Annotated in this window: 51 protein-coding genes (1 of these 51 only partly in view); 40 read left to right on the forward strand and 11 right to left on the reverse strand. The window is 73.9% G+C overall.

Going from position 1 to position 54,765, the window contains the following annotated elements; all coding sequences use genetic code 11:
* On the reverse strand, window positions 1-770 hold the 5' portion of the coding sequence (locus RM844_RS27010; RefSeq protein ID WP_311670016.1) for a RecB family exonuclease. The gene continues 247 nt to the left of window position 1, outside the view; the window shows 770 of its 1,017 coding nt (coding positions 1-770); its start codon is at window positions 768-770; the stop codon falls past the left edge of the window.
* Between the two features lie 125 nt (window positions 771-895).
* Here RM844_RS27010 and RM844_RS27015 point away from each other — a divergent pair, with 125 nt between their 5' ends.
* From RM844_RS27015 to RM844_RS27025, 3 genes are all read left to right on the forward strand, one after another.
* Window positions 896-2,137: a site-2 protease family protein gene (locus RM844_RS27015; protein ID WP_311670017.1), complete on the forward strand. Its 1,242-nt coding sequence runs from the start codon at window positions 896-898 to the stop codon at window positions 2,135-2,137.
* 64 nt (window positions 2,138-2,201) lie between these two features.
* Complete coding sequence (locus RM844_RS27020; protein WP_311670018.1) at window positions 2,202-3,116, forward strand: tRNA (adenine-N1)-methyltransferase; 915 nt, start codon at window positions 2,202-2,204, stop codon at window positions 3,114-3,116.
* 213 nt (window positions 3,117-3,329) lie between these two features.
* Window positions 3,330-3,905, forward strand: coding sequence for a hypothetical protein (locus RM844_RS27025; protein ID WP_311670019.1), 576 nt, complete (start codon window positions 3,330-3,332; stop codon window positions 3,903-3,905).
* 24 nt (window positions 3,906-3,929) lie between these two features.
* Here RM844_RS27025 and RM844_RS27030 read toward each other — a convergent pair whose 3' ends face one another.
* Window positions 3,930-4,247 (reverse strand): ferredoxin, encoded by a 318-nt coding sequence (locus tag RM844_RS27030; RefSeq protein ID WP_311670020.1) that lies wholly within the window; start codon window positions 4,245-4,247, stop codon window positions 3,930-3,932.
* Window positions 4,248-4,484: 237 nt separating this feature from the next.
* On the opposite strand from RM844_RS27030, the gene arc reads away from it, so the two are divergent.
* The 5 genes from arc (at window position 4,485) to prcA (ending at window position 10,119) form a co-directional block, all read left to right on the forward strand.
* Window positions 4,485-6,269: a proteasome ATPase gene (gene arc / locus RM844_RS27035; protein ID WP_394814607.1), complete on the forward strand. Its 1,785-nt coding sequence runs from the start codon at window positions 4,485-4,487 to the stop codon at window positions 6,267-6,269.
* 181 nt (window positions 6,270-6,450) lie between these two features.
* Window positions 6,451-7,962, forward strand: a complete 1,512-nt coding sequence (gene dop, locus RM844_RS27040) for a depupylase/deamidase Dop (RefSeq protein ID WP_311670021.1) — start codon at window positions 6,451-6,453, stop codon at window positions 7,960-7,962.
* Between the two features lie 122 nt (window positions 7,963-8,084).
* Window positions 8,085-8,303, forward strand: coding sequence for a ubiquitin-like protein Pup (locus tag RM844_RS27045; protein WP_311670022.1), 219 nt, complete (start codon window positions 8,085-8,087; stop codon window positions 8,301-8,303).
* A 138-nt stretch (window positions 8,304-8,441) separates the two neighbouring features.
* The gene (prcB, locus tag RM844_RS27050; RefSeq protein ID WP_311670023.1) at window positions 8,442-9,284 is read left to right on the forward strand and encodes a proteasome subunit beta; all 843 of its coding nucleotides are present in this window, start codon (window positions 8,442-8,444) and stop codon (window positions 9,282-9,284) included.
* Between the two features lie 55 nt (window positions 9,285-9,339).
* Window positions 9,340-10,119, forward strand: coding sequence for a proteasome subunit alpha (gene prcA, locus RM844_RS27055; RefSeq protein WP_311670024.1), 780 nt, complete (start codon window positions 9,340-9,342; stop codon window positions 10,117-10,119).
* Between the two features lie 51 nt (window positions 10,120-10,170).
* Here prcA and RM844_RS27060 read toward each other — a convergent pair whose 3' ends face one another.
* Window positions 10,171-11,178 carry a LacI family DNA-binding transcriptional regulator gene (locus tag RM844_RS27060; RefSeq protein WP_311670025.1) on the reverse strand — a complete coding sequence of 336 codons (1,008 nt, stop codon included), beginning with the start codon at window positions 11,176-11,178 and terminating at the stop codon, window positions 10,171-10,173.
* 112 nt (window positions 11,179-11,290) lie between these two features.
* Between RM844_RS27060 and RM844_RS27065 the strand changes: the two genes are divergently transcribed.
* The 10 genes from RM844_RS27065 (at window position 11,291) to RM844_RS27110 (ending at window position 22,295) form a co-directional block, all read left to right on the forward strand.
* Entirely contained in the window at window positions 11,291-12,553 is a 1,263-nt protein-coding gene (locus RM844_RS27065; protein WP_311670026.1) for an MFS transporter, read from the forward strand.
* Between the two features lie 9 nt (window positions 12,554-12,562).
* A complete protein-coding gene (pafA, locus tag RM844_RS27070; protein WP_311670027.1) occupies window positions 12,563-13,924 on the forward strand; it encodes a Pup--protein ligase in 1,362 nt (453 codons plus the stop codon).
* An 84-nt stretch (window positions 13,925-14,008) separates the two neighbouring features.
* Entirely contained in the window at window positions 14,009-14,998 is a 990-nt protein-coding gene (locus tag RM844_RS27075; protein WP_311670028.1) for an FKBP-type peptidyl-prolyl cis-trans isomerase, read from the forward strand.
* Window positions 14,999-15,072: 74 nt separating this feature from the next.
* Window positions 15,073-15,444, forward strand: coding sequence for an FKBP-type peptidyl-prolyl cis-trans isomerase (locus tag RM844_RS27080; RefSeq protein WP_311670029.1), 372 nt, complete (start codon window positions 15,073-15,075; stop codon window positions 15,442-15,444).
* Window positions 15,445-15,617: 173 nt separating this feature from the next.
* A complete protein-coding gene (locus RM844_RS27085) occupies window positions 15,618-16,571 on the forward strand; it encodes a helix-turn-helix transcriptional regulator (RefSeq protein ID WP_311670030.1) in 954 nt (317 codons plus the stop codon).
* Between the two features lie 63 nt (window positions 16,572-16,634).
* Window positions 16,635-17,603 carry a helix-turn-helix transcriptional regulator gene (locus RM844_RS27090; protein WP_311670031.1) on the forward strand — a complete coding sequence of 323 codons (969 nt, stop codon included), beginning with the start codon at window positions 16,635-16,637 and terminating at the stop codon, window positions 17,601-17,603.
* A gap of 2 nt (window positions 17,604-17,605) precedes the next feature.
* A complete protein-coding gene (locus tag RM844_RS27095; protein ID WP_311670032.1) occupies window positions 17,606-17,845 on the forward strand; it encodes a hypothetical protein in 240 nt (79 codons plus the stop codon).
* A gap of 151 nt (window positions 17,846-17,996) precedes the next feature.
* Window positions 17,997-18,272: a Sec-independent protein translocase subunit TatA gene (gene tatA, locus RM844_RS27100; RefSeq protein ID WP_311670033.1), complete on the forward strand. Its 276-nt coding sequence runs from the start codon at window positions 17,997-17,999 to the stop codon at window positions 18,270-18,272.
* A 76-nt stretch (window positions 18,273-18,348) separates the two neighbouring features.
* The gene (tatC, locus tag RM844_RS27105) at window positions 18,349-19,251 is read left to right on the forward strand and encodes a twin-arginine translocase subunit TatC (protein ID WP_394814608.1); all 903 of its coding nucleotides are present in this window, start codon (window positions 18,349-18,351) and stop codon (window positions 19,249-19,251) included.
* Window positions 19,252-19,484: 233 nt separating this feature from the next.
* Complete coding sequence (locus RM844_RS27110; protein ID WP_311670035.1) at window positions 19,485-22,295, forward strand: DEAD/DEAH box helicase; 2,811 nt, start codon at window positions 19,485-19,487, stop codon at window positions 22,293-22,295.
* A gap of 290 nt (window positions 22,296-22,585) precedes the next feature.
* On the opposite strand, the gene RM844_RS27115 is transcribed toward RM844_RS27110, so the two are convergent.
* The gene (locus tag RM844_RS27115) at window positions 22,586-23,530 is read right to left on the reverse strand and encodes a 5'-3' exonuclease (RefSeq protein WP_311670036.1); all 945 of its coding nucleotides are present in this window, start codon (window positions 23,528-23,530) and stop codon (window positions 22,586-22,588) included.
* 246 nt (window positions 23,531-23,776) lie between these two features.
* Here RM844_RS27115 and RM844_RS27120 point away from each other — a divergent pair, with 246 nt between their 5' ends.
* The 4 genes from RM844_RS27120 to mycP all read left to right on the forward strand — a co-directional run bounded on the left by RM844_RS27120 (window position 23,777) and on the right by mycP (window position 28,372).
* Window positions 23,777-24,976, forward strand: a complete 1,200-nt coding sequence (locus RM844_RS27120; protein WP_311670067.1) for a cation:proton antiporter — start codon at window positions 23,777-23,779, stop codon at window positions 24,974-24,976.
* Window positions 24,977-25,189: 213 nt separating this feature from the next.
* Window positions 25,190-26,119 carry a DUF2510 domain-containing protein gene (locus RM844_RS27125; RefSeq protein WP_311670037.1) on the forward strand — a complete coding sequence of 310 codons (930 nt, stop codon included), beginning with the start codon at window positions 25,190-25,192 and terminating at the stop codon, window positions 26,117-26,119.
* A 70-nt stretch (window positions 26,120-26,189) separates the two neighbouring features.
* The gene (locus tag RM844_RS27130; RefSeq protein WP_311670038.1) at window positions 26,190-27,182 is read left to right on the forward strand and encodes a hypothetical protein; all 993 of its coding nucleotides are present in this window, start codon (window positions 26,190-26,192) and stop codon (window positions 27,180-27,182) included.
* On the forward strand, window positions 27,179-28,372 hold the full coding sequence (gene mycP, locus RM844_RS27135; RefSeq protein ID WP_394814609.1) for a type VII secretion-associated serine protease mycosin: 1,194 nt from the start codon (window positions 27,179-27,181) through the stop codon (window positions 28,370-28,372). The genes RM844_RS27130 and mycP overlap by 4 nt, the downstream gene beginning before the upstream one ends.
* Before the next feature lie 325 nt (window positions 28,373-28,697).
* On the opposite strand, the gene RM844_RS27140 is transcribed toward mycP, so the two are convergent.
* Complete coding sequence (locus RM844_RS27140) at window positions 28,698-29,663, reverse strand: serine hydrolase (protein ID WP_311670039.1); 966 nt, start codon at window positions 29,661-29,663, stop codon at window positions 28,698-28,700.
* Window positions 29,664-29,805: 142 nt separating this feature from the next.
* Here RM844_RS27140 and RM844_RS27145 point away from each other — a divergent pair, with 142 nt between their 5' ends.
* A complete protein-coding gene (locus tag RM844_RS27145) occupies window positions 29,806-30,534 on the forward strand; it encodes an SseB family protein (RefSeq protein WP_311670040.1) in 729 nt (242 codons plus the stop codon).
* Between the two features lie 122 nt (window positions 30,535-30,656).
* Window positions 30,657-31,514 (forward strand): aquaporin, encoded by an 858-nt coding sequence (locus tag RM844_RS27150; RefSeq protein ID WP_311670041.1) that lies wholly within the window; start codon window positions 30,657-30,659, stop codon window positions 31,512-31,514.
* On the opposite strand, the gene RM844_RS27155 is transcribed toward RM844_RS27150, so the two are convergent.
* On the reverse strand, window positions 31,504-31,878 hold the full coding sequence (locus RM844_RS27155) for a DUF1844 domain-containing protein (protein ID WP_311670042.1): 375 nt from the start codon (window positions 31,876-31,878) through the stop codon (window positions 31,504-31,506). The genes RM844_RS27150 and RM844_RS27155 overlap by 11 nt on opposite strands.
* A gap of 339 nt (window positions 31,879-32,217) precedes the next feature.
* On the opposite strand from RM844_RS27155, the gene infC reads away from it, so the two are divergent.
* From infC to pheT, 7 genes are all read left to right on the forward strand, one after another.
* Window positions 32,218-32,832, forward strand: a complete 615-nt coding sequence (infC, locus tag RM844_RS27160; protein ID WP_097230070.1) for a translation initiation factor IF-3 — start codon at window positions 32,218-32,220, stop codon at window positions 32,830-32,832.
* Between the two features lie 58 nt (window positions 32,833-32,890).
* Window positions 32,891-33,085, forward strand: coding sequence for a 50S ribosomal protein L35 (rpmI, locus tag RM844_RS27165; RefSeq protein ID WP_311670043.1), 195 nt, complete (start codon window positions 32,891-32,893; stop codon window positions 33,083-33,085).
* 104 nt (window positions 33,086-33,189) lie between these two features.
* Window positions 33,190-33,573, forward strand: coding sequence for a 50S ribosomal protein L20 (rplT, locus tag RM844_RS27170; RefSeq protein ID WP_311670044.1), 384 nt, complete (start codon window positions 33,190-33,192; stop codon window positions 33,571-33,573).
* Between the two features lie 116 nt (window positions 33,574-33,689).
* On the forward strand, window positions 33,690-34,544 hold the full coding sequence (locus RM844_RS27175) for a TrmH family RNA methyltransferase (protein WP_311670045.1): 855 nt from the start codon (window positions 33,690-33,692) through the stop codon (window positions 34,542-34,544).
* Window positions 34,545-34,688: 144 nt separating this feature from the next.
* Window positions 34,689-35,771, forward strand: a complete 1,083-nt coding sequence (locus RM844_RS27180; RefSeq protein WP_311670046.1) for a sensor histidine kinase — start codon at window positions 34,689-34,691, stop codon at window positions 35,769-35,771.
* 140 nt (window positions 35,772-35,911) lie between these two features.
* The gene (pheS, locus tag RM844_RS27185; RefSeq protein ID WP_311670047.1) at window positions 35,912-37,033 is read left to right on the forward strand and encodes a phenylalanine--tRNA ligase subunit alpha; all 1,122 of its coding nucleotides are present in this window, start codon (window positions 35,912-35,914) and stop codon (window positions 37,031-37,033) included.
* Window positions 37,033-39,561, forward strand: coding sequence for a phenylalanine--tRNA ligase subunit beta (gene pheT / locus RM844_RS27190; protein WP_311670048.1), 2,529 nt, complete (start codon window positions 37,033-37,035; stop codon window positions 39,559-39,561). The genes pheS and pheT overlap by 1 nt, the downstream gene beginning before the upstream one ends.
* A gap of 256 nt (window positions 39,562-39,817) precedes the next feature.
* Here pheT and ligD read toward each other — a convergent pair whose 3' ends face one another.
* Window positions 39,818-40,696 carry a non-homologous end-joining DNA ligase gene (ligD, locus tag RM844_RS27195; protein ID WP_311670049.1) on the reverse strand — a complete coding sequence of 293 codons (879 nt, stop codon included), beginning with the start codon at window positions 40,694-40,696 and terminating at the stop codon, window positions 39,818-39,820.
* A 30-nt stretch (window positions 40,697-40,726) separates the two neighbouring features.
* Here ligD and ku point away from each other — a divergent pair, with 30 nt between their 5' ends.
* Window positions 40,727-41,782, forward strand: a complete 1,056-nt coding sequence (gene ku / locus RM844_RS27200; protein ID WP_311670050.1) for a non-homologous end joining protein Ku — start codon at window positions 40,727-40,729, stop codon at window positions 41,780-41,782.
* A gap of 2 nt (window positions 41,783-41,784) precedes the next feature.
* On the opposite strand, the gene RM844_RS27205 is transcribed toward ku, so the two are convergent.
* Both RM844_RS27205 and RM844_RS27210 read right to left on the reverse strand, forming a co-directional pair.
* Entirely contained in the window at window positions 41,785-42,954 is a 1,170-nt protein-coding gene (locus RM844_RS27205; RefSeq protein ID WP_311670051.1) for a low temperature requirement protein A, read from the reverse strand.
* A 149-nt stretch (window positions 42,955-43,103) separates the two neighbouring features.
* Complete coding sequence (locus tag RM844_RS27210; protein WP_311670052.1) at window positions 43,104-43,973, reverse strand: 3-hydroxybutyryl-CoA dehydrogenase; 870 nt, start codon at window positions 43,971-43,973, stop codon at window positions 43,104-43,106.
* A gap of 580 nt (window positions 43,974-44,553) precedes the next feature.
* Between RM844_RS27210 and RM844_RS27215 the strand changes: the two genes are divergently transcribed.
* The 3 genes from RM844_RS27215 (at window position 44,554) to RM844_RS27225 (ending at window position 46,943) form a co-directional block, all read left to right on the forward strand.
* The gene (locus RM844_RS27215) at window positions 44,554-45,810 is read left to right on the forward strand and encodes a glycoside hydrolase family 10 protein (protein ID WP_311670053.1); all 1,257 of its coding nucleotides are present in this window, start codon (window positions 44,554-44,556) and stop codon (window positions 45,808-45,810) included.
* Window positions 45,811-45,905: 95 nt separating this feature from the next.
* Window positions 45,906-46,466: a histidine phosphatase family protein gene (locus RM844_RS27220; protein ID WP_311670054.1), complete on the forward strand. Its 561-nt coding sequence runs from the start codon at window positions 45,906-45,908 to the stop codon at window positions 46,464-46,466.
* 81 nt (window positions 46,467-46,547) lie between these two features.
* A complete protein-coding gene (locus tag RM844_RS27225; protein ID WP_311670055.1) occupies window positions 46,548-46,943 on the forward strand; it encodes a thiol-disulfide oxidoreductase DCC family protein in 396 nt (131 codons plus the stop codon).
* A gap of 212 nt (window positions 46,944-47,155) precedes the next feature.
* Here RM844_RS27225 and RM844_RS27230 read toward each other — a convergent pair whose 3' ends face one another.
* Window positions 47,156-47,623, reverse strand: coding sequence for a helix-turn-helix domain-containing protein (locus tag RM844_RS27230; RefSeq protein ID WP_311670056.1), 468 nt, complete (start codon window positions 47,621-47,623; stop codon window positions 47,156-47,158).
* Window positions 47,624-47,810: 187 nt separating this feature from the next.
* Here RM844_RS27230 and RM844_RS27235 point away from each other — a divergent pair, with 187 nt between their 5' ends.
* The 3 genes from RM844_RS27235 (at window position 47,811) to RM844_RS27245 (ending at window position 50,914) form a co-directional block, all read left to right on the forward strand.
* Window positions 47,811-48,335: a helix-turn-helix domain-containing protein gene (locus RM844_RS27235; RefSeq protein ID WP_311670057.1), complete on the forward strand. Its 525-nt coding sequence runs from the start codon at window positions 47,811-47,813 to the stop codon at window positions 48,333-48,335.
* A 348-nt stretch (window positions 48,336-48,683) separates the two neighbouring features.
* Complete coding sequence (locus RM844_RS27240; RefSeq protein ID WP_311670058.1) at window positions 48,684-50,114, forward strand: pectate lyase family protein; 1,431 nt, start codon at window positions 48,684-48,686, stop codon at window positions 50,112-50,114.
* Between the two features lie 128 nt (window positions 50,115-50,242).
* Window positions 50,243-50,914, forward strand: a complete 672-nt coding sequence (locus RM844_RS27245) for a TetR/AcrR family transcriptional regulator (RefSeq protein ID WP_311670059.1) — start codon at window positions 50,243-50,245, stop codon at window positions 50,912-50,914.
* Window positions 50,915-51,298: 384 nt separating this feature from the next.
* Here the strand turns inward: RM844_RS27245 and RM844_RS27250 are convergent, their stop codons facing one another.
* The gene (locus RM844_RS27250; protein WP_311670060.1) at window positions 51,299-51,958 is read right to left on the reverse strand and encodes a lysoplasmalogenase; all 660 of its coding nucleotides are present in this window, start codon (window positions 51,956-51,958) and stop codon (window positions 51,299-51,301) included.
* Window positions 51,959-52,565: 607 nt separating this feature from the next.
* Here RM844_RS27250 and argC point away from each other — a divergent pair.
* Window positions 52,566-53,594 carry an N-acetyl-gamma-glutamyl-phosphate reductase gene (argC, locus tag RM844_RS27255; protein ID WP_311670061.1) on the forward strand — a complete coding sequence of 343 codons (1,029 nt, stop codon included), beginning with the start codon at window positions 52,566-52,568 and terminating at the stop codon, window positions 53,592-53,594.
* Entirely contained in the window at window positions 53,591-54,724 is a 1,134-nt protein-coding gene (locus tag RM844_RS27260; RefSeq protein WP_311670062.1) for a bifunctional ornithine acetyltransferase/N-acetylglutamate synthase, read from the forward strand. The genes argC and RM844_RS27260 overlap by 4 nt, the downstream gene beginning before the upstream one ends.
* The last annotated feature ends 41 nt before the right edge of the window (window positions 54,725-54,765 follow it).

A 54,765-nucleotide genomic window follows, 5' to 3' on the forward strand; every position in this document is an offset into this window, starting at 1 on the left:
AGCTCCGCCTCCTCGGGATCGTGGCTGAGCACCTCGCCGCTGCCCAGGTAGACCAGCTGGAGCCGGCGTGGCACCACCCCGCGCAGCCGCCACAACACCAGCGCGTAGAACTTCATCTGGAAGAGCGCGCCGCCCGCGTACGCCTCGGGCGGCGCCTTGCCCGTCTTGTAGTCGACGATCCGGATCTCGCCGCCGGGCGCCACGTCCACCCGGTCGATCACCCCGCGCAGCCGGAGCCCGGCCGGCAGCGTCGTCTCCACGAACAGCTCGCGCTCCGCCGGCTCCAGCCGCGTCGGGTCCTCCAACGCGAACCACCGCTCCACCAGCCGCTCGGCCTCGGCCAGGAACGCGGCCAACCGCTCCTCGTCCAACGGCGGCCCGGCCGCCCCCGCGGCCGGCGCGCCCGACCCCGCACCGTCCCCGACCGCGTCCCCCGCCTTCTCCCCCTCCCCATCCCCGTCCCCGACCTCGCCGGGCTCGGCCGCCGGCCGCACGCCGAACAGCTGCGCCAGCTCGGGCCGTTTGGCCAACAGCCGCCGCCACTCCGGCGCCACCAGGGCCCGGGCCCGCGGCACACTCCGCTCGCCCGCCGGCGCGTCGAACAGCCGCTCAAGCACCGCGTGCACCACGGTGCCCCGGGTCGCCGCCTCGTTGGGCCGCTCGGGCAGTTTGTCGATCACCCGGAAGCGGTACAGCAGGGGGCACTGCTGGAAGTCGGCGGCCCTGGAAGGGGACAGCGAACGCGGCGGTGCGGCGGTGCGGCGAGTCATGGAGCGAACCCTAAGGCGCGGCACTGACAGAAAAGCCCATACCATCGACTTCACGGGCCGGGCGCGGGACGATCGACCGCGACGCGACCGTGACGCGCGCAGTCGCGAGGCGACGAGGGGAACAGGTGGGAGACACCACGACCGACCGGTCATCCGACGCGGACGAGCGGGAGCGGCCCGAGGACGCCCGGCGCCCCAGGGGCGGCATCCTGATGGGCCGGGTGCAGGGCGTGCCCATCTACGTGGCGCCCAGCTGGTTCCTGGTCGCCGCCCTGATCACCTGGTTCTTCGGCCACCAACTCGGCCGCGCGCTGCCCGAGCTGGGCGCCGTCCGCTACCTGGTGGCGCTCTTCTTCGCCGTCGCCCTCTACGGCTCCGTGCTGATCCACGAGTTGGCGCACACCTACGCCGCCCGCCGCTTCGGCCTGCCGGTGCGCCGCATCCAACTCCAGTTCTTCGGTGGCGTGTCGGAGATCGAGGGCGAGTCCCCGACCCCCGCCCGCGACCTCGTGGTGGTCGGCTCGGGGCCGCTGCTCTCGCTCGTGCTGGCCGGCCTCTTCGGGCTGGGCATGTTCCTGGTCGAGCCCGGCACGGTGCCCGGCGTGCTGGTCGCCGGCCTGATGTTCTCCAACCTGATCGTCGGCGTCTTCAACCTGCTGCCGGGACTGCCCCTGGACGGCGGCCGGATGCTGCGCGCGGTGGTCTGGTGGCTGACCGGCAGCCCCATGCGCGGCACCGTGGTCGCCGCCTGGACCGGCCGGGCGCTGGCCCTCGCGGTGCTGATCGGCCTGCCGCTCGCCACCCACCTCGGCCCGCTCGGCGAGCGCGACTCCTTCGCCGCCGGCCCCGGCTCGCTGGTCGACGCGCTGCTGGCCGCCGTGCTGGCCGCGATGATCTGGACCGGCGCCGGCCAGAGCCTGCGCACCGCCCGGCTGCGCGCCTACGTGCCCTCGCTCAGCGTGCGGGCCCTCACCCGCCGGGCCGCGCCCGTCGCCGCCGAGACGCCGCTCTCCGAGGCGCTGCGCCGGGCCAACGACGTCGGCGCCACCGCGCTGGTGGTGGTGGACGGCGAGGGCAACCCGGTCGCCCTGGTGCGCGAGGCCGGCATCGCCGAGGTGCCCGAGCACCGGCGGCCCTGGGTCCCGGTCAGCGGCCTCGCCCGGGAGCTGACCGAGGGGCTGCGGATACCGGTGGGGCTGGTCGGCGAGGACCTGCTGGAGCACCTGCGCACCACCCCGGCCACCGAGTACCTGGTGGTGGAGGAGAACGACACCGTCTTCGGGGTGCTCGCCACCCGGGACGTGGACGAGGCGTTCAAGGCCGCGGTGGCCGGCAGCGCCGCCCCCGCCGGGCCGGCCGCGGACTGACCGGCCGGTGCCGGCCGCCGGCTCGATTACGGGCCGGGACCACCCCTGGTCTAGGCTGGCCGCCATGTCCGAACCGACCGGTGCCGCCCGCCGTCGCGGGCCCTTCGAGGTCGGGGACCAGGTACAGCTGACCGACCCCAAGGGCCGCCACTACACCTTCACGCTCGAAGCGGGCAAGAGCTTCCACACCCACAAGGGTGCCTTCCCCCACGACGAGCTGATCGGCGCTCCCGAGGGGACGGTGGTCCGCACCACGGGCAGCGTCGCCTATCTGGCGCTGCGCCCACTGCTCCCCGACTACGTCCTGTCCATGCCCCGCGGCGCCGCCGTGGTCTACCCCAAGGACGCGGGGCAGATCCTGGCCATGGCCGACATCTTCCCCGGCGCCCGGGTGGTGGAGGCCGGCGTCGGCTCGGGGTCGCTCTCCGCGTTCCTGCTGCGGGCCATCGGTGACCAGGGCATGCTGCACTCCTACGAGCGGCGCGCCGACTTCGCCGAGATCGCCAGGGAGAACGTCACCCGCTACTTCGGCAGCCCGCACCCCGCCTGGCAGTTGACGGTCGGTGACCTCCAGGACCACCTCTCGGACACCGAGGTGGACCGGGTGATCCTGGACATGCTCGCCCCCTGGGAGTGCCTGGACGCGGTCGCCAAGGCCCTGGTCCCCGGCGGCATCCTCTGCGCCTACGTGGCCACCACCACCCAGCTGGCGCGCACCGTGGAGACCATCCGCGAGCACGGCAACTTCAACGAGCCGAGCGCCTGGGAGACCATGGTCCGCACCTGGCACGTGGAGGGGCTCGCGGTCCGCCCGGACCACCGGATGATCGGGCACACCGGCTTCCTGCTCACCGCCCGCCGGCTGGCCGACGGGGTCACCCCGCCGCTGCGCCGCCGCCGGCCGGCCCCCGGCGCCTACGGCTCCGACTACACCGGCCCCGGCGCCGGCTCGGGCTCGGGCTCCGCGGCCAGCGGCTGAACTCCCGGGCCGCGCGGGAGGCTTGACGCCGGGCACGGCGCGCGCGGCAGCCACGGCGGGGGCGGGGAAACCGGCCCCCGCCGTTCCCCGCCGGTGTGAGATATGGCACGATGCGGGTCTGCCAGCCAGCGTCCCCTCGCCTCGCGCCGACGACGCCCCGCGGCCCCCGCCGCGGCGTGCCGTGGCGCCCCACGCCTCCCGGAGATCCCCAGCGTGCAGCAATCGGCAGTGCCCCAGGGCACCGAGACCGACGGCCTTCCGCACTCCCACGCCCGCCCCCGCCACTGGCTGGTCACCGCCCTCGGGGTGGCCGCGGTGACCGGCGCCGCGGCCCTGGTCCAGCCCACCGGGGCGGGCGCCACCTCGGGTCCGGTGGAGACCGCGGGCCCGGACGCCACCACCGCCGACTACCCGCTGGACTGCGGCCCGTTCGAGGTGCTGGTCACCGACCAGGCCGAGGTGGACGTGGACGCCGACGGGCAGGGTGAGACGGTGGCCGTGGTCCGCTGCGACGCGGGCTCGGGGTCACCCCCTAACGGCATGTACCTGCTCACCCACGCCGAGGCCACCGAGGCGCCGCCCGAGGTGTCCGCCACCCTGGTCGACCCGGGCGAGGGCATGACGGTCGACGGGCTGCGCGCCGAGGGGGCCGGCTTCTCCGCCCGGCTCGTCGGCTACTCTGCGGCCGACATCCCCCGCTGCTGCCCCGACCTGCGGCGGGACGTCAGCTGGGGGTGGGTCGACGGCCGGCTGGAGCTGACCGCGGACCGGGCCCCCAACGACGTCTGATTGCCGCCCGGCGCGCCGACGACCTCAGTCGGCGTCCGGGCCCAGCACCTCGGTCCCGTCCGCCACCCGCCGCACGTGGATGCACGCCCCCGGGCAGTCCTTCACCGAGTCGGACACCTCGCGCAGCAGCGGCAGCGGCACCGGGGCGGCGGCCCCCGGAGTGGTGTACAGCTCGGCCTCCTCGCCGGGCCCGACCGGCGGCTTGACGTAGGCCAGCCCGTCGATGTCCAACTCGAACACCTCGGGCGCGTACTGGGCGCAGATCCCGTCCCCGGTGCAGAGGTCCTGGTCGATCCAGACCTCCAGCTCGTCGGTCCCCAGCGTTTCGTTCCGCGTGGTCATCTCGGCTGTCGCTCCTTGTCGGCTCCTCGTGGGCGATGCAGCAAAGGAAGCTGTCCCCGACGGGTGTTGACCGCCATCGACGATACAACCGGTCGCTTCTGGACGGCGTCCGGTGGGTATCCCCCTGGCGTGAGGGAGTGCGCAAGGGTGAAGATCGGACACGCCCCGACCGTCTTTGTGATCTAGGGGTTTCGAACTGCACCGGTCCAGGTAGGGTCTGGAAGCGTCCAGCTCCCCTTGGAGGAGGTGAGGACCGTGGTATCCCAGAACGACGACAGCAACCGCGGCATCCGGTCCGGGCGAGGTTCCGACGACCCGACCCGCCAGATCGCCGACCTTGAGCAGGAGATCACCGTCCTGCGCCGCAAGCTGGCCGACTCGCCGCGGCACACTCGGATTCTCGAAGAGCGGATCGTCGAGCTCCAGACGAATCTCGCCGGTGTCTCCGCGCAGAACGAGCGGCTCGCGGGCACCCTCAGGGAGGCCCGCGACCAGATCGTCGCACTCAAGGAAGAAGTAGACCGACTCGCGCAGCCGCCCTCCGGCTTCGGGGTCTTCCTCGCCGCCAACGAGGACGGCACGGCCGACATCTTCACCGGCGGCCGCAAGCTCCGGGTCAACGTGAGCCCCGGCCTTGAGCTGGCCGAGCTGCGCCGCGGCCAGGAGGTCATGCTCAACGAGGCGCTCAACATCGTGGCCGCGATGGAGTTCGAGAACGCGGGCGACATCGTCACCCTCAAGGAGGTTCTTGAGGACGGCGAGCGGGCCCTCGTGGTCGGGCACACGGACGAGGAGCGGGTGGTCAAGCTCGCCGAGCCGCTGATGGCCGCCACCCTGCGGGCCGGGGACGCGCTGCTCCTGGACTCGCGCTCCGGCTACGTCTTCGAGGTGGTCCCCAAGAGCGAGGTCGAGGAGCTGGTCCTCGAAGAGGTCCCGGACATCGACTACACCAGGATCGGCGGGCTCGGCGGCCAGATCGAGCTGATCAGGGACGCGGTCGAGCTGCCCTACCTCTACCCGGACCTGTTCCGGGAGCACGAGCTGCGCCCGCCCAAGGGCGTCCTGCTCTACGGCCCGCCCGGCTGCGGCAAGACCCTGATCGCCAAGGCGGTCGCCAACTCCCTGGCCAAGAAGGTCGCGGAGGTGACGGGCAAGCCCGCGGGGAAGAGCTTCTTCCTCAACATCAAGGGCCCCGAGCTGCTCAACAAGTACGTGGGCGAGACCGAGCGGCACATCCGCCTGGTCTTCCAACGCGCCCGGGAGAAGGCCAGCGAGGGCACCCCCGTCATCGTCTTCTTCGACGAGATGGACTCCCTCTTCCGCACCCGCGGCTCCGGCGTCAGCTCGGACGTGGAGAACACCATCGTCCCCCAGCTGCTCTCCGAGATCGACGGCGTGGAGGGGCTGGAGAACGTCATCGTGATCGGCGCCTCCAACCGGGAGGACATGATCGACCCGGCCATCCTGCGCCCCGGCCGGCTGGACGTGAAGATCAAGATCGAGCGCCCGGACGCCGAGGCCGCCGGGGACATCTTCTCCAAGTACCTCACGCCGCGCCTGCCGCTGCACGACGACGACCTCAGCGAGCACTCGGGCAACGCGGAGGCCGCCATCGACGCCATGATCCAGACGGTCGTGGAGCAGATGTACGCGGAGAGCGAGGAGAACCGCTTCCTGGAGGTCACCTACGCCAACGGTGACAAGGAGGTCCTGTACTTCAAGGACTTCAACTCCGGCGCCATGATCCAGAACATCGTGGACCGGGCCAAGAAGATGGCCATCAAGGACTTCCTGGACCTCCAGCAGAAGGGCATCCGGGTCTCGCACCTGATCGCCGCCTGTGTGGACGAGTTCAAGGAGAACGAGGACCTGCCCAACACCACCAACCCCGACGACTGGGCGCGGATCTCCGGCAAGAAGGGCGAGCGGATCGTCTTCATCCGCACCCTGGTCACCGGCAAGCAGGGTGGCGACACCGGCCGCTCCATCGACACGGTGGCCAACACCGGCCAGTACCTGTAGGGCCGCACCAGCGGCAACGGACGTCCGGCCGCGGGACACGCGAGGCGTGGCCCGCGGCCGGACGTGTCTTCCCCGACCGTCCATAAGGAAACTCGCGGTGATCTCCTCAGCGCTCCCCGTGTCGCCTAGGCTGCTAGCAGCGACCGGGGCCGGAGGGCCGCCGTGAGGCAAGGAGGGCCGCATGACCGTACGGCGAGTGATGGGCATCGAGACCGAGTACGGCGTCTCCGTCCCTGGCCACCCCAACGCCAACGCCATGCTCAGCTCCTCCCAGGTGGTCAACGCCTACGCGGCGGCGATGCACCGCGCCAGAAGGGCCCGTTGGGACTTCGAGGAGGAGAACCCACTCCGCGACGCCCGCGGCTTCGACCTGGCCAGGGACAACGCGGACGCCAGCCAGCTCACCGACGAGGACATCGGCCTCGCCAACGTGATCCTCACCAACGGTGCCCGGCTCTACGTCGACCACGCCCACCCGGAGTACAGCGCCCCCGAGACGACCAATCCACTGGACGCCGTCCGCTGGGACAAGGCGGGGGAGCGGATCATGGCGGAGGCCGCCCGGCGCGCCGGCGAGGTGCCGGGTGCCCAGCCGATCCTGCTCTACAAGAACAACACGGACAACAAGGGCGCCTCCTACGGCACCCACGAGAACTACCTGATGAAGCGGGAGACGCCGTTCTCCGAGATCGTCCGGCACCTGACCCCGTTCTTCGTCTCCCGGCAGGTGGTCTGCGGCGCCGGCCGGGTGGGGCTCGGGCAGGAGGGCGGGGAGCACGGCTTCCAGCTGAGCCAGCGGGCCGACTACTTCGAGGTCGAGGTGGGGCTTGAGACCACCCTCAAGCGCCCCATCATCAACACCAGGGACGAGCCGCACGCGGACGCCGAGCGGTACCGCCGGCTGCACGTGATCATCGGCGACGCCAACCTGTCGGAGATCTCCACCTACCTCAAGCTGGGCACCACGGCGCTGGTCCTGTCCATGATCGAGGACGGCTTCATCGCCGTGGACCTCGCCGTCGACCAGCCGGTTCGCACCCTGCACCGGGTCAGCCACGACCCGTCGCTGCGGGAGCTGGTGACGCTGCGCAGCGGCCGCCGGCTCACCGCGGTGCAGCTCCAGATGGAGTACTTCGAGCTGGCCCGCAAGTACGTGGAGGAGCGCTGGGGCGCGGACGCGGACGAGCAGACCGTGGATGTGCTGACCCGCTGGGAGGACGTGCTGACCCGGCTGGAGAGCGACCCGATGAGCCTGGCCAACGAGCTGGACTGGGTCGCCAAGCGGGAGCTGCTTGAGGGCTACCGCCGCCGGGACGGCCTGGACTGGGAGGCGGCCAGGTTGCACCTGGTTGATCTCCAGTACTCGGACATCCGGCCGGACAAGGGCCTGTACAACCGGCTGGTCGCGCGCGGGCGGATGCGGACCCTGCTGGACGAGGACGAGGTGGCCGCCGCCCGCCGGGAGCCGCCGGAGGACACCAGGGCGTACTTCAGGGGCCGTTGCCTGGAGCGCTACGCGGACCACGTGGCCGCGGCCTCCTGGGACTCGGTGATCTTCGACCTGCCGGGCCGGGACTCCCTCCAACGGGTGCCGACGATGGACCCGCTGCGCGGCACCAGGGAGCACGTCGAGGGGCTGCTGGAGCGCTCCGGCACCGCGGAGGATCTGGTCCGGGCGCTCTCCGGCGGCTGAATCGTCGCAGATCAGGGAATGATCAGAGGGACCCGTGGAGCCAGCCGCTCCAGGGGCCGATGTCAGCCCCGGCTAGTAGGGTCTGATCTTGTCACGTCACAGCCGAGCATGGGGTGAGGGAGATGGCGACCAAGGACACCGGCGGCGGCCAGCAGCGGGCGTCGCGTACCGAAGCCGAGACCGAGGAGCAGACGCAGGACGCCCAGTCCGCGGAGGACCTCAAGGAGCGTCAGGAGGCCCTGACGGACGACGTGGACTCGGTGTTGGACGAGATCGACGAGGTGTTGGAGTCCAACGCGGAGGACTTCGTGCGCAGCTTCGTACAGAAGGGCGGCCAGTAGGCCGGGGGCTGGCAGGTATCGCTTCCGACGCATGTGGATCATGTCCATGTGACGGGTAGGGTCCGTGACGTACGCTGCCCCTGCCCGGCCCCGCTGGCCCGGAGCAGCGGACCGTTTCGCCTACCTGGAAGGAAACCTGTGGCAGCCAACTCCCACGATCAGGGGCGACTCCCGGCGGCCTTCCTGCGGCCGGGGTCGTCCTCCTTTCTGGACTTCCTCAGCGAGCACGCGCCCGAGCGCCTGCCCGGCCGGGTCGGGCCGCCCATCGAGGGCCCGGTCGAGGCGGTGCACGGCACGACCATCGTGGCCGCCAGCTTCGCCGGCGGCGTGATCCTCGCCGGCGACCGCCGCGCCACCATGGGCAACGTCATCGCCACCAAGGACATGGAGAAGGTCTTCCCGGCCGACGAGTACTCGGCCGTGGGCATCGCCGGCACGGCCGGTATCGCGGTCGAGCTGGTCAAGCTCTTCCAGCTGGAGCTGGAGCACTTCGAGAAGGTCGAGGGCGAGGTGCTCTCGCTGGAGGGCAAGGCCAACCGCCTGGCCACCATGATCCGGGGCAACCTGGGCATGGCCATGCAGGGCCTGGCGGTCGTCCCGCTGTTCGCCGGCTACGACCTGGAGCGCGGGCGCGGCCGGATCTTCTCGTACGACGTCGCGGGCGGCCGGACGGAGGAGACGGGCTTCGCCTCGGTGGGGTCGGGATCGGTCTTCGCCCGTGGCTCGTTGAAGAAGCTGCACCGGACGGACCTGACGGAGGACCAGGTCGTCACGGTCGTCGTCCAGGCCCTCTACGACGCCGCCGACGACGACTCGGCGACCGGCGGGCCCGATCTCGTACGCCGGATCTATCCCATCGTCATGGTGATCACCGAGGACGGCATCCGCCGCCTGACCGAGGACGAGGTGTCCGCGGTCGCCAGGGCCGTGTACGACGGTCGTCTCCAGCGGCCCGACGGGCCGCAGGCGCCCGCCGTCTAGCCCCGCGGTGCCGACCATTCCGCTGTGACCGACCAGACCTGAAGGGACAACTCCGGTGTCCACGCCGTTCTATGTCTCACCCCAGCAGGCCATGGCCGATCGCGCCGAGTACGCCCGCAAGGGCATCGCGCGCGGCCGGAGCCTGGTGGTTCTCCAGTACGCCGACGGCATCGTGTTCGTCGCCGAGAACCCCTCGCGGGCGTTGCACAAGGTGAGCGAGATCTACGACCGGATCGCGTTCGCCGCGACCGGCAAGTACAACGAGTACGAGAGCCTGCGCATCGGCGGCACCCGCTACGCGGACCTGCGCGGCTACACCTACGACCGGCAGGACGTGACGGCCCGCGGTCTGGCGAACCTCTACGCCCAGACACTGGGCACCATCTTCTCCGCCACGGTGGAGAAGCCCTACGAGGTCGAGTTGCTCGTCGCCGAGGTCGGGGCCACCCCGGCCGAGGACGAGATCTACCGGCTGCCGCACGACGGTTCGATCATCGACGAGCACGGTTCGGTCGCGGTCGGTGGCAACTCCGACCAGATCGGCAGCTATCTCAAGCAGCGGCACCGGGACGACATGAGTCTGGGCGAGGCGCTGCGGCTGGCCGTGGCCTCCCTCGCCCGGGAGAGCGGCGGCGCCGAGCGGGAGTTGACCAGCGATCAGCTGGAGGTCGCGGTCCTCGACCGCAAGCGGCCGCAACAGCGCAAGTTCAAGCGGGTGTTGCAGCCCCAGCTCGGCCGGCTGCTGGCGAGCGAGGAGTCGGCCGCGGCCACCGGTGACGCCGCGGACGGGCCCTCCGACGACCCCTCCGACGAGGCGTCCGACGACAAGAAGTAGCCGCCCGCCCGGCGGATCCGGCGGCGCCGCCCGGCCGACCCTCGCACAGGGTCAGCCGGGCGGCGCCGCCGTGCTGCCGCGCGGGACCAGCCGCACCGGCAGCACGGCGTCCCCCGGCTCACGCCCCTCCCACACCGCCAGCAGGGCTCGTGTGCCGGCCGCGCCCAGTTCCTCGGCCGGCAGGCTGACCGTGGTCAGCTCCGGCTCCACCGTCGTCGCCAGGGCCAGGTCGTCGAAGCCGGTCACCGAGACGTCCTCCGGCACCCGCAGCCCCAGCCGCCGCACCGCCTTGCAGGCCCCGGCGGCCAGCACGTCGTCGTCGCAGACCAGCGCGGTCGGCCGGGGTCTCGCCGCCAGGGCCCGTTCGGCGGCCAGCAGCCCGCCGCGCACGGTCAGCGGCGCCCGCTCGGTGCGGGCCGGCGGCGCGCCCGCCGCCGCGAGCCGCTCGGCGAGGGCACCGGCCCGCACCGCGAAGGTCCAGGAGTCGACGTCGGCCGCGACGTGGGTGATCGCGCGGTGCCCGAGCCCCAGCAGGTGCGCGGCCACCAGCCGCATGCCGGCGGCGATGTCCGGGTTCACGGTGGCCGCCGCCGGCGCCCGGCCCGGCTCGCTGTCCAGCATCACCAGCGGCAGGCCGGCGTCGCTGAGCGCGGCCAGCGCCTCGGCCGCCATCGAGGAGGCCAGCACCCCGTCGAGGGTGGCGCTCGCCGAGGCGAACGGGTCGGGCGCCGGGCCGATGCCCTCGGGCGACGGGTAGAGCACCAGGCCCAGGTCGCGTTCCGCCGCCACCCGGGCGGCGCCGGCGTACACCCGGCCGAAGAAGTCGCCGGTGAGCGCCGGCACCACCACCAGCGCGGTGCGCGCCCGGCCGAGCCGCAGGCTGCGGGCGGCCAGATTCGGCCGGTACCCCAGCTCCCGGGCGGCGGCCCGGACCGACTCGGCCCTGGCCGGGGAGACCCGGCCGTGCCAGCGGTCCCGCAGCACCAGCGAGACGGTGGCCTGCGAGACCCCGGCGGCCTCCGCCACGTCGCGACTGGTCGGGGGGCGGGCCTGGGCCATGGGACTCCCTGGGGCGAAGGGCGGCACGAAGGGCCGGTTCTCGGTCTTCCGAATCGGCCCATGGTACGTAGAATCAACGACGTTATACGTAGTACTAGCGAAGGGTGAACACATGGCCACCGGATATGGCGAGCTGCTCCGCGCCCCCCACGTGCTGCGGCTGCTGACCGGCACCCTGGTCGGTCGACTGCCGCACGGCACCGCCCCGTTGGCCATCGTGCTCTTCACCCGTGCCGAGGGCGGCGGCTACACCCTGGCCGGCGCCCTGGCCGCCACCCACGGCCTGGCCACCGCCGTCGGCCAGCCGCTGCTCGGTCGGCTGGTCGACCTGCGCGGCCAGCCCCGGGTGATGTTCCCGGCCGCCCTGGTCTCCGCGCTGGCCATGGCGGCGCTGGCGGTGCTCGGCACCGGGTCGGTTCCGCTGGCCGCCGCCCTGGTGCTGCTGGCCGGGCTCACCACCCCGCCGCTGGAGGGCGCGCTGCGCGCCCTGTGGTCCGGCGTGCTGGGCACCGGCGAGCGGCTCCGCCGGGCCTACGCGCTGGACGCGGTGGCCCAGGAAGTCATGTTCGCCGGCGGTCCGTTGCTGGTGATGCTGCTGGTGGCCGCCTGGTCCGAGGCCGCGGCGCTGCTGGTGATCAACGTGGTCGGCCTGCTCGGCGCGGTCTCCCTGCTGGTCTCCGCCCCCTCCCGGGAGTGGCGCGCCGAGCCGCGGGACGCGCACTGGCTGGGGGCGCTGCGCTCCGGCGGGCTGCTCGCGCTGCTCGGCTGCTTCCTGTGCGTCGGGATGGCGCTCGGCGCGATCTCGGTCGCCTCGGTCGCCTACGCGGACGCCGGGGGCGAGGAGTTGATCGCCAGCTACCTGCTCTCCGCGCTCGGCGTCGGCGCCCTGGTGGGCGGGCTGACCTACGGGGCCAGGCCCTGGTCCGGGGCGCCGGAGCCCCGGCTGCTGCTGCTGGTGGTGGCGCTGGCCGTCGGCTACCTGCCGCTCGCCCTGACGCCCGCGTCGGTGCCCCTGATGACGCTGCTCGCCGGGCTCAGCGGCGTGTTCCTGGCACCGACCCTGGCCTGCGCCTTCGTGGTGATCGACCGGCACGCGCCGCGCGGTACGGTCACCGAGGCGTTCTCCTGGCTGGTGACCACCTTCGGGGTCGGCACGGCGATCGGCACCGCCGCCGTCGGCCCGGTCATCGAGTGGGGCGACGCGTCCCTCGGCTTCCTGGTCGCCGGTGTCGCGGGCTGGCTCGCGGTGCTGGTGCTGCTCGGCACCCGGGGCGTTCTCGCAGTTCCCGGCGGTGTCGCCAACCCGCAGCTGGAATCGCGAAATGATCGAAACGCCGTGCTCGAACCCGGTTTCAAAAGCGGGCATCAGGCGTAATGTTCACTCATGGATCGCCGCATTTTCGGGCTGGAGAACGAGTACGGCGTCACCTGTACGTTCCGTGGCCAGCGACGGCTGTCCCCGGACGAGGTGGCGCGTTACCTCTTCCGCCGGGTCGTGTCATGGGGCCGCAGCAGCAACGTCTTTCTGCGCAACGGTGCCCGGCTGTACCTGGACGTCGGTTCGCACCCGGAGTACGCCACCCCGGAGTGTGACAACGTCACCGAACTGATCACGCACGACAAGGCAGGCGAGCGCATTCTCGAGGGCCTGCTGGTGGACGCCGAGCGGCGGCTGCACGAGGAGGGCATCGCCGGCGACGTCTACCTCTTCAAGAACAACACCGACTCCGCCGGCAACTCCTACGGCTGCCACGAGAACTACCTCGTCGCCCGGCACGGGGAGTTCTCCCGGCTGGCGGACGTGCTGATCCCGTTCCTCGTCACCCGGCAGCTGATCTGCGGGGCCGGGAAGGTCCTCCAGACGCCCAGGGGCGCGGTCTTCTGCGTCAGCCAGCGCGCCGAGCACATCTGGGAGGGGGTCAGCTCGGCGACCACCCGCTCCCGGCCGATCATCAACACCAGGGACGAGCCGCACGCGGACGCCGAGCGGTACCGCCGGCTGCACGTGATCGTCGGCGACTCGAACATGTCCGAGACCACGATGCTGCTCAAGGTCGGCGCCACCGACCTGGTGCTGCGGATGATCGAGGCCGGCACGGTGATGCGCGACCTCACCCTGGAGAACCCGATCCGCGCCATCCGCGAGGTCAGCCACGACACCACGGGGCAGCGCAAGGTCCGCCTGGCCACCGGCCGGGAGGCGTCCGCGCTGGACATCCAGCAGGAGTACTACGACAAGGCGCTGGACTTCTGCGAGCGCCGCGGGATGCGCTCCGGGCTGACCGAGCGGGTGCTGGAGCTGTGGGGCCGGACGCTGGACGCGATCCGCGCCGAGGAGCTGGACAAGATCAACACCGAGATCGACTGGGTCATGAAGTACCAGCTGATCGAGCGGTACCGGGCGAAGCACAACCTGACCATGTCGCACCCCAGGGTCGCCCAGATAGACCTCGCCTACCACGACATCCACCGCCGCCGTGGCCTGTACTACCTGCTGGAGCGGCGGGGGCAGGCGGAACGGATCTGCAACGACCTCAAGATCTTCCAGGGCAAGTCCGTGCCCCCGCAGACCACCAGGGCCAGGCTGCGCGGGGACTTCATCCGCCGCGCGCAGGAGCAGCGGCGGGATTTCACGGTGGACTGGGTGCATCTCAAGCTCAACGACCAGGCCCAGCGGACGGTGCTCTGCAAGGACCCGTTCCGCTCGGTGGACGAGCGCGTGGAGAAGCTGATCGCCGGCATGTGAGCGATTCCGGAGCGAGTCGGAGGCCGTAGGGTGGGCGGGACCAGCGGGGTCCCGCCCCGGCCGTTCCTACCGCGAGTTGGACTCATGATCCCCACACAACGAGCGCACCGCATCGTCGCGGCGCTGGCCGTTCCGGCCTTCCTCCTCATCGCAGCCTGTGGCTCCGAGGAGAGCGGCGGCGACAGCGGCGGCCCGGTCGCGACCGTCTCGGGCAAGCCGGGCGAGCAGCCCGAGATCGAGATCAAGGAGGACGCCTCGGTCTCCGAGGAGACCGTGGTCGAGGTGCTCAGGGAGGGCGACGGCGCCGAGATCGCCGAGGGCGACTACCTGCGGATGGATGTCGTCGCCCAGACCGTGGAGGGCGAGTCCCAGCTGGTCAACACCTGGCAGACGGCGCAGGGCGAGCCCATCGAGGCGACCGAGGACGGCGCGAAGCCGCAGGTCATCGCCCAGGCCAACGTCGAGTCCGCGCTGCCGCAGACGGTCACCGAGCCGCTGGTCGGGCAGCAGGTGGGCAGTCGGATCAAGATCGAGGGGCGGGCCGTCGAGCTGCTCGGCCCGGCCGCCCAGCAGGCCGGCCTGACCGACGACGACGGCGTGGTCTGGGTCTTCGACATCGTGGCCAGCGCCAGCGTGGACGCCGCGGGCGGCGTGGAGGGCGAGCAGGCGGCCACCGAGGACGGCCTGCCGTCGGTGGAGATGACCGACGAGGGCCCGCAGGTCACCATCCCCGAGGGCGAGGACCCGCCGGCCGAGCTGCGGGAGCAGCTGCTGGTCGAGGGGGACGGCCCCGAGGTGACCAACGGGCAGGCGCTGGTCGTCCAGTACACGGGCGTGACCTGGGCCGACGGCGAGGTCTTCGACTCCTCGTGGCAGCGGGACGCGGCCTCGGCCTTCCAGATCGGCACCGGCTCCGTGGTGCCCGGCTGGGACCAGGGCCTGGTGGGCAAGCAGGTCGGCGACCGGGTCCTGCTGGTGCTGCCGCCGGACATGGCCTACGGCGACACGGAGAACGGCGGCATCCCGGCCGGTTCCACGCTGGTCTTCGTGGTTGACATTATTGGTGCCGCCTGAGGGCGCGGACAGCCCTTCGGTACCTGGCGTCAACCTATGGCGCTTTGAGTGATCCTTCGTAGGAGTGGTTTTCAGTGAACAGCGAGAAGCCCGAGGTCGACTTCCCGGGAGGCGAGCCGCCGGCCGACCTGGAGATCAAGGACCTCTGGGAGGGCGAGGGGTTCGTCGCCGAGGCAGGGGCGCAGGTCTCCGTCCACTACGTGGGCGTGGCGTTCAGCACCGGCGAGGAGTTCGACGCCAGCTGGAACCGCGGTAAGCCGCTCACCTTCCAGCTCGGTGCCGGCCAGGTCATCCCCGGCTGGGACCGCGGGGTCCAGGGGATGCGGGTCGGCGGCCGCCGGCAGCTGATCATCCCGCCGCACCTGGCCTACGGGGACGCGGGAGCGGGCGGGCGCATCAAGCCGGGGGAGACCCTGATCTTCGTCTGTGACCTGGTCTCGGTCTGATCCGGGCAAGCGGTACCGTGGGCCCATCCCCGTCGCGGGGGTGGGCCCACGCCCGTCTCGCCGAACACCTCCGGCCCGAGGGGCTGTTGGCTGTCGCCGTGGCGAGCGGGTGGCAGGTGTCGCGAGCGGTCGCCGACGGTGGCCGGGACGGAACGGAAAGGGGTGGCGGGGCGATGGCCATCGCCAAGGCCGAGCGGCTGATGAACCTGGCCCTGTGCCTGCTGAACACCGGCCGTCCGCTGAGCAAGCGCGAGCTGCGCACCTCGATCGAGGCGTATCTGGAGGTCACCTCGGAGGACGCGTTCAACCGCACCTTCGAGCGGGACAAGGACGACCTGCGCGAGTTGGGCATGGTGATCGAGACGGTGGAGAGCCTGGACGGCGAGGTGGGCTATCTCGCCCGCCGGGACCGTAACCAGCTTCCCCCGGTGGCCCTGGACGCGGCCGAGGCGGCGGCGCTCGGGCTGGTCGCCAAGGTCTGGCAGCAGGCCAGGCTGGCCGGCGCGGCCAGCGGCGCGCTGCAGAAGCTGCGGGCCGCCGGCGTCCCCATGGCGGAGGCCGACCAGGACCGCTACAGCGCCCTGGAGCCGCGGGTGCCGGCCGGGGAGGCGGCGTTCGAGCCGCTGATGATCGCCTGCCGGGACCGGCGGGTGGTCACCTTCGACTACCGCAAGTCCAACGCCGCCAGTCCCGTCGCCCGGCAGGTCGAGCCGTGGGCGCTGGAGTGCTGGCACGGCAACTGGTACCTCTCCGGCTGGGACCGGGAGCGGCGGGCCCAGCGGGTCTTCCGGCTCTCCCGGATCGTGGGCCGGGTGCGTTCCCGGGCCGGCGAGTTCACCGCCGAGGTGCCGGACCAGATCGCGGTGCGCGAGGCCGTCGCCCGGTTCGCCGGGGAGCACGCCACCGCGCAGGCCAGGATCAGGCTGCGGGCCGGCGCCGGCTATCCGCTGCGGGCCCGGGCCACCCGGTTCATCAGCCGCGGCGTGGAGTGGGACGAGCTGGAGATCCCCTACGGCCACGGCCTGGACGCCTGGTTGGCCGAGTTCGGCCCCGACGTGCTGGTGCTGGAGCCGGCCGAGCTGCGGGCCGACGTGCTCGACCGGCTGCGCGCGGTCGCCAAGGGCTGAGCCGGGCGACGGGACCGGATCGGGCGAGGAACGGACAGGACGGGCAGGAGGGGGCAGGACGACATGGCGACCACCGCCATAGACCGCACCAGGCGGCTGCTGTCGCTGGTGACCTATCTCAGGGAGCGGCCGGGTGCCAGGGTCGACGAGGTGGCGCGCGCCTTCGGCGTCACCCAGGACGAGCTGATCTCCGACCTGAGCGTGCTGCCGATGTGCGGCACCAGCTTCCGGGGCGGCGATCTGCTGGACATCGACACCGACGGTGAGCACATCTGGTGGTACAACGCGGCGGCCACCGGCTCCACCACCGGCCAGCCGCTGCGGCTGGCCGCCGACGAGGCGACCGCGCTGCTGGTCGCGGCGCGCGCCGTGGCCACCATGCCGGGGCTGCGGGACGGCGACCGGGACGCGCTGCTGCGGCTCACCGCCAAGCTGGAGGCGGCGGCCGGGGAGAGCGCCAGGGCCAGCTCGCGGGTCTCGGTCACCTTCGAGTCGGAGGGCGGGGTGTTCGCCGAGGTGGACCGGGCCATCGCCGAGCGGCGGCGGCTGCGCATCCGCTACTACTCGCCGGGCCGGGACGAGCTGACCGACCGGGAGATCGACCCGATTCGGCTGTTCGCCGTCGGCCACACCTACGTCGAGGCGTGGTGCCGCCGCACCGAGGCGCGGCGCACCTTCCGGCTGGACCGGGTCGCCAGCATCGAGCTGCTGGACACGCCGGCCGACCCGCCGCCCGTCGAGCCCCGCGACCTGAGCGAGGGCCTGGTCCAGCCGGCGCCGACCGACCCCGAGGTGGTCATCGAGGTCGGCCCCGGCGGCCGGTGGGTCGCCGAGTACTACGCGCACGACACGGCCGAGGAACTGCCCGACGGCGGGCTGCGGGTGACGCTGCGCACCCCGGACCCGACCACGCTGCGCCGGCTGGCGCTGCGGCTGGGCGGTGACGGGCGGATCGTCGCGCCGCCGGAGCTGGCGGACAGCGCCAGGGCGGCGGCGCGGGCCGCGCTCCGTGCCTACGAGGAGTTGGGATAGCCGTGTTCTGGCCGATGTCGCAGGTGGCGCTCGCCTTCGCCGGGGTTGCCGTGCTGGGGGTGCTGGCGGTGCGGGTGGGGCTTGAGGTGCGTCGTCTCTCCCGGGCCGTGGGGGAGAGCGCGGAGCGGATCAGCCGTGCCGCGGCCGACCTGGAACGCGCGGCAGGGCCGCTCGCGGCCAGGTCAGGAGGGGTGCGGCGGGAGCTGTCCGGGGATGTCGTCGAGGAGATCCGGCAGGGATAGGGCGACTCCCAACCATTGCTTTGTGTTTACCCCCGCGCGTTAGGATTGCTGATCGTGCGGCATGGTGGACAGAATTGCCCGCCACCGCCACCGACACATCATCGGTTCCACATCTCTCGAAGAGAGAACCTGAAGAGAGAGAAGACACGTTATGGGCGCTATCTCCCCCACGCACCTGCTGATCGTCTTCCTCGTCGTCGTGGTGGTCTTTGGCTCCAAGCGTCTGCCGGACACCGCCAGGGCGCTGGGCAAGTCCATGCGGATCATGAAGAGCGAGACCGCCGCCATGAAGTCGGACGGGAAGTCGGGCGAGGCCGCCCCCGCCGACGCCGAGCCGGCCGTGGCGCCGCGCGTCATCCAGTCGGCCCCGGGTGAGGCGGCCGGCGCGCGCCCCGTTGACGAGCCCCGGGACACGACCAAGGGCTGAGCCCGTAGCGGTGTCCTGGCAGTGTGAGGAGAGCGGCCGGGTGGATGCCGGCCGTCCGACGAGATGAGGACGTGGGGTGCCCAAGACCGCGCGGAAACCGCCGAAGGATCCCGAAGGGCGGATGCCGCTCACCGAGCATCTCCGTGAGTTGCGCAACCGGCTGGGGATCGCGGCCCTTTCGGTCGTGGTGGTCGCGATCGTCGGGGCGTTCTTCGCCAAGGACATCATGGATTTCCTCACCGAACCGGTGCCGATCTGTGAGTACGGCGACCCCGCCGCCCGGGAGCGGCGCTGCGCTGTCCTGGCGCAGAACGGCCTGACCGCGCCGTTCGCCACCTACCTGCGGGTCTCGCTGCTGGTCGGGCTCATCGGCGCCTCGCCGGTCTGGCTCTACCAGTTCTGGGCCTTCATCGCCCCGGGGCTGCACCGCAGCGAGAAGAAGTACAGCCGGGCCGTGGTCGCGGTCGGCGTGCCGCTCTTCCTGACCGGCACCTACTTCGCCTACTGGCTGCTGCCCCGGGCCATTCCGGTGCTGCTGAGCTTCAGCGCCGACGACGCGCAGAACTTCGTCAGCGTCGAGGAGGTCCTGGACATCACCGTCCGGCTGGCCCTCGCCTTCGGGCTCTCGTTCGAACTGCCGCTGCTGCTCGTCCTGCTGAACCTGGGCGGCGTGGTCACCGGCAAGCGGATGCTCAGCTGGTGGCGGTGGATGGTGATGGGCATCGCGATCTTCGCGGCCGCCATCACGCCCACCGACCTGCTCTCCATGGTCGCCCTCCAGGTGCCGGTCACCGGCCTCTACTTCCTGGCCTGCGGTATCGCGGTGCTCAACGACCGCCGGCGGCGGAAGCAGAACCCGGACGCCGGGCTCAGCGACGAGGAGGCCTCCCAGCTCGACCTGACGCCGGAGCCGGTCGGCCCGGCCGAGCGGATCGAGGACCGGGACCGGCCGGTCAACGGGCACGACGACGTGACCTGAGCAGCCGGGGGACCACCGGCTGAGCGGTGAGACCACGCGGGTGCCCGATCCGTCCGCCGGGCGGCGCGCCGCCCGGCCCGTGGTCTCCCGCCGGCCGGCCCCCGGGACTGCCGGACGACCGTCCTGCCGTCCCCCGTAGGTCCCGCTGAGCTGGGCGTTTCCCGGCCGGGCCGGCCGCCGCCGGCGCATTTTCCCCGGGCCGCGGCGCGTGGGCCCGGTAGGCTCGGGACACGATGACCGAGCACATCTCTCCCGCCGAGCGGTACGCCGAGTCCCGGCGTCGGGCCGCTGACGAGCGGACCGCTCTCGCCCCGTTCCGTGAGCTCTACGACTTCGCGCTGGACGACTTCCAACTGGAGGCGTGTCAGGCCCTGGAAGCCGGGCAGGGCGTGCTGGTCGCGGCGCCGACCGGCTCGGGCAAGACGATCGTCGGCGAGTTCGCCGTCCACCTGGCCCTCACCCAGGGCCGGAAGTGCTTCTACACCACGCCCATCAAGGCGCTCTCCAACCAGAAGTACGCCGATCTGCTGCGCCGGTACGGCGAGGACAAGGTCGGCCTGCTGACCGGGGACAACAGCGTCAACCCCGAGGCGCCGGTGGTCGTGATGACCACCGAGGTGCTGCGGAACATGCTGTACGCCAACTCCGCCTCGCTGACCAACCTGGGCTACGTGGTGATGGACGAGGTGCACTACCTCTCCGACCGCTTCCGGGGCGCGGTGTGGGAGGAGGTGATCATCCACCTGCCGGAGTCGGTCTCGCTGGTCTCGCTCTCCGCCACCGTCTCCAACGCGGAGGAGTTCGGCGACTGGCTGGACACGGTCCGTGGCGACACCCGGGTGATCGTCTCCGAGCACCGGCCGGTGCCGCTGTGGCAGCACGTGCTGGCCGGCCGCCGGCTCTACGACCTGTTCGCCGAGTCCGAGCACAAGCGGGAGGTCAACCCCGACCTGCTGCGGATGGCCCGGCTGGAGAACACCCGCTCCTGGGGCGCGCGGGACCGCAACCGCAACGGCCGGGACGCCCGGCGGGCGGCCGAGCGGGAGCGCGAGAAGCGGCAGCGGAACCGGCTCTACACGCCCAGCCGGGCGGAGGTCATCGACCGGCTGGACGCCGAGGGACTGCTGCCGGCGATCACCTTCATCTTCAGCCGGGCGGGCTGCCAGGCGGCGGTCCAGCAGTGCCTGCACGCCGGGCTGCGGCTGAACGACGCCGCCGCCGGTGCCCGGGTGCGGGAGATCGTGGAGCGGCGGACCGCCGCCATCCCCGACGAGGACCTCCACGTGCTGGGGTACTTCGAGTGGCTGGAGGGCCTGGAACGCGGGCTCGCGGCGCACCACGCGGGCATGCTGCCGACCTTCAAGGAGGTCGTCGAGGAACTGTTCGTCAAGGGGCTGGTGAAGGCCGTCTTCGCCACCGAGACGCTCGCCCTGGGCATCAACATGCCGGCCAGGTCGGTGGTGTTGGAGAAGCTGGTCAAGTGGAACGGCGAGCAGCACGCCGACATCACCCCCGGCGAGTACACCCAGCTCACCGGCCGGGCCGGGCGGCGCGGGATCGATGTCGAGGGGCACGCGGTGGTGCTCTGGCAGCGCGGCATGGACCCGGGGGCGCTCGGCGGGCTGGCGGGGGCGCGCACCTATCCGCTGCGCTCCTCGTTCAAGCCGTCCTACAACATGGCGGTCAACCTGGTCGCCCAGTTCGGCCGCCGGCGGTCCAGGGAGCTGTTGGAGACGTCCTTCGCGCAGTTCCAGGCCGACCGGTCGGTGGTCGGGATCTCGCGGCAGGTGCAGCGCAACGAGACCGGCCTGGAGGGCTACCGGGAGGCGATGACCTGCCACCTGGGGGACTTCGAGGAGTACGCCGGGCTGCGGCAGCGGCTCAAGGAGCGGGAGACCGAGCTGGCCCGGCAGGGCGTGGCCCAGCGGCGGGCGGCCGCCGCCGAGGCGCTGGAGCGGCTGCGGCCGGGGGACATCATCCACGTGCCGACCGGCAAGTTCGCCGGGCTGGCGCTGGTGCTCGACCCCGGCATGCCGGACGGGCGCAGCGGTGGACACCGCGGCTACGAACACCACGACGGGCCGCGGCCGTTGGTGCTCACCGTGCAGCGGCAGGTCAAGCGGCTGGGCTCGATCGACTTCCCGGTGCCGATCGAGGCGCTGGGGCGGATGCGGGTGCCCCGCTCGTTCAACCAGCGCAGCCCCCAGTCCCGGCGTGACCTGGCCGCCGCCCTGCGGACCAAGGCCGGGCACCTGGAGCCGCGCCGGCACCGCAGGGGGCGGGCCGAGGCGGCGGACGACCAGGAGATCGCGCGGCTGCGTCGGGAGCTGCGCGCCCACCCGTGCCACGGCTGCGAGTCCCGGGAGGACCACGCCAGGTGGGCCGAGCGCTACCACCGACTGCGCCGGGACACCCGGCAGTTGGAGCGGCGGATCGCCGGCAGGACCAACACCATCGCCCGCACCTTCGACCAGGTCGCGGCGCTGCTCACCGAGCTGGACTACCTGCGCGGCGACGAGGTGACCGAGGACGGCCGCCGGCTGGCCAGGCTCTACGGCGAGTTGGACCTGCTGGCCAGCGAGTGCCTGCGGGACGGGGTCTGGGAGGGGCTGGAGCCAGCCGAGCTGGCCGCCTGCGTCTCCGCGCTGGTCTACGAGGCCCGCTCGGCGGACGACGCCCCGGCGCCGGAGGTGCCGGACGGCGCGGCCCGGCGGGCGCTCGGCGACATGGTGCGGATCTGGGGCCGGCTGGACGGCCTGGAGGAGCGGCACCGGATCAGCGCCGTCACCGGCGTCGGCCAGCGGGAGCCGGATCTCGGCTTCGCCTGGCCGGTCTACCGCTGGGCGCGCGGTGAGGGGCTGGACGCCGTGCTGCGGGACGCGGAGATGCCGGCCGGCGACTTCGTCCGCTGGTGCAAGCAGGTCATCGACGTGCTGGGGCAGCTCTCCGCCGCCGCGCCCGGGGAGAGCGGCGTGGGCGGGACGGCCCGCAAGGCGGTGGACCAGCTGCGGCGTGGGGTGGTGGCCTACAGCTCCCTGGGCTGAACGGGGCGGCCGGCGTGCGGCGCGCAGCCGCTCCGCGGCGGGCCGGGGCTGCCGGCGGGTGCGGCCGCCCCGGGTCGCCGGGCCGCCGGACGGCTCCGCCGTGCCGTGCCGCTGCTGTCCGGCCTCGGGGGCCGTTGAGCCGCTCCGCCGGACGGCTCCGCCGTGCCGTGCGTGGTCTCGCCGTCGCTCCCGGCCGCCCGGCCGGCCGGCCGCTCGCCGTCCGGCGCCGCCGTCGGTCGCTGGGGCAGGGGCCCGCCGACGGCGGCGGTGCTGGTCCCGGGACAGCACACCTAGGCGCTGGCGCGGGCGGCGAGGGCGGTCAGGAGGCGGTTCAGGGAGCCGCCCAGGCCCCAGCGCTCGTCCAGGGCGGCCAGCGCCGCCGGGTCGCGCGGGGTGGCCGGCAGCGTGGCGTCCCGCACGGGCAGCGGCAGGTCGGTGACCACCCGCACCACCTGCGGCGCCACCGCCAGGTAGTCGAGGGACTCGGAGAGCCGGCGGTGCTGGGCCGGGGTGAGCCCGGAGGTCGGGTCGGCCAGGGCGGCGACCAGCCCCGGCAGGTCGCCGAAGCGGTCCAGCAGCTTGGCCGCCGTCTTCTCACCGATGCCCGGCACCCCGGGCAGCCCGTCGCTCGGGTCTCCGCGGAGGGTGGCCAGGTCGGCGTAGCCGGGGCCGTCCACGCCGTACCGGTCGCGCAGCGCCGCCTCGTCGAAGACGGCCAGGTTCCCCATGCCGCGGACGGGGTAGAGAACCCGGACGCCCCGGGAGTCGTCGATCAGCTGGAAGAGGTCGCGGTCGCCGGTGACGATGTCCACCGGACCGGGCGCGCGCCGGCTGAGGGTGCCGATGACGTCATCCGCCTCGTGCTCGGCGGCGCCCTGCCGCAGGATGCCCACCGCGTCCAGCACCGCCGCGATCACCGGCACCTGGGGGGTCAGGGTGTCGGGGACCTCCTCGACGTCCGCGCCCTGGGGGACCTCTTCAGCCACCCGGTGGGCCTTGTAGGTCGGGATCAGCGCCACCCGCCAGGCGGGCCGCCAGTCCTCGTCCAGGCAGGCCACCAGGGCGTCGGGGTGGTGGTCGGCGACCAGCCGGGCGATGAAGTCCAGCAGGCCGCGCACGGCGTTCACCGGAGTGCCGTCGGGGGCCCGGACGGAGTCGGGGACGCCGTGGTAGGCGCGGAAGTACAGCGAGGCGGTGTCGAGCAGCATCAGGCGTGTGGTCACGGCACGGATCATGCCGCATACCTCCGACAAAATCCCCATGCCCTCTAGCCGACCGAAAATCGTTTGGTAAGCTAAGTATTAACGCTTTCTTGACGCTCACTTTGCCGAGCCGTCCGGACGCCGCGAAGGAGAAACTCACTTGCCGACGCCCACCCGACCCGGCACCCTCCCCGGTCCCGCCGCTCTCTTGCCCGTTGCCCGCCCACTTCGTACCCAGGGGTGATGGGGTAGATGGGACACGCTGACACCCTGCTCGCGATGGGCGGCGCCTTCGTCGCCGCCGCGATCCTCGCCCGACTCGGCGGCCGGATAGGCCTGCCCACGATCCCGCTCTTCATCCTGGCCGGCATCCTGCTCGGCCCCAACACCCCCGGCTTCGTGCTGCTGGAGGACCCGCACGACCTGGAGATGCTCTCCGCGCTCGGGCTGGTCCTGCTGCTGTTCTACCTCGGCCTTGAGTTCCACATGGACGACCTCAAGACCGGCGGCAAGAAGATGGCCATCGCCGGCTCCGTCTACCTCGCGCTCAACGTCGGCGCCGGGCTGATCTTCGGCTTCGCGCTCGGCTGGGGCACCTCCGAGGCGCTGGTGCTCGCCGGTGTGCTCGGTATCTCGTCCTCGGCCATCGTCACCAAGATCCTGGTCGACGCCGGCCGCATCGGAAACCCGGAAACCAAGCCCATCCTGGGCATCATCGTGGTCGAGGACATCTTCCTCGCCCTCTACCTGGCCGCTCTCCAGCCGATCATCTCCGGCTCCGAGGGGGCGGGCGAGACCGCCTGGCAGATCACCAAGGCGTTCGGCTTCCTGGTGCTGCTGGCCGTCGCGGCCCGCTGGGGCACCCAGATCATCGGCAAGCTCTTCGCCACCAAGGACGACGAGCTGCTCACCATCTCCTTCCTGGGGGCCGCGGTCCTGGTCTCCGGGGTCGCGGAGCAGTTCGGCGTGGCGGACGCCATCGCCGCCTTCATGGTCGGTCTGATCCTCGGCAACACCGCGTCCGGCGAACGGATCAGGGAGCTGGTCCACCCGTTGCGGGACGCCTTCGCCGCGATCTTCTTCTTCGGCTTCGGGCTCTCCATCGCGCCGGGCGACCTGCCCACGGTCATCTGGCCGGTGCTGATCGCGGTGCTGCTCACCGTGGTGATGAACATCGCCGCCGGTCTGTTCACCGCCCGGATCTACGGCTTCGGCGCACTGCCCACGGCCAACGTCGGCACCACCCTGCTGGCCCGGGGCGAGTTCGCCCTGATCCTGGCCACCATGGCCGCGGTGGCCGGTCTCGACCCGCGGCTCTCGCCGTTCATCGCCGGCTACGTGCTGATCCTGGCCGTGCTGGCACCGCTGGTCGCCGGGCGCTCGCACTGGCTGGCCCGCATCCTGCCCGGCGGCAAGGCCGAGCTGGCCAAGGCGGCCGAGGCCGTCCCCGAGCCGGAGCCGGCCGGCTCCGGCAGGTAGCGCCCCACCGGATCGCCGGGAAGTCGCCTTTCCCTCGGTGGGTCCCACGACCGTGGGACCGTCCCCCCGCTTCCCGGCCCACCCGACCCTGCCGCACCCGCGGCCCCACCAGGTCACCCACCCAACGCCCGGCCATGCGCCGGGCGTTGGTGGTGCCCGGGGGTCATCGACCGGACACTGGCCGCGACGGCGCCGGTGTGAGACGTTCACTGGGTGAGCCAGACCACACCGCCCGGCTGGTACCAGGACCCGGGCCACGAAGGAGCCGAGCCCGCGCCCGAACGCTGGTGGAACGGCACCGCCTGGACCTCGCTGCGCCGCCCCGCCGGCGGGCCGCCGCGCACCCCCACCCTGCCGGCGCTGCCGGCCGACGCCTTCGGCACCCCACCCGGCTCCCTGCCCACGCTGCCCGGCGACCGCCCGGTGACCGGCGCGCGCTCGTCCGCCCCCGCCCCCCGGCGCGGCCGGTGGCGGGAGCGCCGGGTGCTCGGCCTCGGCCTGCTGGGACTGGCCGTGGCCGGCGCCGTGCTGGGCGCGCTGCTGGTCGGCGACGAGGGTCGGCCGGGGCCCACCCGCGCCGACGGCACCGGGCCGAGCCCCACGGCTGACGACGGCGCCCAGGGCGGCGCGCTGACCGAGAACCGGGTCGGCGGGGTGGCCCTCCCGGTGCCCGACGGCTGGCGGGAACGTTCCGGGGGGCCGGGCGCCACCGTGGTGTACGGCGGCTACCCCTGCCCGGCCGACGAGACGCTGGACTGCCTGGCCGGGTCCGCGACGCTGCGGGCGCTGCCCGGCGCCGGGACCTTCTCCACCGAGGGCTCGGCCCGCTCCGACCTCCTCGGCCACCAGCGGGACTCCTACCCGGCCGAGGCCTACGGCGGGATCTTCGGCACCGAGGAGCTGGCCGCCGAGTCCGTGACCGTGGCCGGTCAGCCCGGCTACCGGGTCCGGGTCGCGCTGACCACGCCGGTCGCCTCGGCCGTCGTGGAGACGGTCGCCTTCGTCTCGCCCGAGGACCCGTCCACCCTCCTGCTGCTGCGGCTGAGTTGGGACGATGTCGCCGCCAGCCCGCCGCTGACCGACCTTGATCGGATCCTGCGCGGTGTGCTGACCGTGTCCGACGGGCCAGGTACCGCTGCCTAGCCGCCCGCCCGTAAAGTAACCACGTTCACGTGGGACCAGCAGGTCGCCGGTTGGCCGGGGAGTGGGGCGGATGAACACCGAGCAGGGATCGCGTTCCTTCCCCGCCTCCCCGCTCGCCCACGCGCAGGCGCGCGCGGTCCCGCCGCCCCCGACCGTCCCGCCGCCGCCCGGCCGCCCGCCCCAACCGGCCGCGCCGGCGGCCCCGTTCGCCGTCCCGCCCGGCTACCCGGCGCCGCCCCCGCCGTACGCCCCGCCGCCGCCCGCCGGCCGGCCGCCGGTGCCCGGCCGGGCCTGGCGCGCGCTCGGCGCCCGGCTGCCGGGCCGGATGGCCGGCGCCGTGCTCTGCCTGGTGCTGGGCACCGGGCTGCTCGGCGGCGCCGCCGCCGGTGCCTGGCTGGCCGGGGACGACGGGAGCGAGGCCGCCGCCGGCGTCTGGGAGAGCGGCCGCGACCTGTGGCGCGAGCTGCCGGTCGACGAGCTGTTCCCGCCGGAGCTGACGGCCACCGGCGCTGGCCCTGGCGGCGCCGACCGGCGCTGGCTGCGGCTCGGCGTCGCCCCCGACAGCGGCTGCGCCGAGGCCTTCGACCCGCTGCTCGCCGAGGTGCTCTCCGGCGCCGGCTGCCACCGCCTGATACGTGCCACCTACACCGACGAGACCGAGACCACCGTGACCACCGTGGGACTGCTCTTCACCACGGCCGACCCGGCCGGGATGACCCTGCTCGCCGACCGCTTCGCCGGCGAGGAGCTGGCCACCAGGACCGACCTGCTGCCCCGCACCTTCCCGGTGGACGGCTCGGTCGCCGAGGAGTTCGGCGACCCGCAGCGCGCCGCCTGGACCATCGAGGTGGCCGACCAACTCCCCGTGGTCGCCTGGGCCGTGACGGGCTTCGCGGACGGCCGCCAGGTCGAGGCGCCCGAGCCGGCCGCCGAGGCCACCGCCGACGGCGCCGACAGCGGCGTGGCGCTGGCCGGCCTCGGCCACGACACCCAGGGCATAGCCGACGGTGTCGTCGACCGGCTGCACCAGGCCCACGAGGCGCGGACGGGGGACGGCGCGTGAGGCACCCCGCCGCCCGCCTGGGCACCGCCGCCGCGCTCGCGCTCGCCACCCTGCTCGGCACCGCGGCGCCGGCCGGCGCCGACTCGATCCGGGACCAGCAGCGCTGGGCGCTGGACGCGGTGCGCGCGCCCCAGGCGTGGGAGTACACCAGGGGCGAGGGGGTCACCGTCGCGGTGCTCGACACCGGCGTGGACGCCGACCACCCCGACCTGGTCGACAACGTCGCGGAAGGCTGGGACTTCGTCCAGCTCGGCGCGGGCCCCGGCGAGCCGCACTGGGCCGAGCACGGCACCGCCATGGCCGGCATCATCGCCGGGCACGGCCACGGCCGGGACGGCGGCGACGGTGTGCTCGGCGTCGCCCCCGAGGCGCGAATCCTCCCGGTGCGGGTGCTGCTTGAGGACGACGACCCGGACCGGGACCGGGCCAGGGACGAGCGCGCCGGCGCGCTCGCCGAGGGCATCCGCTGGGCCGCCGACCAGGGCGCGGACGTGATCAACCTCTCGCTCGGCGACGACAGCGCCTCCGCGCACCCCGACCCGGAGGAGGACGCCGCGGTCCGCTACGCGCTGAGCAAGGGCGCCGTGGTCGTCGCCTCGGCCGGCAACGGCGGCGAGAAGGGCGACCCGGTCTCCTACCCGGCCGGCTACCCGGGGGTGCTCGCGGTCGCCGCGGTGGACCGCGGCGGCAGCCCCGCCGAGTTCTCCACCCGGCGCTGGTACGCGGCGCTCAGCGCCCCGGGCAAGGACGTGATCGTCGCCGACCCGGACAGCCGCTACTACACCGGCTGGGGCACCTCGGCCGCCGCCGCCTTCGTCTCCGGCTGCGCCGCGCTGCTGCTCTCCGCCCACCCCGACCTGCCACCGGCCGAGGTACGCAGGCTGTTGACCGAGACCGCGCAGCACAGCCCGGACGGCGGCCGGAACGACGCGGTGGGCAGCGGCCTGGTGGACGCCGCCGCCGCGATCGAGGCGGCCAACGAGGCGGCCGGCGCGCCGGCCGCCGAGCCGGACGGCCTGCACACCGGCGAGTACTTCGGGCCGGGACCCCGGCCGGAGCCGACCGGCGGCGACGGGGCCGGCTGGCTGGCCCCGGTGGCCGGCGGCCTGGGCGCGCTGCTGCTGGGCACCGGCGGCGCGCTGCTCCTCCGCCGCGTCTGGCTGGGCGGCCTCCCGGTCAGACCCGACTGACCCCCGGACGGCTGCGCCGGACGGCTTCCTTGGACGGGAACGGCCGCGGCCGGCGACCGGTCGACCTCGGCGCGATCCGCGCCGGCCGCGGACACGCCGCTGGCGCCTGGCGCCGGGGCCGGCGCCTGGGCCGTTCAGCTGCCGGTGCCGGCTGGTGCCGGAGCGTGGCAGGGGGAGCGGGGCGGGTCCGTGCGGCGGCGTGTCCGGCGGTCGGGGACGGCGGCTCGCGTCGCGGCGCGGTCGCCGGTCGAGGCGGCTCGTGCTGGGTGAGGGCCAAGGTCGGTGCCCCGGCCGCGGAGCGGGGACGGCTCGCGTCGCGGCGCGGTCAGGTCGCGCGGGTGACCGGGCCGGCGTCCAGGGTCTCGATCGCCCGGCTGGCGGCCCACTCGACGGCCGCTATGCCGGCCTCCTGGCTGGAGTGGCCGTCGGAGACCACCGCGACCAGGTAGTCGCGGCCGTCCGCGGTCACCAGGCCGATGCTGTTCACGTCCCACAGGCCGGTCTCGCTCCGCGGCAGCCAGCCGTTCTTCAGCTCGAAGCCGGCGTCCGCGGCGGCCGAGACGCCCCACCGCTGGCCGTCCACCACCGTGCTCATCAGCTCCCGCAGGTACCCCCGCGAGTCCGCGTCCAGCTCCGAGGACGGCGCGTATATCGCGGCCAGCAGGGCTATCTGGTCGGCGCTGGTGGTCTGGGTCAGCCCCCAGTGCCCGCCGTCGCCCGGCGTGGTCGAGGTCAGGCCCAGCCGCTCGTTGGCCGCGTCCAGGCCGCTGGCGCCGCCGATCAGCCACCACAGCGCGTCGGTCGCCGCGTTGTCGCTCCGCCGGATCATCACCTCGGCCCGCTCCCGCTCCAACTCGGTCAGCTCCCGGCCCTCGTCCTGCGCCTTGAGCAGCAGCGCGGCCAGCACGTTGACCTTGACGATGCTGGCCGTGTCGAAGCGCTGGCTGCCGAAGGTCGCCGCGGCACCGCTGTCCAGCGCCAGCACCGAGACCGACAGCCGGGCGGCCGGCTCGGCCGGCAGCGTCAGCATCGCGCGGGCCAGCGCCGCGTTCGCCGCCCGGTCCGGGAGCAGCAGGTGCGGCGCGCGCTGGGTGGGCGGGGCGTGGTCGACGGCCTCGTCGCCCGGCACCGCGCCGGCCCGCGCCTCGTCCGGGGTGGGCTCGGTGACCCCGCCGGGCTCCACCGGGGCGTCCCCGGCGACCGAGAACGCCAGCAGCGTGCCGGCGAGCGCGGTGTTCACCAACAGGGTGGGGCGAAACCGCCGTGCCGGGTGCCGGGCGTTTGGATTCATAATTCTGAACGGTAACTCGCACATTCTCGCGAGTCACCGGCGTGTGGGTGAAAAACACGTAACAGGGCGTGAGGGGGAACGCGCGCCTCCGTTCCGGTCGCCCGCCGCAGGCGCCGGCTCACGCCCTGGATACCCTCGACGGATGGCGCTCAGGAACATCCCCCAGCCGGCCTTCGCCGACGACGACGGCACCGCCGACCCGGCGCTGCGTGCGGCACTCGACGCCTGGGCCGCGGCCCCCGCCGGCCGCGAGCCGGCGGTGCTGGCCGCGTTGGCCGGGTCCCGGCTGCTGGCCGGCGTGGTCGCGGTGCTCGGCGAGGCCGAGACCGACGAGGCCGGCCGGCGCCGGGAGAAGAGCAGCGAGATGGCGTTGCTCACCCTCCAGCTGCCGGGCGGCCGGCGCGCGCTGCCGGTCTTCACCGCGCTGGACGCGCTGGCCCGCTGGCACCCGGAGGCGCGGCCGGTGGCGGTCACCGCGACCCAGGCGCTGTCGGCCGCCGTCCAGGAGGGCGCCGGCGCGCTGGTGCTCGACGTCGCCGGGCCGGTGCCGTTCGAGGTGGCCGGGCCGGCGCTGCGCGCGCTGGCCGGCGACCAGCCGCCGGCCCAGCGCCCCGCCGTGCTGGCGGCGGTGCGCGAGGTGCTGGCCGCCCAGCCGGCGGTGGCCGCCGCCCGGCTGGTGCCCGGCGGCGAGGCGGACGGCACCCTCGCCGTGCTGCTCGACGCCGACGCCGACCCGGCCGCCGTGGTGCGGGCGCTGGCCGCCGGGCTCGCCGGCCACCAGGCGCTCCGCGCGCACCTGGTGCGCGGGCTGAGCCTGGCCGTGCTGCCGCCGGCGGGCGGGCTGCCGGGGGAGCCGGACTACCGGCGCTGACGGCGCTGGTGGCCGTCCGCCCGGGGGCCGGCCGCGCTCACCCGGACGGCCCAGACCGACATGCGGCCGGCGGTGGACTGGCCAAGACTGCCAGCAGATCCGCTAGGCACGGGAGGGCCGCCATGTCCGCCGAGACCTCCGCCACCACCCCCACCACGACCGCCGCCGCCAGCGAACCCCAGACGCTGGTCGCCGAACTCCTCGGCACGTTGGTCCTGGTCTTCTTCGCCGTGGGTTCCGCGGTGCTCGCCGGTGAGTTCGTCGGCAGCCTGGGCATCGCCCTGACCTTCGGCTTCGTCCTGCTGGGGCTGACGTACACGCTGGGGCCGATCTCCGGCGCCCAGCTCAATCCCGCCGTCACCCTGGCCCTGCTGCTGGCCGGCCGGCTCGGCCCGCGGGCCGCCGTCGCCTACTGGGTGGCCCAGGTGGTGGGCGCCGTCGTCGGCGCCGCGCTGCTCTTCCTCGTCGCCCACCAGGTGCCCGGCCTGAAGACCGGCGAGGCGTTCGGCAGCAACGGCTACGGGCACCGCTCGGCCGTCGGCCTGTCGATCGCCGGCTCGTTCGTCGCCGAGGTGATGCTCACCGCACTGCTGGTCTTCGTCTACCTGTCGGTGAGCCGCCGGGGAACGCTGGCGCTGCGCCCGCTGGACGGGCTGCCCGTCGGCCTCACCCTGGCCGCGGTCAGCCTGGTCGGCATCCCGCTGACCGGCGCCTCGGTCAACCCGGCGCGCAGCATCGGGCCGGCGCTCTTCGCCGGCGGCGACGCGCTGGTCCAGCTGTGGCTGTTCGTGCTGGCGCCGCTGGTCGGCGCGGCGATCGCGGTGCTGGCGCACCGGCTCACGCACCGGGAGCCGCACGCCTGGTTCGCCGACATCCCCTGGCTCTCCGACAAGCTGGGCGGTGCCGGCGGTGGGCGGCACGGCCGGCCGGCCGGTGAGGGGGACGCCCAGGCCGGCGACCCTCCGGGGACTAGCCGATGACCGGGCCGGTGAACTTCTCGCCCGGGCCCTGCCCCGGCTCGTCCGGGACCGCCGACTCCTCCCGGAAGGCGAGCTGGAGCGACTTCAGCCCGTCCCGCAGGGGCGCCGCGTGATAGGACCCCACCTCGGTGGCGCTCGCCGTCACCAGGCCGGCCAGCGCGGTGATCAGCTTCCGCGCCTCGTCCAGGTCCTTGTGCCGCTCGCCGTCCCCCTCGGCCAGGCCGAGGTTGACCGCGGCGGCGCTCATCAGGTGGACCGCCACCGTGGTGATCACCTCGACCGCGGGGACGTCCGCGATGTCTCTGGTCAGGTCCGCCACGTCCGGGTCCTGCGCCGGGGCTGGCCCGGTGGCTGCGTCACTCATGGCGACCAGCCTAAGGTCCGGCCGCCTCGGCCCGGACGCCGGCGTCCGGGCCGAGGCGGCCGCGGGCCGCCGGGTGACGCGCACCGCGCGAGGTGGTGTAGCCTGGAATGTGACCGGCCGGACATATGTGTGTGCGGCCCGCAAGTGGAGGCTCCGCGCTCCCACCTCACCGACCCCGGGTCGGGAGGTCACTGGTCAGGCAGCGCCTCGCGGTCACACCGCGTGGGTGCTCCCGGTCTGTTTCTCGGAGCCCCGCCTGTGTGTTCGGTCGGGGCGCTTTTTCGTGCCGTCGGCCAGCGGTCATCTGATCTATCCGGCACGGCTGTCCGCCAGACATCCGTGCGGCGCAACCGAGGAGGCCCCATCAGCGCCGAGCCCCGTATCAACGACCGGATTCGCGTCCCCGAGGTGCGACTCGTCGGTCCCAGCGGCGAGCAGGTCGGCATCGTGCCGCTTGCCAAGGCCCTGGAGCTTGCCCAGGAGTACGACCTGGATCTGGTCGAGGTGGCGGCGAACGCCCGCCCGCCGGTCTGCAAGCTCATGGACTACGGAAAGTTCAAGTACGAGTCGGCCATGAAGGCCCGTGAGGCGCGCAAGAACCAGGCGCACACGGTCATCAAGGAGATGAAGCTCCGGCCGAAGATCGATCCGCACGACTATGACACGAAGAAGGGTCATGTCGTCCGGTTCCTCAAGCAGGGGGACAAGGTCAAGATCACGATCATGTTCCGCGGTCGCGAGCAGTCCCGTCCCGAGCTGGGTTTCCGACTGCTCCAGCGGCTCGCGGAAGACGTCCAGGATCTGGGCTTCGTCGAGTCCAACCCCAAGCAGGACGGGCGGAACATGATCATGGTTCTCGGTCCGCACAAGAAGAAGACCGAGGCGATGGCCGAGGCGCGTGAGGCCCAGGCCGCCCGCAAGGCCGAACGCCAGAAGGGGAAGACGACGGCCTGAGACGGCCGCCTTCCCCAGCGGGTTCATTGGACAGGAAGAACGAGGAGAGTACGGCGACATGCCGAAGAACAAGACGCACACCGGTGCCGGCAAGCGGTTCAAGATCAGTGGCTCTGGCAAGGTGCTGCGCCAGCGCGCGGGTCGCCGTCACTACCTGGAGCACAAGCCGTCCACGCTGACCCGCCGCCTGGCCGGCACGACGGAGACCGCTCCGGCCGACGCCAAGAGGATCAAGAAGCTTCTCGGCAAGTGAGCCGCACCAGCCGCCGACATCGCGAGGCGGCTGGGCGACCGACCGGGACCCATCCGTTCCGGGCCGTGTGACCAATCCACGGCCCCGCTACAAGGAGTACACACGTGGCACGCGTCAAGCGGGCAGTCAACGCCCACAAGAAGCGCCGGGCGATTCTGGAACAGGCCAGCGGCTACCGCGGCCAGCGCTCGCGGCTGTACCGCAAGGCGAAGGAGCAGGTCACCCACTCCTTCGTCTACAACTACAACGACCGCAAGAAGCGCAAGGGCGACTTCCGGCAGCTGTGGATCCAGCGGATCAACGCCGCGGCCCGCGCCAACGGCGTCACCTACAACCGCTTCATCCAGGGGCTGAAGGCCGCTGAGATCGAGATCGACCGCAAGATGCTGGCCGAGCTGGCCGTCAACGACCCGGGCGCCTTCGCGGTGCTGGTCGAGACCGCCCAGAAGGCCCTGCCGAGCGACGTCAACGCGCCCAAGGCCGCCTGAGCGTTCCCGCTCACCACGGACCCGCAGGCCCCGCCTGCGGGTCCGTCGCATCCCCGGCCACGGCCCGTCGCCGTCCGCCGTCAACAGCTGTCGTCCAGAAGCGAGTTCGCCGTCCCATGGCCCCTGGTACCCCGCTGATCTCAGCGCGTTCCCCCCGCGTCGTCGCCGCCCGGCGGCTGGCGCGGCGCAGCTTCCGGGGGCGGGAGCGGCGCTTCCTCGCCGAGGGGCCGCAGGCGGTGCGCGAGGCGCTGGGGCACCGCACCGCGGACGGCGGCACGCTGCGGGAGCTGTTCGTCACGCCGGAGGCCGCCGAGCGGTACCCGGAGCTGGTCGAGGCGGCCGAGGCCGACGGCGCCCGGCTGCACCTGGCCGACCCCGAGGTGGTCGCCGGCATCTCCCAGACGGTCACCCCGCAGGGGCTGGTCGGCGTCTGCGCCTTCCTGGACCAGCCGTTCGCCGAGGTGGTCGCCGCCGGACCGCGGCTGGTGGCCGTGCTGGCGCACGTCCGCGACCCGGGGAACGCCGGCACCGTGCTGCGCTGCGCGGACGCGGCCGGCGCGGACGCGGTGGTGCTCACCGACGCCTCCGTCGACCTGTACAACCCGAAGGCGGTGCGCGCCTCCGTCGGGAGTCTGTTCCATCTGCCGGTGGCCGTCGGGGTGCCGGTGGGGGAGGCGGTGGCCGGGCTGCGGGACGCCGGGGTGCGGGTGCTGGCCGCCGACGGGGCGGGCGGCCACGACCTGGACGCCGAGCTGGACGCCGGCAACATGGGCGGCCCGACGGCCTGGATATTCGGCAACGAGGCCTGGGGGCTGCCCGAGGAGACCAGGCGACTGGCCGACGCGGTGGTCCGGGTGCCGATCCACGGCCGGGCCGAGAGCCTCAACCTGGCCACCGCCGCGGCCGTCTGCCTCTACGCCTCGGCCCGGGCCCAGCGCAGGCCGGGGGGCTGCCGGGACGGCGCCGCGTAGCGCGCTCCACAACGTTCCCCCCGTCCCGCTGTGGCCTTGGGCGGCTGTGGCGGGTAGTTCGGACGGGAGATGATTGCCCGTTCAACCGGTCGCGGCGGGTTGGGCGTGCTCAGGTGACCCACAGTGGGAGAGGGGCGATGGGGGATGGAGAAAGCGGTCGGTGCCGGGGAGCTGACGCGGGTACATCCGGACGACCTGCCCGACGGCCTGGTGATCGCCGACCACCGGGGGGTGGTGGTCTGCTGCAACGCCGCGGCGGCCCGGCTGACCGGCCACCCGGCGGCGGACGCGGTGGGCCGGCCGATCGAACGGGCGCTGCCGCTCGAGGACCCGGACGGCCGCCCCTGGTGGCGGCTGACCGACCCGTACGGCGGGCTGGCCACCAGGACCGGCCAGCCGGAGCGCAACCTGCTGCTGCCCGGCGGCCGGGAGGTGCTGGTCGCCGCCCGCTATGTGCGGGACCGGCCGTCCGGCGAGCTGACCCGGCTGGTGGTCTCGCTGCGCGGCACGGACGCCAGGAAGCGCACCGAGCGGGGCAACGCGGAGCTGATCGCCACCGTCGCGCACGAGCTGCGCTCCCCGCTGACCTCGGTGAAGGGCTTCACCGCCACCATGCTGGCCCGCTGGGAGCGGTTCACCGACGACCAGAAGCGGCTGATGCTGCAGACCGTCGACAACGACGCGGACCGGGTGACCCGGCTGATCACCGAGCTGCTCGACGTCTCCCGGATCGACTCCGGCCGGCTGGAGATCCGCCGCCAGCCGGTGGCGCTGGACGACGCGGTCCGCCGCCACGTGGACACCCTGGTCAACAACGGCTACCCGGACGACCGTTTCCAGCTGGACATCCAGCACGAACTCCCCAGCCTGTGGGCCGACCCGGACAAGATCGACCAGGTCCTGGTCAACCTGCTGGAAAACGCGGTGCGACACGGAAGCGGTAGGGTCACCATTGAGGTGCACCGCGCACCCGCGACCAGAACCCGCCAGGAAGGGACGGCCGTCACCGTGAGCGACGAGGGCCCCGGCATCCCCGAGGACGCCATGCAACGGGTCTTCACACGCTTCTGGCGGGGCAGCGAGCGCGGCGGCACCGGCCTTGGCCTCTACATCGTCAAGGGAATCGTCGAGGCGCACGGCGGCACGGTCACCGTCGGCCGCTCCACCGGGGGCGGCGCCCGCTTCCGATTTATCCTGCCCGCGGGCATCCCGGCCTTCCTCCGCTGACGTTCGGCAGGACCTCAGCGCGGGCCGTCCCCGCGGGCTCACTCCGCGTCCGAAGGCCGCCGCGCGTGCCCCGTAGACTCGGCTCCCGGGTCCAGGCGGGGGACGCGGTGGAGCCCATTCATCAGGAAGCACGGGAAGAGATGTCGGCACCCAACAAGTCGTACGACCCGGTCGAGGTCGAGGCACTGAAACCGCACGAGATCGACGAGGCCAGGGACGCGGCGCTGGCCGCCTTCGCGGCCGCCGCCGACCTGGAGGCGCTGCGCGAGGCCAAGATCGCGCACACCGGTGACCGCTCGCCGCTGGCGCTGGCGAACCGGGAGATCGGCGCCCTGCCGCCGCAGGCCAGGGCCGCCGCCGGCAAGCGGGTCGGCCAGGCCAGGGGCGCGGTGAACAAGGCGTTCGCCGCCCGGCAGGCCGAGCTGGAGACGGAGCGGGACGAGCGGGTCCTGGTCGAGGAGGCGGTGGACGTCACCCTCCCGTACGACCGCCGGCCGGCCGGCGCCCGGCACCCGCTCACCACCCTCTCGGAGCGCATCGAGGACATCTTCGTGGCCATGGGCTACGAGGTCGCCGAGGGGCCCGAGCTGGAGGCCGAGTGGTTCAACTTCGACGCGCTCAACCTCGACCCGGACCACCCGGCGCGCTCCACCCACGACACCTTCTTCGTCGCCGACGAGCAGGGCAGCCCCGACTCCGGGCTGGTGCTGCGCACCCACACTTCGCCGGTGCAGGTCAGGTCGCTGCTGTCGCGCAAGCCCCCGGTCTACGTGATCTGCCCCGGGCGCACGTACCGCACCGACGAGCTGGACGCCACCCACACCCCGGTCTTCGGCCAGGTCGAGCTGCTGGCCGTGGACGAGGGGCTGACCATGGCCGACCTCAAGGGCACCCTGGACCACATGGTGCAGTCGCTCTTCGGGGCCGGCATGCGGACCCGGCTGCGGCCCAACTACTTCCCGTTCACCGAGCCGTCCGCCGAGATGGACATGGTCTGCTTCCGCTGCCGCGGCGAGTCAGTCGGCGACCCGGACCGACCCTGCCGCACCTGCTCCAGCGAGGGCTGGATCGAGCTGGGCGGCTGCGGCGTGGTCAACCCGCGGGTGCTGGTCGCCTGCGGCGTGGACCCGGAGCGGTACAGCGGTTTCGCCTTCGGCTTCGGCATCGAGCGGTTGCTGATGTTCCGGCACGGCGTCACCGACATGCGGGACATCATCGAGGGTGACGTGCGCTTCACCCGGCCGTTCGGGAGTGAGATCTGATGCGCGTTCCCCTTTCCTGGCTCCGGGAGTACGTGGACCTGCCCGCCGAGGTCGGCGGGCGCGAGGTCGCCACCCGGCTGATCGCCGCCGGCCTGGAGGTCGAGCTGGTCGAGCGGCTGGGTGCCGACCTCACCGGGCCGCTGGTGGTCGGTCAGGTGCTGGCCATCGAGGAGCTGACCGAGTTCAAGAAGCCGATCCGCTACTGCCAGGTGGACGTCGGCGAGGCCAACGGCACCGGCCAGCCGCAGAACATCGTCTGCGGCGCCCGCAACTTCGCCGTGGGCGACAAGGTCGTCGTGGTGCTGCCCGGCGCCGTGCTGCCCGGCGGGTTCAAGATCTCCGCGCGGAAGACCTACGGCCACCTCTCCGAGGGCATGATCTGCTCCACCCGGGAGCTGGGCGTCGGCGACGACCACGACGGCATCCTGGTGTTGCCGCCCGAGCACGAGGCCGGCACCGACGCCATCGCGCTGCTCGAACTGCTCGACGAGGTGCTGGACATCGCGGTCACCACCGACCGCGGCTACTGCCTCTCGATGCGTGGCGTGGCCCGGGAGGCGGCCACCGCGTTCGGGCTGCCGCTGCGCGACCCGGCGCTGCTGGACGTGCCGGCCGCGGACGGCGCCGGCTACCCGGTGCGAATCGAGGACGAGGCGGCCTGCGACCGGTTCGTCGCCCGCACGGTCACCGGGGTCCGGCCGGACGCCAGGTCCCCGATCTGGCTCCAGCGCCGGCTCCAGAAGTCCGGACTGCGCCCCATCTCGCTGCCGGTGGACATCACCAACTACGTGATGCTGGAGCTGGGTCAGCCGCTGCACGCCTACGACCACTCCCGGCTGGCAGGGCCCATCGTGGTCCGCCGCGCCGCCGCCGGCGAGCGGCTCACCACGCTGGACAACGTCGGGCGGACCCTGCACGGCGACGACCTGGTGATCGCCGACGACCGGGGCCCGATCGGGCTGGCCGGCGTGATGGGCGGCGCCGAGACGGAGATCGCCGACGCGCCCCCGGTCGAGCGCAGCCCGCTCGCCCCCGAGGGCACCACCGACATCGTGATCGAGGCCGCGCACTTCGACCCGGTCACGGTGGCCAGGGCGGCCCGTCGGCACCGGCTCGGCTCGGAGGCGGCCCGCCGCTTCGAGCGCGGGGTGGACCCGCAGGCGGCCGGCGCCGCGGCGCAACGCGCCGTCGACCTGCTGGTGTTGCTCGGCGGCGGCACCGCGGGGGCCGGCGTCACCGACCTCGGCACGCCGGCCCCGCCGGCCACCGTCGAGCTGCGCGCCGACCACCCGGACCGGGTGGCGGGCGTCGCCTACGGCCGGGAGGTCGTGGTGCGCCGCCTCCAGGAGGTCGGCTGCACCGTCACGGGCACCGACCTGCTCGCCGTGACGGCGCCCAGCTGGCGGCCCGACCTCACCGACCCCAACGACCTGGCCGAGGAGGTGCTGCGGCTGGAGGGGTACGAGGCGCTGCCCGCCACCCTGCCCAGGCCGCCGGCCGGGCGCGGCCTGACCGAGGGGCAGCGGCTGCGCCGCCGGGTCGGCCGGGCGCTGGCCGGCGCCGGCTATGTCGAGACGCTCAACTACCCGTTCGTCGGGGAGAAGTCCTGGGACGGCCTCGGCCTGCCGGCGGACGACCCCAGGCGGCAGGCGGTGCGGCTGGCCAACCCCCTCTCCGAGGAGGAGCCGCTGCTGCGCACCACGCTGCTGCCCGGCCTGCTGGACGCGCTGCGCCGCAACCACGGGCGGGGCAGCCAGGACCTGGCGCTCTTCGAGACCGGCCTGGTCTTCCGGCCCACCGGGCGGGAGACCGCGCCGGTCCGGCCGCCGGTCACCCGCCGGCCCACCGACGAGGAGATCGCCGCCCTCGACGCCAGCCTGCCGCCGCAGCCCCGCCGGGTCGCGGTGGTGCTGGCCGGCGCGCGCGAGCCCGCCGGCTGGTGGGGCTCGGGCCGGCCGGCCGAGTGGGCCGACGCCATCGAGGCCGCGCGGGTGGTCGCCCGTGAGGCGGGCGTCGAGCTGATCGTGGAGCGGGACCAGCACGCGCCCTGGCACCCGGGCCGCTGCGCCGCGCTGCGGGTCCGGCTGGACGGCGAGCGCCGGCTGGTCGGCCACGCCGGCGAGCTGCACCCCCGGGTGGTGAAGGCGCTCGGCCTGCCGGAGCGGGCCTGCGCGATGGAGCTGGACCTGGACGTGCTCCAGGCCGCCGGTGGTGGCCCGGTCGCCGGCCCCGCCATCTCCACCTTCCCGGTCGCCACCCAGGACGTGGCGCTGGTGGTGGACAACGCGGTGCCGGCCGCCGAGGTGGAGGCGGCGCTGCGCGCCGGTGCCGGCGAACTCCTGGAGTCGGTGCGGCTGTTCGACGTGTTCACCGGGGAGCAGTTGGGCGCCGGCCGGAAGTCGCTGGCCTACGCGCTGCGGTTCCGCGCCACGGACCGGACGCTGACCGCCGACGAGGCGACGGCGGCCCGGGAGGCGGCGGTGGCCACGGCCATCTCCCGCACCGGGGCCACGCTGCGCGGCGCGTAGCCGCGACCGGCACGGCCCGAGGGGCCCGGACGCCCGCCGGCCACGCCGGCCGGGCGCCGGGCCCCTCGGCGTGCCCGGGGGCGGTCGGTGGTTCGGCCGAGACCGGTGCCCGGCCTCGGTGCCGGCCGGTGCCGGCCGGTGTCGGGGCGGTCCGGGGCCGGTGACCGGGGCCGTCCGGCGGGCCCGGGGTCGGAGCGGGCGCCGCGGTGCCGGTGTGGCCTGGCCGGGGGGTGCCGCGCGGCCGGGCCCGGGGCGGTCAGGGCAGCGGGGCCGCCGTCTCGCGGGTGACCAGGGGGTGCAGGAGGTCGCCCCAGCGGTCGAGCCGGGCGGGCAGGTCGGCCAGCGTGATCTCCAGGTCGCCCGGCGTCTCGCACGCCTCGATCTCCGCCCAGGTGACCGGCGCCGAGACGGTGGGCAGTGGGCGGGCCCGCAGCGTGTAGGGGGTGGCGGTGGTCTTGCGGGCGGCGTTCTGGCTGTGGTCGATGAACACCTTCCCGGGCCGCAGCCGGCGGGTCATGACCGCGATGGCCAACCCGGCCAGCTCCCGGCTCGCCTCGGTGGCCAGCCGCTTCGCGTAGGCCGAGGTCTCCTTGGCGGGGACGGGTGTCACCGCGCAGAGCAGGTGCAGGCCCTTGGCCCCGGAGGTCTTGACGTAGCAGGTCAGCCCGTCGGCGGCCAGCCGGTCCCGCAGCCAGATGGCCACCCGGCAGCAGTCCACCACCGTCGCCGGCTCCCCGGGGTCGAGGTCGAGGACCAGTCGGTCGGCGACGCCCGGCTCGGCCAGCGTCCACTGCGGGGTGTGGAACTCCACCACCAGGTTGGCCGTCCACACCAGCGAGGGCAGGTCCCGGACGACCAGCTGCCGCATCGTGCCGCCGCCCGAGCGGGGCACCTCGCCGGTCATCACCCAGTCGGGCGTTCCGGGCGGCACGTTCTTGGTGAAGAACCGCTCGCCGGTCGCGCCGTCCGGGTAGCGCAGCAGGCTCAGCGGCCGATCGACCAGGTGGGGCAGGAGCAGGGCACCGTTGGTCGCGTAGTGGTGCAGCAGCTCGCCCTTGGTGGTGCCGTCGGCGTAGAGCACCTTGTCCAGGTGGGAGAGGGTCAGTCGGCGATCCTCCACGGTGACCACGGGCATACCCTGAGACTGGCATGAAAGGGGTTGATCGTGCGAACCATCTGGAAAGGGTCGATCTCCTTCGGACTGGTGACCATTCCGATCAAGGTGGTCAGCGCCACCGAGAACCACTCGGTCTCCTTCCGCCAGGTGCACACCGTCGACGAGGGCCGGATCCGCTACCGCAAGGTGTGCGAGCTGGACGGCGAGGAGGTCAGCGGGGACCAGATCGGCAAGGCCTACCAGACCGCCGACGGCAGCCTGGTGCAGCTGAGCGACGACGACCTGACCGCGCTGCCGCTGCCCACCGCCCGCACCGTCGAGATCCTCGGCTTCGTGCCGGTCTCCGACATCGACCCGTACCAGCTGGACCGCTCCTACTACCTGGCCCCCGACACCGGGGCGGCCAAGCCGTACGTGCTGCTCCGCGAGGCGCTGCGCCGCTCGGGGCAGGGCGCCATCGCGAAGCTGGCGATGCGCGGCCGGGAGACGCTGGCGCTGGTGCGCACCCGGGAGGACGAGGACGTGCTGGGCATGCACACCCTGCTCTGGCCGGACGAGATCCGGCCGGCCGAGGGGCTCGCCCCCACCGAGCAGGTGACCGTGCGGGACGCGGAGCTGGACATGGCCGACACCCTGATGGACACCCTCGGCGCGGTCGACATGTCGGAGCTGCACGACGAGTACCGGGCGGCCGTGGAGACCCTGGTCAACGCCAAGCTGGAGGGGATCGAGCCGCCCCGACCGGGCGAGGAGGCGGCCGGCGGCGGCCGGGTGGTGGACCTGATGGCCGCGCTGGAGGACAGCGTGCGCAGCGCGCGCGAGTCCCGGGGCGAGTCGGCCGGCGAGGGCGCCACCGTCACGGACATCTCCGGCGGCGGTCGGGGCGGTGGGCGCGGCGGCGCGAAGCGGGGCGCGGCCGAGGAGGAGGAGGACGGGAAGGGCGCGGCGAAGAAGTCCACGGCCAAGAAGTCCACCGCGAAGAAGTCGGCGGCGAAGAAGTCCACGGCCAAGAAGTCCGCCACGAAGAAGTCCGCCGGCAAGAAGGCGACCGCGAAGAAGTCCACCGCGAAGAAGTCCGCCAGCTCGCGCCGCCGCGCCTCCTGACGCTAGTCCGCCGCCTCGGGGACCGCCGTGCCCCCGGCCGTGCGGTCGCCGCCCGTCCGGTGCCGGCCGATCACCTGGAGCGTGACCAGGCCGGCCAGCACCACCCCGGTCACCGGCACCGGCTGCGGCGTGCCGGTGGCGGCCAGCACCAGCGCCGCCCCGGCGGGCAGCGGGTACCGGCCCCAGCCGGCCCGGTGCTGCGGGCGGACGTGCAGCACCCAGACCGTCACCAGGTAGACGGCCACCGGCACCGTCACGGAGGCCGCCGCGGCCGGCGCGGACAGCGCCGCCTCGTCGGTCAACGCGTCCACGTTCAGCGCCAGTCCGGCGCCCACGGCGGCGGCCGCGCCGAAGATCAGGTAGTGGCCGTAGCCCCAACGGAACCCGCGCCGGGTGGCGGCGAGGAACTCCCCGGCCGGGGCCGCGAAGTACACCCACCACATCGCGAAGACCGTCAACAGCCCGCCGCCGGCCAGCAGATAGAGGTCGTCGCCCGCATAGTCGGCGTCCACCGCCCGGCGTACCGCCGAGGTCGCCGCCATCACCGACTCGCCCAGCACGATCATGGTGAACAGGCCGTACCGCTCGGCGATGTGCCGCGGATGCCAACTGGTCTGGCTGGCCCGCTCGGCCAGCACCGGCACCGCCAGGTCGAGCAGCGCCAACGGCGCGAACGCCAGCCTCTGCGCCGGCACCGGCAGCAACAGCCAGGCGCACCACAGCGCCTGCACCACGGCCAGCCCGCCGGCGAAGCGGTACCCGGTGCGCCGCTCGGCCGCCCCGGACCGGGCCGCGCGCACCCAGAGGCTGATCATCGCCAGCCGCATCACGGTGTAGCCCAGCACCACCAGCGCGAAGTCGTGCTCCTCGAACGCCTGGCGCACCCCGGCGGCCAGCACCAGCGCGCCGGTCACGATCACCAGCGTCACCAGCCGGAACGGCACGTCGTCCGGATCGTAGGCCGACGAAAACCAGGTGAATCCTATCCAGGCCCACCAGATAGCGAAGAAAACGGTCAGAAAGCTGGTCACCGCGGTGACCGACCGGCCCTCCCCCAGATAGGTGTGCAGTTCGCCGGCGATCTGGGCCACGGCCACCACGAAGCACAGGTCGAAGAAGAGCTCCAGCGGGGTGGCCGCGCGGTGCCGCTCCCGGGTGTCCCGCGCGGTCATCCGGCGATGCCAGCGATAGTCCACGGACATCGTTCCCGCCCGCCCGTCCTGGTCAGGGGCCTCCGTCAGCGGGCTAATTGTGACCTACGGGGACGTTCCGGACGGCGAGGGCGGCGGGCCTCGGCGAGCCGCCCGCCACGCCCGTCGGCTCAGCCCTTGGGCGGGTAGGAGTAGAAGCCGGCGCCCGACTTCCGGCCCAACTGGCCGGCGGCCACCATGCGCAGCAACAGCGGCGGCGGCGCGTACAGCGGCTCCTTCAACTCCTCGTACATCGAGGCCGCGATCGAGGCCACGGTGTCCAGCCCGATCAGGTCGGCCACCTTCAGCGGGCCCTGCGGGTGGGCGCAGCCCAGCTCCATCCCGCTGTCGATGGCGTCCCGGCTGGCCGCCCCCGCCTCGTACATCCGGATCGCGGAGAGCAGGTACGGGATCAACAGCCCGTTCACCACGAACCCCGAGCGGTCCTGGGCGCGGATCGCGTGCTTGCCCAACACCCCGGTGACCAGGGCCTCCGCCCGCTTGACGGTGGCCTCCCCGGTGGTCAGCGCCGGCACCAGCTCCACCAGCCGCTGCACCTGGGCCGGGTTGAAGAAGTGCACCCCGAGCACCTGTGCCGGCCGGCTCGTCGCCACGGCCAGGTTGACCAGCGGAATGGCGGAGGTGTTGGAGGCGAGGATGGCGTCCTCCCGGGTCACCACCTGGTCGAGCACCTGGAAGATCTCCGTCTTCACCTGCTCGTTCTCCACCACCGCCTCGATCACCAGGTCACGGTCGGCGAACTCGCCCAGATCGGTGGTGAAGGTGAGCCGCTCCAGCGCCGCGTCGCGGTCGGCGACCTCGATCTTGCCGCGCTCGACGGCCCGCTCCAGCGAGTTCACCAGCCGGGTCCGCCCCAGCTCCAGCGCCTCCCCGGTGGTCTCGGCGACCCGCACGTCCAGCCCGGCACGGGCACACACCTCGGCGATGCCGGCCCCCATCTGGCCGCACCCCACCACTCCCACGCGTTCGATGTCCGTCACCCTGTGCCCCTTCGCAGTATCCGGCGGTTGACCGTCGGCCCCCGACGTTACCCGCGCGACAACCCCCGAGCCCAGCCCGGGCCGCGGCGCCGGGCCCCGCTCCCGCTCGGCCGCGTCGCCCCCCGGGGCGCCGTCGCACTCGGCGGAGGGTGTCGGCCGACAGACCGGCCCCGTAGGGCACCGCCCGGTCGCCGGCCGGGCCGTTGGTCCCGGCCCGGTGGGTCGCCGACCTCGGTCGGTGAACTGCCGTAACACGCACGCGCGTTCGCGGACCCGTCCGGGATCTCCCGGTGTCGGGTCCGGTGCCGTCCCGACCGGCGATCGGTCAGCCGCGCGTGCCGTGGTGGCCACCCGGTCGTGTGACCGCGCGACGGGCGTGTGGTGGCGGGCCGGTTGACGGGCGCCCCCGCCCCGACCCGAGCGGTGCGTCACGGGCCGCGAGCACGGTGTGACCGGGCCCCGTTGGTGCCATCCGTCGAAAGTCCCGCGGCCGGGGTGTGTCACCGGCCGATGTCCGTCCGCATTCGAGCAGGCTGGGCTGGGCATGCAAACTGGAGAGACACGTCTGGGGGCAACACTCATGGGTCTGATCAGCCGCAGGGGCTTCGCGGTGGCCACGATCGCCACCCTGGCCGGGACGCTGGGCTCGGTGCCGGCCACGGCCGCCGGCCGGCCGCGGCCCGCCTCGGGCACGGCAGCGGACCAACAGTCGCCGCTGGCCGAGGAGTTGCGGGGCATGTGGATCGCCACGGTGAGCAACATCGACTGGCCGGCGCGGACCGGCCTGTCGGCCGACGAGGCCCGCGCCGATCTGGTGGAGCTGCTGGACGTCGCCGTCCGCTGGGAGTTGAACGCGGTCTTCTTCCAGGTGCGGCCGACCGCCGACGCGCTGTGGCCGTCGCCGCACGAGCCGTGGTCGGAGTGGCTGACCGGCACCCAGGGCGAGGACCCGGGGTGGGACCCGCTGGCCTTCGCCGTCGAGGAGGCGCACGCCCGGGGCCTGGCGCTGCACGCCTGGTTCAACCCGTACCGGGTCGCCACCCACACCGACCGGGACCGGCTCGCGGCCGACCACCCGGCCCGACGCAACCCGTCGTGGGCGGTGCCCTACGGCGGCCGGCTCTACTACAACCCGGGGCTGCCGGAGGTCCGGGCCTTCGTCCAGGACGCGATGATGGACGCCGTCACCTCCTACGACATCGACGGCGTGCACTGGGACGACTACTTCTACCCGTACCCGGTGGCGGGCGAGGAGTTCGACGACGCGGACGCGTTCGCCGAGCACGGCGGGGACTTCTCCGACCTGGGCGACTGGCGCCGGCACAACATCGACCTGCTGGTCCGCGAGATGCGTGACCGGGTGGCCGAGGCGAAGCCCGAAGTGCCGTTCGGCGTCAGCCCGTTCGCTGTCTGGCGGAACAGTTCGACGGACCCGCTCGGCTCCGACACCAGGGGCGGGGTGCAGACCTACGACGACCTGTACGCCGATGTCCGCACCTGGGTCAAGGAGGCGTGGATCGACTACGTGATCCCGCAGGTGTACTGGCACATCGGCTACGAGGCGGCCGACTACGCGGTGCTCGCCGACTGGTGGTCGCGGGTCGCCGACGGCACCGGGGTGGCGCTGTACCTGGGGGAGGCGGCCTACAAGGTGGGCGACCCGGCGCAGCCGGCCGCCTGGCAGGAGGCGGGCGAGCTGTCCAGCCACCTGACGCTCTGCGCGGAGCGGCACCCGCAGGTCACCGGTCATGTCTTCTACTCGGCCAAGCAGGTCGCCGCCGACCCGTTGGGGGCCATCACCCGGGTCTGGGAGGACCACTACCGCGCCGGTTCCTGATCCGGCGCGGCCCGGCCGGCCGGGGTGCCGGCCGGGTGCGGAGATTTAACGCGCGAGTAGTGGTCTACTCCTTCAGGTGTTCGTACCATCACGCCATGCTGGTCACGCTGATAGCCGCTGCCCGCAGTTCCTCGCTCCTCGACGCCCGTTTCGACGACGAACGACCGCTGGACGCGGCCGGTTGGCAGGCGTTGGAGCGGGCCATCCCCCGGTTGTCGCCGATGGCTGCGGCCGAGCTGCGCTACTGCTCGCCGACGCCGTGCAGCCGCCAGACCGGTGACGCGCTCGGCCTGGCGCCGCTGGCCCAACCGGCCCTGCGGGAGTGCGACATGGGGCGCTGGCGTGGCCTGACGCTCCAGCAGGTGACCGCGCACGAGCCGCACGCGGTGGACGTCTGGCTGGCCGACCCCAGATCCGCGCCGCACGGCGGGGAGTCGCTGCTGGCGTTCGTCTCGCGGATCGGCGGCTGGCTGGACACCCGCCCGGTGGAGGGTGACGGCCTGGTGGTGGCCGTCACCGAGGCCACCGTGATCCGGGCGGCGATGCTCTACGCGCTCAAGGCGCCACCGGCCTCCTACTGGCGGACCGAGGTGCAGCCGCTCTCGGTGGTCAGCTTCCATGGCTGCCGCGGGCGGTGGAGCCTGCGGCTGGGCTGACCACCGGCGCGCGGGCCGGTAGGCCGGTCCGTGGGCCGCCCCGCCCGCCGGGTGGTGGGCCGGCTCGGGCACCATGGGGGGATGAACGCGCGACCGGTGTTGGTCTACGACGGCGACTGCGGCTTCTGCACCACCTCGGTGCGCTTCGCCGAGCGCTGGATCAGGCCCGACTGCACCACCGTGGCCTGGCAGTTCGCCGATCTGGCGGCGCTCGGTGTGACCGCGGAGCGGGCCCGGCACGAGGTGCTCTGGGTCACCCCGTCGGGCCGGGTCCACGGCGGGGCCAGGGCGGTCGCCAAGCTGCTGTCGCGGGCGGGACGCTGGTGGGCGCCGCTGGGCGCGGTGTTGGCGCTGCCGCCGGTCAGCTGGCTGGCGCACGGCTGCTACCGGCTGGTCGCCCGCCACCGGCACCGCCTGCCGGGCGGCACCCCGGCCTGCGCCCTGCCGCCGGGCGGGCGGCCGGGCGCGAGCGGGTAGCCGCTGCCGCCGGCTCAGCCGGCCGGCGCGTCGCCCAGCCGCAACCGGGGCGGGGCGGCGGCCGGTTGCTCCGGCCCGGCGTCGGCCGGCGGTGGCCGGGTGGGGCCCGCGGTGGCCGGCTGGGGTCCCGGGCGCCGTCGTCCGCGGGCTCGGCGGTCACGGTCCGTGGCCAGTTGATTTCGGCCATCCGGGGCCGCCGGCGCCGATGGCGGTCACTCGGGGGATCGGTCCGGTGGCTCGGCGTGCTCGGGGCGGATGGCCGTCATCGCCGAGATCTCCCCGATGTCCCGTCCGGTGAAGGTGATCAGCCCGCCGCCCCGGTTGTGCGGCACCTCGCGGAGTCTCGCCCGGCGGCGGAGCCAGGCCGCCGACCAGGGGAGCCACCGGGCGGCCTCCTCGGGGGTGTAGTGGAACAGCTCGCCCTCCGGAGTGCCTGGTGCGGGCACCTCTCGGGCCGGCGGCTGGTCGGTGGCCGGCTCGTCGTCGCCCCGCACCAGATCGTCGAACGGGACCTGGAGGACCGTGGCGATGCGGTGCAGGCTGGCTTCGCTGGCGCCGGTGAGGCCGCGTTCCAGGCGAGAGAGATGACCTCGGTCGAGGCGGGTGAGCCGGGCCAGTTCACGAAGGCTCATCCGCCGAACCGCGCGGATGGCACGAATGGCCGTGCCGTTCGGTGTCACGTTCAGAGGATAGGGCCATTCATGTTGCGTGAGCAACTATTGATGCTGAGTAACTGCACTTCAGGGCCTTGTGGTTGCCTCTTTGCGCCGCCCTTTTGGCGTGAGGCAACCAAATGGCGCTGTACATGCTGATCAATGGCCGATTTGAGCCTGTTGCGTTGCCCCTAGGTGCGGCAACCTACAGTCCATGACTCAAGACTGGGCACGGCTCGGAACCATGTTGAAGCGGGCGCGGGAAAGCCGCGGGCTCCAGCAGAAGTTCGTCGCCAAGACCCTCAAAGTGGAGCGCGGCGCCATCTACAACATCGAGAAGGGTGCCATCAAGAAGCTCACCGGCACGATCCACCACTACGCCGAGATGGTCGGCTGGACCCCGGAGTCGCTCCGGGTGGTGCTGGAGGGCGGTGAGCCCGAGACGCTGGACGAGGTCGAGCGCTCGGCCGCCAGGGGGCGGCCGGCCGACCCGGGGCCCGCCGAGGCGCCCCAGGGCGGACTCTCGCTGTTGGTGCGCAAGGCGCTGTCCGAGGGCGATTTGATCGACTCCCAGGTGCAGTTCCTGCAGACCGGCAAGGGTGAGCTGCGGGTCACCATCGTGGCCAGGGCCGAGCCCGGCGCCACCGCGGCGCAGCTGGACGCGGCCGGTGAGTCCTGGGCCAAGCTGCGGCCCGCGTTGGCCAGGATTCTCGACGAGGAACAGGGCGACGGCCGGTGACCGGGTGCCCTCGGCCCCGAGGTCGGCGGCGGAGCCCAGCCGCCCGGCGTGGGGGCCGGGGGCCCGACGGCCGGCATTCCTTGATGCTGACTAACTGAGCCCGACGACGTTTGGCATATGCCCGCCAGGCCCCGCAGGTCTCCTGCCGGGTCGCAGGGCACCGACCCCGGCCGCCCGGCCGGGGTCGCGCTGTGGGGGAGCCACCCGGACGGGGCCCGCGCGGCTGACCCGGCCGGTGCCCCGAAACTCCCGCCGCCACCGGCGCGACGGAACCGGGAGCCGCGGCGACTCACCGGTGAGGGGCCGGAGCAGACCGGCCCGCCCGGATCGACCGAGGAGAACGCCGCCGTGGGTCACGCACGCACCGCACCCCGTCTCGCCGCCCTGCCGCTGCTGCTGGCCCTGCTGGCCGCGGCGGCGCCCCCCGCCGGCGACGGCCCGCCGCCGGACCCGGCGGCCGGCGCCGGGCCGCTCGGCTGGGCCGCCGTCGGCGAGGGCACCACCGGCGGCGCGGGCGCCGGCCAGGACAGCACCCATGTGGTGCGCACCCGCGCCGAGTTGGTCGCCGCGCTGGACAACGGCGGGCGGCGCGCCGAGCCCAAGATCATCCATGTGGTCGGCGACATCGACGGCGCCGAGACCGACACCGGGGACCTGCTCGGGGAGCAGGACTACGCGCCCGGCTGGGACCTGGCGCGTTACCAGGCCTGCTTCGGTGAGGACGGCGCCGAGTGGCGCGACGACCGCCACCCCTGGTGCGACGAGCAGCGCCGGCTGCGCACCACCGGGTCGAACGCGCAGAAGCGGCAGATCCAGCTCGACGTGCCCAGCAACACCACGCTGCTCGGCGAGGACGGCGCCCGACTGCTGGGCGTCTACCTCTCGGTGCGCTCCAGCGAGAACATCGTGCTGCGCGACCTGCACCTGGAGGCCCCCGTCGACTACTTCCCCTCCTGGGACCCCTGGGACGGGGCGGACGGCGCGTGGAACGCCAGGTTCGACGCGTTCTCCGCGGTGACCGGCTCGCGGATCTGGATCGACCACTGCACCTTCACGGACGGCCGCTTCCCCAACAGCGAGGCCCCGGAGGGCTTCCACGGCGAGCCCGTCGAACGGCACGACGGGCTGCTGGACCTGGAGGACGGCACCGACCTGGTGACCGTCTCCTACAGTCGCTTTGTCGACCATGCGAAGACGGCGCTGCTCGGCTCGGGGGACGGCAAGGGCGACCGGGACCGGGGACGGCTACGGGTGACCTTCCACCACAACCTCTTCGACGACTCGGCCCAGCGCAGCCCCCGTGTCCGGTTCGGGCGGGTACACGCGTTCAACAACTACTTCACCGGCAGCACCGACGACCCGGACTACCCGATGCGCAGCGAGGAGCTGGGCGGCGGGGACTACTTCCTCGGGATGGGGCTTGAGTCGCTGCTCGTCTCCGAGTTCAACGCCTTCGAGTACGACGGGCCGGGCGCCAGCCCCGACATCCTGGTCTCCGCGCTCGGTGGGCACCGGTTCCTGGACCGGGGGTCCTGGTACGGCGGGCAGCCGGTCGACCTGAACGCCCTGGCCGAGGGGAAGTTCACGGTGGCGGCCGCGGCGGCCCGGGAGGCGGCGGCCGAGCAGGGCGTCGAGCCGCCGGCGTGGGCGCTGGAGGAGTTCAGCACGGACGTGGGCTGGTCGCCGGCGGCGGAGTACCCCTACGTGGACGCGGTGCTGCGTTCCCCGGACGCGGTGCGGGCGGCGGTGCTCAGCGAGGCGGGCCCGGGGCGCCGGTAGCGGGGCCGCGCGCCGTCCCGGGTGGGTGGGAACGGGCGGTGCTCCGGGCGGACTTGGCGGGTGGGGTGTGCGGAGTGAGTGCTCACTCACCCTTGACGGAGTGAGCACTCACTCCGTAGCGTGGTGGCATGACGGAACGACAGCCGACCCGGCGCCGGGCGCCGGGCATGAGCCCCGAGCAGCGCCGCGAGATGATCGTCAGAGCGGCCCTGCCGCTGATCGCCGAGTACGGGGCCGCCGTGACCACCAGCAAGATCGCCCGGGCCGCCGGCATCGGGGAGGCCACCATCTTCCGGGTCTTCGCCGACAAGGACGAGCTGCTGGACGCCTGCGCGACGGAGGCGCTCCGCCCCGACCACGCGGTCCGCGAGCTGGCCGCCATCCCGCTGGACCAGCCGTTGGCCGACCGGCTGACCGAGGCCGTCGAGGCGCTCCAGGCCCACCTGGCCCGGATCGGCGCGGTGGCGGGCTCGCTGCACGCCGCCCGCCACCGACGCCGGGGCGGCGCGCGCGGCGAGGGGGGTGCGGGCGGTTCCGGGGGAGCCGCCGGCGCCGGCGGGGAGCAGATCCGGGGCATCGGCCGGGACGAGTCGCTGGCCAGCATCCGGGCCGCGGTGGCCGAGCTGCTGGAGCCCGACCGGCCCGCGCTGCGGCTGCCCGCCGGGCAGGTCGCCGGCGTCTTCCTCGGCCTGATCTTCGCCCAGCCCCGGGCGGGCGACCAACCGGAGCTTTCCGCCCGGGAGTTGGTGGACGTCCTGCTGCACGGGGCGCTCGCCGGGCCGCCCGCGGCGGCGGCCTGACCAGCCGGCTCGTCGCCCCGCAGGAGGCGGCCGTCCGGGCCCGCCGGCCGCGTCGGGGTCGGCTGGTGCTCGGCGCGGCGCTGGCCGCCGCGCTCGGCTGGCTGGTCGCCGACCCGCTCCTCGGTCAACGGCCGCGGATCGTCGAGCGGGCCGGCGATCCGGAACCACGAGGCGGAGACCCACCTCGCGCGCCCGCCCCGTCGGGGCCGGCGACCACTCGCGGGGCACGCGTCACGGCGCCGGCTCCCCCTCGCCGGCCCGGTGGACAGCCGACCTCCGGACCGGGCAACCCCGCCGAGCCGCCCACGGGCCGCGCGGCATGGCGCCCCGACGGCCGGCAGCCGCCTCGTGGGCGCTTCCGGTCGCCGGCCTGACCCGCCACGGTCAGGGTCGGCCGGCTCCCGCCGGCGGCGGGACGGCGCTCGCCCGGTGGGTCGTGAGGATGCCGGTGGTGAGCAGGAACTGGGCGGCGGCGTAGGTGGCCATCACCCAGAAGTCGGGCGCCGGGAGTTGGGGCCACTCCGCGAGGTCCGAAGCGATCAGTGTGTCGGAGAGCAGGAACAGCGCGCCGCCGGCGCCGGTGAGCGCGCCCAGCGCGCCGGCCCGGTAGGCGGTGGCCGCCAGCAGCAGCGCGTAGCCGGCGACCGGGATCCGCAGCCCGGCCGGCAGGTCCGACCAGAGCAGCGGCACGGCGACCAGCAGCGCCAGCGCGTAGCCCAGGCCGAGTGGCGCGGGCGCCCGCCGGCCGGCGAAGAGCGCCAGATAGCAGACGTGCCCCACGGCGAAGGAGCCCATCCCGGCGAGGAACGCCGGGTCCGCGTCGAAGAGCAGCAGCACGTCGCCGCCCCAGCCGAAGAGCAGCGCGACGACCAGTAGCCGGGGCGCGCCGCGGCTGGCCGCGTACCCGGCGAGCAGCGGCATGAGCAACGGCTTGGCGATCCGGTGGCCCAGGTCGGCGCCCAGCAGCAGCGAGCCCAGGTCCACGGCGACGGCCAGCAGGAAACCGCCGAGCAGCACCCGGGACAGGGTGGCGGGCGGCCTCACGCGGCGGCCCCGGAGGCGGGGCGGACGGCGGCGGACGTGACACGGGAGGCGGGGGCGGTCGGGTTCGGCATCCGACGACGGTAGAGGCGGCAACACCGGTCCGGCTAGCCCTCGTTACCGACTAGTAGCGGTCAACGGCGGCCGGATGGTCCCCGGTCCCGCTGGTCGCGGGCCGCGCGCCACACCCGCCCGGTGGCCGGGAACGCGGCCGAGGCGGTGCCGGCCGAGGGCGGGGTCCGGCCGCGGACGACCCGGGTCGGTGCCGGCTTCCTGTCATCCCGCCGCCATGGCGGCCCCCGCCTGTGGGGCTTCCTGGGCGACCAGGCCGGGCTGTGGGCCGATCTGGCCACCGCGCACCGCCTGGGCCCAGCGCGGCCGGGGCCGGTCACGGCGCGCCGGCCCCCACGCGCGGGTCTCCCGGGTGGTGCTGCCCGTCGCTGGGCGCCTGCCCCGGGCGGAGGGCCGGCCGGCTGCCACGCCGTGGTCGGCGCCTTCCCGGCCGACCTCGACCGCGACTCATCCTCGGGTCCGCCGGCCGCCGGATCGGTCCGCCATTGCATAAACGTGCTGCACTACGTATAGTCATGCCATTCGAGTGGAGGAGGCGATGGCCGTGCGGGCTGCGGTGGCGGGCGCCAGTGGGTACGCCGGAGGCGAGGTGCTCCGACTGCTGCTGGGGCACCCCGAGGTGGAGATCGGAGCGCTGACCGGGCACGCCAACGCCGGCCAGCCGTTGGGCGCGCTCCAGCCGCACCTGGTGCCGCTGGCCGACCGGGTGCTGGAGCCGACCGATCCGGAGACGCTGGCCGGGCACGACGTGGTCTTCCTCGCCCTGCCGCACGGCCAGTCGGCCGCCGTCGCCGAGCAGCTCGGCGAGCGGACCCTGGTCGTCGACTGCGGCGCCGACTTCCGGCTCCGGGACGCCGCCGCCTGGGAGCGCTTCTACGGCACCCCGCACGCCGGCACCTGGCCCTACGGCCTGCCCGAACTGCCCGGCGCCCGCGAGGCGTTGCGCGGCAGCCGGCGGATCGCCGTGCCCGGCTGCTACCCGACCGCGGTCAGCCTGGCGCTCTTCCCCGCCTACCAGTCGGGGCTGGTCGAGCCCGAGGCCGTCATCGTCGCCGCCACCGGCACCTCGGGCGCCGGCAAGGCGCTCAAGCCGCACCTGCTGGGCAGCGAGGTGATGGGCTCGATGAGCCCCTACGGCGTGGGCGGCGGCCACCGGCACACCCCCGAGATGGCGCAGAACCTCAGCGCCCTCGCCGGCGAGCCCGTGTCCGTCTCCTTCACCCCCACGCTGGCCCCGATGGCCCGCGGCATCCTGGCCACCTGCTCCGCCCGGGTCAGGCCTGGCGTCACCGCCGAGCACGTCCGGGCGGCCTACGCCAAGGCGCTGGCCGACGAACCGTTCGCCCGGCTGCTGCCCGAGGGCCAGTGGCCGAGCACCGCCGCCGTGCTCGGCTCCAACGCCGCGCTGCTCCAGGTCGCGCTGGACGAGACCGCCGGCCGGCTGATCGCCATCAGCGCCATCGACAACCTCACCAAGGGCACCGCGGGCGGCGCCGTGCAGTCCATGAACGTCGCCCTCGGGCTGCCCGAGGAGCTTGGGCTGCCGCGGGTCGGGGTCGCGCCGTGAGCGTCACGGCCCCCGCCGGCTTCAGCGCGGCCGGGATCGCGGCCGGTGGCGCCGGCCGGCCCGACCTCGCGCTGGTGGTCAACCACGGCCCCACGCTGGCCGCCGCCGGCCAGTTCACCGGCAACCGGGTCAAGGCCGCGCCGGTGCACTGGTCCCAGCAGGTGCTGCGCGGCGGACGGGTCTCCGCGGTGCTGCTCGACGCGGCCTGCGCCAACTCCTGCACCGGCCCGCTGGGCTTCCAGGACACCCACGCCGCCGTCGAGCGCGCCGCCCGCGCGCTCGGCCACAACGCGGCCGAGATCGCGGTGGCCGCCACCGGACCGATGGGCGTGCGGCCCGCCATGGACCGGCTGCTGCCCGGCGTCGACCACGCCGCCGAGCAGCTGTCGGAGTTCGGCGGGGAGCGGGCCGCGCGCGCCATCATGACCAGCGACACCCAGCCGAAGACCGCCGCCGTGCGCGGCGCCGGCTGGACCGTCGGCGGCATGGCCAAGGGCTCGGCGCCGCTCGCCCCCGGCCTGGCGACCCTGCTGGTGGTGCTCACCACCGACGCCGACCTGCCGGCCACCGAGCTGGACCGGGCACTGCGCGCCGCGACCCGGGTCACCTTCGACCGGATCGACGCCGACGGCGTCATGTCCACCAACGACACCGTGCTGCTGCTGGCCTCCGGCGCCGCCGGGACCACCCCGGAGCCGGCCGAGTTCGCCGCCGCCGTCGAGTCGGTCTGCGCCGACCTGGCCCGGCAGCTGGTCCGGGACGTCGAGGGCGCCACCAAGGAGGTACTGGTCGAGGTGGTGCACGCGGCCAGCGAGGCGGACGCCCTCGCGGTGGGCCGCGCGGTCGCCGGGAACGCCCAGGTCAAGCGGGCGGTCCGGGCCGAGGTCGCGGACTGGCCCGGGGTGCTGGCCGCGGTCGGCGCCACCGGGGCCGCCTTCGAGCCGCACCGCCTCGCGGTGGCCGTGAACGGCGTCTGGGTCTGCCGGGACGGCGCCCCCGCCGCCGCGGTGGCCGAGGTCGACCTGCGGTTCCGCGAGGTGACCCTCACCGTGGACCTGGCCGCCGGCGACCGGTCCGCCGCCCTCCGCACCACGGACCTGACGGCCGCGCCCGCCGCCCGGGCCCGCTAGCGCCCGACGCCCGTCCGTTTCCCGACCCCCCGCTGCCCCTG

Origin of the sequence: Streptomyces chisholmiae (genome assembly GCF_031845445.1) — a bacterium.
Lineage (GTDB): Bacteria > Actinomycetota > Actinomycetes > Streptomycetales > Streptomycetaceae > Streptomyces > Streptomyces chisholmiae.

Excerpts from the sequence above, each read along its gene's own strand:
- RM844_RS27020 (WP_311670018.1), top strand. The coding sequence starts at position 2,202 with ATGTCCGAACCGACCGGTGCCGCCCGCCGTCGCGGGCCCTTCGAGGTC.
- RM844_RS27030 (WP_311670020.1), bottom strand. The coding sequence starts at position 4,247 with ATGACCACGCGGAACGAAACGCTGGGGACCGACGAGCTGGAGGTCTGG.
- dop (WP_311670021.1), top strand. The coding sequence starts at position 6,451 with ATGACCGTACGGCGAGTGATGGGCATCGAGACCGAGTACGGCGTCTCC.
- RM844_RS27045 (WP_311670022.1), top strand. The coding sequence starts at position 8,085 with ATGGCGACCAAGGACACCGGCGGCGGCCAGCAGCGGGCGTCGCGTACC.
- RM844_RS27060 (WP_311670025.1), bottom strand. The coding sequence starts at position 11,178 with ATGGCCCAGGCCCGCCCCCCGACCAGTCGCGACGTGGCGGAGGCCGCC.
- RM844_RS27065 (WP_311670026.1), top strand. The coding sequence starts at position 11,291 with ATGGCCACCGGATATGGCGAGCTGCTCCGCGCCCCCCACGTGCTGCGG.
- pafA (WP_311670027.1), top strand. The coding sequence starts at position 12,563 with ATGGATCGCCGCATTTTCGGGCTGGAGAACGAGTACGGCGTCACCTGT.
- RM844_RS27075 (WP_311670028.1), top strand. The coding sequence starts at position 14,009 with ATGATCCCCACACAACGAGCGCACCGCATCGTCGCGGCGCTGGCCGTT.
- RM844_RS27085 (WP_311670030.1), top strand. The coding sequence starts at position 15,618 with ATGGCCATCGCCAAGGCCGAGCGGCTGATGAACCTGGCCCTGTGCCTG.
- RM844_RS27090 (WP_311670031.1), top strand. The coding sequence starts at position 16,635 with ATGGCGACCACCGCCATAGACCGCACCAGGCGGCTGCTGTCGCTGGTG.
- tatA (WP_311670033.1), top strand. The coding sequence starts at position 17,997 with ATGGGCGCTATCTCCCCCACGCACCTGCTGATCGTCTTCCTCGTCGTC.
- RM844_RS27110 (WP_311670035.1), top strand. The coding sequence starts at position 19,485 with ATGACCGAGCACATCTCTCCCGCCGAGCGGTACGCCGAGTCCCGGCGT.
- RM844_RS27115 (WP_311670036.1), bottom strand. The coding sequence starts at position 23,530 with ATGATCCGTGCCGTGACCACACGCCTGATGCTGCTCGACACCGCCTCG.
- RM844_RS27120 (WP_311670067.1), top strand. The coding sequence starts at position 23,777 with ATGGGCGGCGCCTTCGTCGCCGCCGCGATCCTCGCCCGACTCGGCGGC.
- RM844_RS27130 (WP_311670038.1), top strand. The coding sequence starts at position 26,190 with ATGAACACCGAGCAGGGATCGCGTTCCTTCCCCGCCTCCCCGCTCGCC.
- RM844_RS27140 (WP_311670039.1), bottom strand. The coding sequence starts at position 29,663 with ATGAATCCAAACGCCCGGCACCCGGCACGGCGGTTTCGCCCCACCCTG.
- RM844_RS27145 (WP_311670040.1), top strand. The coding sequence starts at position 29,806 with ATGGCGCTCAGGAACATCCCCCAGCCGGCCTTCGCCGACGACGACGGC.
- RM844_RS27150 (WP_311670041.1), top strand. The coding sequence starts at position 30,657 with ATGTCCGCCGAGACCTCCGCCACCACCCCCACCACGACCGCCGCCGCC.
- RM844_RS27155 (WP_311670042.1), bottom strand. The coding sequence starts at position 31,878 with ATGAGTGACGCAGCCACCGGGCCAGCCCCGGCGCAGGACCCGGACGTG.
- rpmI (WP_311670043.1), top strand. The coding sequence starts at position 32,891 with ATGCCGAAGAACAAGACGCACACCGGTGCCGGCAAGCGGTTCAAGATC.
- RM844_RS27175 (WP_311670045.1), top strand. The coding sequence starts at position 33,690 with ATGGCCCCTGGTACCCCGCTGATCTCAGCGCGTTCCCCCCGCGTCGTC.
- RM844_RS27180 (WP_311670046.1), top strand. The coding sequence starts at position 34,689 with ATGGAGAAAGCGGTCGGTGCCGGGGAGCTGACGCGGGTACATCCGGAC.
- pheS (WP_311670047.1), top strand. The coding sequence starts at position 35,912 with ATGTCGGCACCCAACAAGTCGTACGACCCGGTCGAGGTCGAGGCACTG.
- pheT (WP_311670048.1), top strand. The coding sequence starts at position 37,033 with ATGCGCGTTCCCCTTTCCTGGCTCCGGGAGTACGTGGACCTGCCCGCC.
- ligD (WP_311670049.1), bottom strand. The coding sequence starts at position 40,696 with ATGCCCGTGGTCACCGTGGAGGATCGCCGACTGACCCTCTCCCACCTG.
- RM844_RS27205 (WP_311670051.1), bottom strand. The coding sequence starts at position 42,954 with ATGACCGCGCGGGACACCCGGGAGCGGCACCGCGCGGCCACCCCGCTG.
- RM844_RS27215 (WP_311670053.1), top strand. The coding sequence starts at position 44,554 with ATGGGTCTGATCAGCCGCAGGGGCTTCGCGGTGGCCACGATCGCCACC.
- RM844_RS27220 (WP_311670054.1), top strand. The coding sequence starts at position 45,906 with ATGCTGGTCACGCTGATAGCCGCTGCCCGCAGTTCCTCGCTCCTCGAC.
- RM844_RS27225 (WP_311670055.1), top strand. The coding sequence starts at position 46,548 with ATGAACGCGCGACCGGTGTTGGTCTACGACGGCGACTGCGGCTTCTGC.
- RM844_RS27235 (WP_311670057.1), top strand. The coding sequence starts at position 47,811 with ATGACTCAAGACTGGGCACGGCTCGGAACCATGTTGAAGCGGGCGCGG.
- RM844_RS27245 (WP_311670059.1), top strand. The coding sequence starts at position 50,243 with ATGACGGAACGACAGCCGACCCGGCGCCGGGCGCCGGGCATGAGCCCC.
- argC (WP_311670061.1), top strand. The coding sequence starts at position 52,566 with ATGGCCGTGCGGGCTGCGGTGGCGGGCGCCAGTGGGTACGCCGGAGGC.